This window comes from Aestuariimicrobium sp. G57, from assembly GCF_050110855.1.
Lineage (GTDB): Bacteria > Actinomycetota > Actinomycetes > Propionibacteriales > Propionibacteriaceae > Aestuariimicrobium.
The window spans coordinates 1-57,671 of sequence record NZ_JBNINW010000009.1 but is presented as its reverse complement, the minus strand read 5'-3'; the positions used below and the strand labels follow the sequence as shown (position 1 = coordinate 57,671).

General features: G+C 68.7%; 47 protein-coding genes (1 of these 47 running past the window's edge). 7 read left to right on the top strand and 40 right to left on the bottom strand.

All coding sequences use genetic code 11. The features are described from left to right. The 8 genes from ACQCX5_RS14705 to ACQCX5_RS14670 all read right to left on the bottom strand — a co-directional run. Positions 1-205 carry the 5' end (the start) of an isochorismatase family cysteine hydrolase gene (locus ACQCX5_RS14705; protein WP_434541938.1) on the bottom strand. It extends 407 nt beyond the left edge of the window, so the window shows 205 of its 612 coding nt (coding positions 1-205); its start codon is at positions 203-205; the stop codon falls past the left edge of the window. A 76-nt stretch (positions 206-281) separates the two neighbouring features. Beyond that, the gene (locus tag ACQCX5_RS14700; RefSeq protein ID WP_434541937.1) at positions 282-1,073 is read right to left on the bottom strand and encodes an SDR family NAD(P)-dependent oxidoreductase; all 792 of its coding nucleotides are present in this window, start codon (positions 1,071-1,073) and stop codon (positions 282-284) included. Next, on the bottom strand, positions 1,066-2,469 hold the full coding sequence (locus ACQCX5_RS14695) for an FAD-dependent oxidoreductase (protein ID WP_434541936.1): 1,404 nt from the start codon (positions 2,467-2,469) through the stop codon (positions 1,066-1,068). The genes ACQCX5_RS14700 and ACQCX5_RS14695 overlap by 8 nt, the downstream gene beginning before the upstream one ends. After that, positions 2,466-3,407: an isocitrate lyase/PEP mutase family protein gene (locus ACQCX5_RS14690; RefSeq protein ID WP_434541935.1), complete on the bottom strand. Its 942-nt coding sequence runs from the start codon at positions 3,405-3,407 to the stop codon at positions 2,466-2,468. The genes ACQCX5_RS14695 and ACQCX5_RS14690 overlap by 4 nt, the downstream gene beginning before the upstream one ends. A gap of 56 nt (positions 3,408-3,463) precedes the next feature. Further along, entirely contained in the window at positions 3,464-4,552 is a 1,089-nt protein-coding gene (locus ACQCX5_RS14685) for an ABC transporter substrate-binding protein (RefSeq protein ID WP_434541934.1), read from the bottom strand. A gap of 50 nt (positions 4,553-4,602) precedes the next feature. Further along, on the bottom strand, positions 4,603-5,460 hold the full coding sequence (locus tag ACQCX5_RS14680; protein ID WP_434541933.1) for an ABC transporter permease: 858 nt from the start codon (positions 5,458-5,460) through the stop codon (positions 4,603-4,605). A gap of 16 nt (positions 5,461-5,476) precedes the next feature. Then, positions 5,477-6,277, bottom strand: coding sequence for an ABC transporter ATP-binding protein (locus tag ACQCX5_RS14675; protein WP_434541932.1), 801 nt, complete (start codon positions 6,275-6,277; stop codon positions 5,477-5,479). Positions 6,278-7,077: 800 nt separating this feature from the next. Beyond that, on the bottom strand, positions 7,078-7,767 hold the full coding sequence (locus ACQCX5_RS14670; RefSeq protein ID WP_434541931.1) for a GntR family transcriptional regulator: 690 nt from the start codon (positions 7,765-7,767) through the stop codon (positions 7,078-7,080). 133 nt (positions 7,768-7,900) lie between these two features. Here ACQCX5_RS14670 and ACQCX5_RS14665 point away from each other — a divergent pair, with 133 nt between their 5' ends. Next, a complete protein-coding gene (locus tag ACQCX5_RS14665; protein WP_434541930.1) occupies positions 7,901-9,271 on the top strand; it encodes an MmgE/PrpD family protein in 1,371 nt (456 codons plus the stop codon). Here ACQCX5_RS14665 and ACQCX5_RS14660 read toward each other — a convergent pair. From ACQCX5_RS14660 to ACQCX5_RS14610, 11 genes are all read right to left on the bottom strand, one after another. Continuing rightward, positions 9,268-10,449, bottom strand: coding sequence for a TIGR04053 family radical SAM/SPASM domain-containing protein (locus ACQCX5_RS14660; protein WP_434541929.1), 1,182 nt, complete (start codon positions 10,447-10,449; stop codon positions 9,268-9,270). The genes ACQCX5_RS14665 and ACQCX5_RS14660 overlap by 4 nt on opposite strands. After that, the gene (gene hemG / locus ACQCX5_RS14655) at positions 10,436-11,830 is read right to left on the bottom strand and encodes a protoporphyrinogen oxidase (protein ID WP_434541928.1); all 1,395 of its coding nucleotides are present in this window, start codon (positions 11,828-11,830) and stop codon (positions 10,436-10,438) included. Before hemG ends, ACQCX5_RS14660 begins: the two co-directional genes overlap by 14 nt. A gap of 359 nt (positions 11,831-12,189) precedes the next feature. After that, positions 12,190-13,866, bottom strand: a complete 1,677-nt coding sequence (locus ACQCX5_RS14650; protein ID WP_434541927.1) for a S8 family serine peptidase — start codon at positions 13,864-13,866, stop codon at positions 12,190-12,192. Positions 13,867-13,955: 89 nt separating this feature from the next. Then, positions 13,956-16,235: a phosphoribosylformylglycinamidine synthase subunit PurL gene (gene purL, locus ACQCX5_RS14645; RefSeq protein ID WP_434541926.1), complete on the bottom strand. Its 2,280-nt coding sequence runs from the start codon at positions 16,233-16,235 to the stop codon at positions 13,956-13,958. A 43-nt stretch (positions 16,236-16,278) separates the two neighbouring features. Beyond that, complete coding sequence (locus tag ACQCX5_RS14640; RefSeq protein WP_434541925.1) at positions 16,279-17,409, bottom strand: ABC transporter ATP-binding protein; 1,131 nt, start codon at positions 17,407-17,409, stop codon at positions 16,279-16,281. Between the two features lie 50 nt (positions 17,410-17,459). Further along, positions 17,460-18,755, bottom strand: coding sequence for an ABC transporter substrate-binding protein (locus ACQCX5_RS14635; RefSeq protein ID WP_434541924.1), 1,296 nt, complete (start codon positions 18,753-18,755; stop codon positions 17,460-17,462). A gap of 49 nt (positions 18,756-18,804) precedes the next feature. Next, entirely contained in the window at positions 18,805-19,731 is a 927-nt protein-coding gene (locus tag ACQCX5_RS14630) for a carbohydrate ABC transporter permease (RefSeq protein WP_434541923.1), read from the bottom strand. After that, positions 19,731-20,672, bottom strand: coding sequence for a carbohydrate ABC transporter permease (locus tag ACQCX5_RS14625; protein ID WP_434541922.1), 942 nt, complete (start codon positions 20,670-20,672; stop codon positions 19,731-19,733). The genes ACQCX5_RS14630 and ACQCX5_RS14625 overlap by 1 nt, the downstream gene beginning before the upstream one ends. A 77-nt stretch (positions 20,673-20,749) precedes the next feature. Further along, positions 20,750-23,350: an aminopeptidase N gene (gene pepN / locus ACQCX5_RS14620; protein ID WP_434541921.1), complete on the bottom strand. Its 2,601-nt coding sequence runs from the start codon at positions 23,348-23,350 to the stop codon at positions 20,750-20,752. Positions 23,351-23,359: 9 nt separating this feature from the next. Further along, positions 23,360-23,815, bottom strand: coding sequence for a hypothetical protein (locus tag ACQCX5_RS14615; RefSeq protein ID WP_434541920.1), 456 nt, complete (start codon positions 23,813-23,815; stop codon positions 23,360-23,362). Then, complete coding sequence (locus ACQCX5_RS14610; RefSeq protein WP_434541919.1) at positions 23,746-24,651, bottom strand: hypothetical protein; 906 nt, start codon at positions 24,649-24,651, stop codon at positions 23,746-23,748. The genes ACQCX5_RS14615 and ACQCX5_RS14610 overlap by 70 nt, the downstream gene beginning before the upstream one ends. Before the next feature lie 426 nt (positions 24,652-25,077). On the opposite strand from ACQCX5_RS14610, the gene ACQCX5_RS14605 reads away from it, so the two are divergent. Next, positions 25,078-26,139 (top strand): alcohol dehydrogenase catalytic domain-containing protein, encoded by a 1,062-nt coding sequence (locus ACQCX5_RS14605; protein ID WP_434541918.1) that lies wholly within the window; start codon positions 25,078-25,080, stop codon positions 26,137-26,139. Between the two features lie 21 nt (positions 26,140-26,160). On the opposite strand, the gene dhaL is transcribed toward ACQCX5_RS14605, so the two are convergent. The 4 genes from dhaL to ACQCX5_RS14585 form a co-directional block, all read right to left on the bottom strand. Next, on the bottom strand, positions 26,161-26,793 hold the full coding sequence (dhaL, locus tag ACQCX5_RS14600; protein ID WP_434541917.1) for a dihydroxyacetone kinase subunit DhaL: 633 nt from the start codon (positions 26,791-26,793) through the stop codon (positions 26,161-26,163). Between the two features lie 3 nt (positions 26,794-26,796). Further along, a complete protein-coding gene (locus ACQCX5_RS14595; protein WP_434541916.1) occupies positions 26,797-27,792 on the bottom strand; it encodes a dihydroxyacetone kinase subunit DhaK in 996 nt (331 codons plus the stop codon). A 1,062-nt stretch (positions 27,793-28,854) separates the two neighbouring features. Further along, positions 28,855-29,526: a phosphoribosylformylglycinamidine synthase subunit PurQ gene (gene purQ, locus ACQCX5_RS14590; RefSeq protein WP_434541915.1), complete on the bottom strand. Its 672-nt coding sequence runs from the start codon at positions 29,524-29,526 to the stop codon at positions 28,855-28,857. After that, positions 29,523-30,695: a phosphoribosylaminoimidazolesuccinocarboxamide synthase gene (locus ACQCX5_RS14585; protein ID WP_434542201.1), complete on the bottom strand. Its 1,173-nt coding sequence runs from the start codon at positions 30,693-30,695 to the stop codon at positions 29,523-29,525. Before ACQCX5_RS14585 ends, purQ begins: the two co-directional genes overlap by 4 nt. Before the next feature lie 78 nt (positions 30,696-30,773). On the opposite strand from ACQCX5_RS14585, the gene ACQCX5_RS14580 reads away from it, so the two are divergent. Continuing rightward, on the top strand, positions 30,774-31,790 hold the full coding sequence (locus ACQCX5_RS14580; protein ID WP_434541914.1) for an aldo/keto reductase family protein: 1,017 nt from the start codon (positions 30,774-30,776) through the stop codon (positions 31,788-31,790). A 9-nt stretch (positions 31,791-31,799) separates the two neighbouring features. On the opposite strand, the gene mnhG is transcribed toward ACQCX5_RS14580, so the two are convergent. The 6 genes from mnhG to ACQCX5_RS14550 are packed head-to-tail and all read right to left on the bottom strand — an operon-like array spanning position 31,800 to position 38,144. Beyond that, on the bottom strand, positions 31,800-32,381 hold the full coding sequence (gene mnhG / locus ACQCX5_RS14575; protein WP_434541913.1) for a monovalent cation/H(+) antiporter subunit G: 582 nt from the start codon (positions 32,379-32,381) through the stop codon (positions 31,800-31,802). Continuing rightward, positions 32,374-32,703 carry a monovalent cation/H+ antiporter complex subunit F gene (locus ACQCX5_RS14570; protein WP_434541912.1) on the bottom strand — a complete coding sequence of 110 codons (330 nt, stop codon included), beginning with the start codon at positions 32,701-32,703 and terminating at the stop codon, positions 32,374-32,376. Before ACQCX5_RS14570 ends, mnhG begins: the two co-directional genes overlap by 8 nt. Continuing rightward, positions 32,700-33,302 carry a Na+/H+ antiporter subunit E gene (locus tag ACQCX5_RS14565; RefSeq protein ID WP_434541911.1) on the bottom strand — a complete coding sequence of 201 codons (603 nt, stop codon included), beginning with the start codon at positions 33,300-33,302 and terminating at the stop codon, positions 32,700-32,702. The genes ACQCX5_RS14570 and ACQCX5_RS14565 overlap by 4 nt, the downstream gene beginning before the upstream one ends. Then, positions 33,299-34,804 (bottom strand): Na+/H+ antiporter subunit D, encoded by a 1,506-nt coding sequence (locus ACQCX5_RS14560; protein ID WP_434541910.1) that lies wholly within the window; start codon positions 34,802-34,804, stop codon positions 33,299-33,301. Before ACQCX5_RS14560 ends, ACQCX5_RS14565 begins: the two co-directional genes overlap by 4 nt. Beyond that, entirely contained in the window at positions 34,801-35,229 is a 429-nt protein-coding gene (locus tag ACQCX5_RS14555; protein ID WP_434541909.1) for a Na(+)/H(+) antiporter subunit C, read from the bottom strand. Before ACQCX5_RS14555 ends, ACQCX5_RS14560 begins: the two co-directional genes overlap by 4 nt. Beyond that, positions 35,226-38,144: a Na+/H+ antiporter subunit A gene (locus tag ACQCX5_RS14550; protein WP_434541908.1), complete on the bottom strand. Its 2,919-nt coding sequence runs from the start codon at positions 38,142-38,144 to the stop codon at positions 35,226-35,228. Before ACQCX5_RS14550 ends, ACQCX5_RS14555 begins: the two co-directional genes overlap by 4 nt. A gap of 243 nt (positions 38,145-38,387) precedes the next feature. Between ACQCX5_RS14550 and ACQCX5_RS14545 the strand changes: the two genes are divergently transcribed. Beyond that, positions 38,388-39,578, top strand: a complete 1,191-nt coding sequence (locus tag ACQCX5_RS14545; protein WP_434542200.1) for an Nramp family divalent metal transporter — start codon at positions 38,388-38,390, stop codon at positions 39,576-39,578. A gap of 861 nt (positions 39,579-40,439) precedes the next feature. On the opposite strand, the gene ACQCX5_RS14540 is transcribed toward ACQCX5_RS14545, so the two are convergent. The 8 genes from ACQCX5_RS14540 to ACQCX5_RS14505 all read right to left on the bottom strand — a co-directional run bounded on the left by ACQCX5_RS14540 (position 40,440) and on the right by ACQCX5_RS14505 (position 50,651). Then, positions 40,440-41,630, bottom strand: coding sequence for a PQQ-dependent sugar dehydrogenase (locus tag ACQCX5_RS14540; RefSeq protein ID WP_434542648.1), 1,191 nt, complete (start codon positions 41,628-41,630; stop codon positions 40,440-40,442). Positions 41,631-41,713: 83 nt separating this feature from the next. Beyond that, positions 41,714-43,147: an adenylosuccinate lyase gene (purB, locus tag ACQCX5_RS14535; protein WP_434542647.1), complete on the bottom strand. Its 1,434-nt coding sequence runs from the start codon at positions 43,145-43,147 to the stop codon at positions 41,714-41,716. Then, positions 43,144-44,442: a phosphoribosylamine--glycine ligase gene (gene purD, locus ACQCX5_RS14530; RefSeq protein ID WP_434542646.1), complete on the bottom strand. Its 1,299-nt coding sequence runs from the start codon at positions 44,440-44,442 to the stop codon at positions 43,144-43,146. The genes purB and purD overlap by 4 nt, the downstream gene beginning before the upstream one ends. Positions 44,443-44,514: 72 nt before the next feature. Further along, complete coding sequence (locus ACQCX5_RS14525; RefSeq protein ID WP_434542645.1) at positions 44,515-44,748, bottom strand: PLD nuclease N-terminal domain-containing protein; 234 nt, start codon at positions 44,746-44,748, stop codon at positions 44,515-44,517. Next, positions 44,745-45,446: a DUF6498-containing protein gene (locus ACQCX5_RS14520; RefSeq protein WP_434542644.1), complete on the bottom strand. Its 702-nt coding sequence runs from the start codon at positions 45,444-45,446 to the stop codon at positions 44,745-44,747. The genes ACQCX5_RS14525 and ACQCX5_RS14520 overlap by 4 nt, the downstream gene beginning before the upstream one ends. Next, positions 45,446-46,732, bottom strand: coding sequence for an adenylosuccinate synthase (locus ACQCX5_RS14515; protein ID WP_434542643.1), 1,287 nt, complete (start codon positions 46,730-46,732; stop codon positions 45,446-45,448). The genes ACQCX5_RS14520 and ACQCX5_RS14515 overlap by 1 nt, the downstream gene beginning before the upstream one ends. Before the next feature lie 169 nt (positions 46,733-46,901). Next, a complete protein-coding gene (locus ACQCX5_RS14510; RefSeq protein ID WP_434542642.1) occupies positions 46,902-47,375 on the bottom strand; it encodes a DUF3151 domain-containing protein in 474 nt (157 codons plus the stop codon). A 69-nt stretch (positions 47,376-47,444) separates the two neighbouring features. Further along, a complete protein-coding gene (locus ACQCX5_RS14505; protein WP_434542641.1) occupies positions 47,445-50,651 on the bottom strand; it encodes an acyltransferase family protein in 3,207 nt (1,068 codons plus the stop codon). Positions 50,652-50,844: 193 nt separating this feature from the next. Here ACQCX5_RS14505 and typA point away from each other — a divergent pair, with 193 nt between their 5' ends. From typA to ACQCX5_RS14490, 3 genes are all read left to right on the top strand, one after another. Next, a complete protein-coding gene (gene typA, locus ACQCX5_RS14500; protein ID WP_434542640.1) occupies positions 50,845-52,704 on the top strand; it encodes a translational GTPase TypA in 1,860 nt (619 codons plus the stop codon). A gap of 127 nt (positions 52,705-52,831) precedes the next feature. After that, a complete protein-coding gene (locus tag ACQCX5_RS14495) occupies positions 52,832-53,647 on the top strand; it encodes a L,D-transpeptidase family protein (protein ID WP_434542639.1) in 816 nt (271 codons plus the stop codon). A gap of 172 nt (positions 53,648-53,819) precedes the next feature. Beyond that, positions 53,820-54,755: a hypothetical protein gene (locus ACQCX5_RS14490; protein WP_434542638.1), complete on the top strand. Its 936-nt coding sequence runs from the start codon at positions 53,820-53,822 to the stop codon at positions 54,753-54,755. Positions 54,756-54,855: 100 nt separating this feature from the next. On the opposite strand, the gene ACQCX5_RS14485 is transcribed toward ACQCX5_RS14490, so the two are convergent. From ACQCX5_RS14485 to ACQCX5_RS14475, 3 genes are all read right to left on the bottom strand, one after another. After that, the gene (locus tag ACQCX5_RS14485) at positions 54,856-55,830 is read right to left on the bottom strand and encodes an asparaginase (RefSeq protein ID WP_434542637.1); all 975 of its coding nucleotides are present in this window, start codon (positions 55,828-55,830) and stop codon (positions 54,856-54,858) included. 63 nt (positions 55,831-55,893) lie between these two features. After that, positions 55,894-56,523 carry an MBL fold metallo-hydrolase gene (locus ACQCX5_RS14480; RefSeq protein ID WP_434542636.1) on the bottom strand — a complete coding sequence of 210 codons (630 nt, stop codon included), beginning with the start codon at positions 56,521-56,523 and terminating at the stop codon, positions 55,894-55,896. Continuing rightward, the gene (locus ACQCX5_RS14475; protein WP_434542635.1) at positions 56,520-57,635 is read right to left on the bottom strand and encodes an S-(hydroxymethyl)mycothiol dehydrogenase; all 1,116 of its coding nucleotides are present in this window, start codon (positions 57,633-57,635) and stop codon (positions 56,520-56,522) included. Before ACQCX5_RS14475 ends, ACQCX5_RS14480 begins: the two co-directional genes overlap by 4 nt. Positions 57,636-57,671: the final 36 nt, after the last annotated feature.

Sequence of the window (57,671 nt, the reverse complement as noted above, 5' to 3'; positions counted from 1 at the left end):
CGTCGTCGAAGGCGAGCCGTACATGGATGACCCGCGCGCCCGCCGCCCGCGCCGCAGCGAGTACCCGGCCGGCCGTCGCGATGACGCCCCGCTGCTCGACCTGGTCGATCAGGGGCGGCATCTTCGCGTGCGGGCCCTGCTCGGTCAGCGCCACCTCGTAGTCGAGCATCAGCAGGGCGGTGGTCGATGCGGTGGGTGCGGTCATGTCGGGTTTCTCCTTGGTCGGTTCTGCGGCGTTCGGGTCTGTGTGAAGGGTGCGAGGACGAGGTCTGCTGGTGGGATCACCAAGCCGACCAGCCCCCGTCGACATAGAGCACCTGGCCCGTCACGAATGACGAGGCAGGGGTGGACAGGAAGACGAGCGGGCCGGTGAAGTCGTGGTCCGGGTCGCCGTTGCGACCGAGCATCGTCCGGGCGGCGAACCACTCGAGGCGGTCCGGGGTTTCGTCGAGCGCGGCGGTCATGCCGGTCGGGTAGAAGACCCCGGGCGCCAGGCAGTTCACCCGCACGTCGTGGGGGCCGAGTTCCTGGGCGAGTGCCCGGGTGACGTTCACCACGCCTGCTTTCGAGGCGTAGTAGGCCGATTCGGGGATGGGCCCGACCCGCTCGGCATAGACGGTGCTCATCAGCACGATGCGGCCACCGCGGGCGGGCGGGGCCGCCAGCATCTGCACGCCCGCGGCGCGGGCCAACAGCCAGTTGCCCAGGGTGTTGACCCGCAGCAGGCGCTCGAAGTCCTCGACGGTGGTCTGGTCGAACTCCTTGCGCAGCATGGCCCCGGCGCAGTTGACGACCACGTCAAGGCCGCCGAACGTCGCGACCGCATGGGCCATGAGCGCGCTCACGTCGTCCTCGCTGGTGACATCGCAGGTGGCGGTGCTGCACGGGCCGGCCAGGGTGGCGGCGCTGGCGGCGAGGTCGTCGGCACGCCCGGGGTGGTCGGCGAGCACGACGTTGGCGCCGCGGCGCGACAGCTCCTGGGCGGCGCGGGCGCCGAGCCCGCCGATGCCTGCGCCGACGACGACAGCAGTCTCGCCGGTCAGGTCGAACATGTCAGGGGTCGCTTCAGACATGGGCCACCCGGCCCTTCACTGCGGCGGCCGCCACCTGGCCGGCCACTCGTCCGAAAATACCGGCCTTGCCGATGCTCGTGCCGGTCATGTAACCGCCGCCGTGGAACCCACCGATGATCTCACCCACCGCATGCAGCCCGTCGATCGTCTGCCCGAAGACATCGAGCACCCGCATCGAGGTATCGACACGCAGCCCGCAATAGGTGGCGAGCACGACGGTACCCGACAGGTGGGCATGGAACGGGGGCGCCACCAGGGGGAACAGTTCCCCCACCCGGCCGGACAGGTGCTCGCGGCCGAACTGGTCGGGCTCGCCAGCGGCGACGCGGCGGTTGTACTCGTCAACGGTCCCGACCAGGGCCTCGGCAGGCACATCCATCAGGGCGGCGAGTTCTTCGATGCTGTCGGCGCTGATGAGGATGCCGCAGTCGCGTCGCCCGGCAAAGTCGAAGATCGCGACTGAGGCGTCGGAGGCGGCCATCACCCGCTCGTCGAAGACCTGCCACGTCTCGCCGTCGGTCTGGGCCAGGTTGGCATCGCCGACCACCTTGTAGGGCAGGGACTCATCGACGAAGCGCATGCCCTGCTTGTTGACGGCGATGCCGCCCTTGTAGATGGCGTGGATACCGGTGCCGTGCTCCCCGGCGTGCGGGCGGGGGTGGACGCCGTAGGTGCCCTTGATCCAGGGGGTGTCGATGACGTCGGCGCCGAGCGCCCAGGCCATCTGCAGCCCCTCGCCGACGTTGCCCTGGCCCCCGGCCTGGTGGGCCAGTCGCATCTGCGGGGCGAACTTCTCGAGCATGTCGCGGTTGCGGGCAAAGCCGCCGGTCGCCAGCACCACGGCACCGGCCCGGATCTCGCGCCGCGCGCCGGTGGCGTCCTCGACCAGGGAGCCGACGACGCGGTCGTCCTCGCGCAGCAGCCGGCGGGCGGCGATGCCGGTGAACTGGCTCGCCCCAAGTTCGGCTGCCGCGGCCGTGAGCAGCGCGAGCATACGGGTGGTGTCGGTGGGGTGCGAACGTGGCACCGACTGGCCGGCGGCCGCGTGCAGGTGCCCGTAGCGCACCCCATGGCCCTTCAGCCAGCGGTAGGTGTCGCGCTGGTGACGGCAGTACAGGTCGACGAGTGCGGGGTCGCCCTTGCCGAAGCCTGTCGCGATGATGTCGTCGCGCAGCAGCTCATCCGAATCCTCGATGCCGGCCTCGGCCTGCTCGTCGGTGCCGGCGAATGCCGACAGGCCTGCCGAGAGCACCGTCGAGCCGCCGATGGCGTCCTGCTTTTCGAGCTGGACGACGTGGGCTCCGGCCTCGGCGGCGGCCAGTGCGGCGGCGGTGCCGGCCAGGCCACCGCCGAGCACCAGCACGTCACACACTTCAGGCAGGTCCTGCACGCTCATGCACGTTCTCCCCACGGCTGGTCATAGAAGGCCTCGGCCCGTGCCATGTCACTGAGGTTGACGAGTTCCTGGCGCGTCTGCCACGTGGCGATGCGGTCCTCGAACCCGGTGGTCTCGCCATTGCGGCGCAGGTAGCCGAGTGATTCCTGGGCCGCGTGGATCACCGAGCGCATCAAGAAGTTGGCGAACAGCACGAACGTGTAACCCATGTTCGCGTAATCCTCAACGGTGAGCTGGGGCGTCTTGCCGCCCTCGACGACGTTGACCACCAGCGGGATGCCGCGGAACTCATCGGCGACCTGCTGCAGTTCCTCGATCGTGCGGGGTGCCTCGATGAACAGGGCGTCAGCTCCGGCCTCCCGGTAGAGGTGGGCCCGTTCGATGGCGGCGTCGATCGATCCCTCGGCAGAGCGGGCGTCGGTGCGGGCGATGATGACCAGCTGGTCGTCGCGGCGGGCCTGGACTGCGGCGTCGATCTTGGCGGCCATGTGGCGGCCCGGGATCAGCGTGTGGTCGTCGAAGTGGCCACAACGCTTGGGCATCTCCTGGTCCTCGAACTGGATCCCCGCCACCCCGGCCCGTTCGAGCTGGGTGAGGGTGCGCATCGCGTTGAGCGGGCCACCGTGGCCGGTGTCGGCGTCGACAACGACGGGGATGTCGATGGCTGCGGTGATGCGCGAGACGTTCTCGACGACCTCGGCCAGCGAGACCAGACCGATGTCAGGCAGTCCGTACAGGGCATTCGACATGCCAGCACCGGTGACGTACATGGCCCCGAAGCCTGCGCGTTCGACGAGCCGGGCACCGAGTGCGTCGGTGACGCCGGGCACCACGAGCGGGCGGGTGCCGGCGAGGTCGGCGCGAAGCTGGCGGCGCAACTCGTGCGGGTCGCGGTTGCGCACGATGCCGGGCACAGGGGGTCGGGCGGTGGTGGTCATGCGGACTTCCTTGGGGTGGGGCCGCACCCCTGCGGGCGCGGCCGTCTCGAGCGGGCTCATGACTTGGCGCTCTTGGCCTTGGCCGTGATCTCGTCGACGTTGAAGTCGTTGAACTTCTCGACGAACTCGTTGGTGTAGAAGTCGTCGGGGTTCACCTTGGTCTTGGTGATGCCGTATTCGGCGGCGAACTCGGTCCAGGCCTTGGCCGATTCCGGGGTGAACTTGCCGAAGCTCCTGGTGCCCGCGGGGTCGCCGGCGATGGCCTTCTCGTTGCGGGCCTTGAAGATCGCCACCTGCTTGGTCAGCAGGGCGGGATCGTCCGAGGTCTTGGTCTGGGGGTACAGCTTCCACATCGTCTTGATCGCCTCTTCGGGGTTGGCGGTGGCCCAGACGGTGGCCTCGGCCCAGGCCTTGCCGAAGCCCGCGAGGGCGTCCTTCTTCGAGGCGATGCTCTCGTCGGTGGCGACGAACCCGGTCGAGAACAGCTGCTTGTAGCTGTCGGGCAGGATCGTGCGCAGCTTGGTGCCGGACTCCTCCATCAGCACGTACTCGGTGTCCCACAGCATCAAGGCATCGACGGCCGCGCGGTTGAGCGCATCCATGGCTGCGACGCCGACGCCGACGGCGACGAAGGTGACGTTGGCGGGGTCGATGTCGGCATCGCGCAGCGCGGCCTCGGCGAGCAGTTTGGCACCGGACGAGATCGTCTGCACGCCGATCTTCTTGCCGCGCATGTCAGCAAATGACTGCACCGGCGAGGCTTCGAGCACGGCCAGCGACTGCACGGCCTCACGCGACCAGTTGTAGAACATCCGGGCCTTCTGGCCGTTGGCCAGGGCCGAGAGGGCGGCTTCCGGGGTGGGGCCGCCGATGTCGACGCGGTTGGTGGCCAGCGCCTGCATGACATCGGCCGAGCCACCGGGGAACTGCAGTTCGATGCGGATGCCGGCGTCGGCGAAGTAGCCCTGTTCCTGGGCGACGGCGAACTGGGCCCAGTGGGCGGCCATGGCCGACGAGGGGGCGATCCGCAGCAGGGTCAGGTTGGTGTCCTGCTTGTTCTGGCCGGGCACGTCGGGGGCGCAGCCGGCGATGAGTCCGGCGCCCGCGAGTGCAGCTGAGACGGTGAAGAAGGTGCGCCTGCGCATGATGGTTCCTTAGGGATGGTGTGAGGCGGTGGGTTGGTGGTGGACGGCCCTCAGGCCTGCCAGAAGATCAGCCGACGGCGGGTCTGGCGCACGATCTGGTTGAGGGCGATGCCGATCAGCGCGAGGACGATCAGGATCGCGAAGACACCGGCGGTGTCGTAATTGGTCTTGAACTGCTGCAGCAGCACGCCAAGGCCGGCATTGGCACCGACGAACTCACCGGTGATGGCGCCGATGAACGAGTTGACGACGGCCACTTCGAGCCCCGCGAAGATGGACGGCAGGGCACTGGGCAGCAGCAGGCGGCTCCAGATCTGCCACTTCGAGGCCGACAGCGAATGGAACAGGTCGAGGCGCGAGGAGTCAGTCGACAGGATGCCGTTCATGGTGTTGACCAGCATCGGGAAGAACACCAGCATCACGACGACGAGGATCTTCGGGGTGTAGCCGAACCCGAACCAGATGATGAACAGCGGCGCCAGGGCGACCTTGGGCATCGATTGGAAGGCCACGATGAACGGGTAGAGCGCCCGGCGGGCGATGTCCCATTCAGCGAGCACGAAGCCGGTGCCGACGCCGGCGGCAATGCCGATCAGCAGGCCGATCATCGCCTCATAGAAGGTGACCTGGGTGTGCTGCCAGATCAGGGTGAGGGTGTTGGCATCGAACAGCTTGGCCAGCACCTCGCTGAGCGGGGGGAAGATGAAGCTCGGGGTGTTCAGCGCCCGCGGGATCACCTCCCAGGCCACCATCGCCACGATGATGCTGATGAACGGCACGAGACCGCCACCCACCTTCGAGGCGATTCGACGACCGGGGTTGGTGGTCTTGACCGGCAGCGCGGTGTCGCCACCGCCGGCCGGGGCGGCCGAGCCACGCTTCGGCGTGGTGGTCGTGGTGTCAGTCATGGTGGGTGCCTTCAGTTCAGTCACGGACACGGGTCGGGCCCTTCTCGGCGTCATCGGTGTCCTTGGCGAAATAGGACCGGACGTGGGCGGTGATGCGAGCGAACTCGGGGTCGTCCATCACCGCGGGGGTGCGTTCGGGGCCGAACGGCACCTCGATGTCATCGACGATGCGGCCGGGCCGCGAGCTCATCACGACCACCCGCTGGCCGAGCAGCACTGCCTCGGGGATCGAGTGGGTGATGAGCACGGTGGTGACCTTCTCGCGGCGCCAGATCGCGTTGAGGTCGAAGTTCATCTGTTCGCGGGTCATTGCGTCGAGGGCGCCGAACGGCTCGTCAAGCAGCAGCACCTCGGGGTTCTGGCCCAGCGCCCGCACGATCGAGACGCGCTGCTGCATGCCGCCCGAGAGTTCCGAGGGGTACTTGTCCTCGAAGCCGGCCAGACCGGCACGCTCGAGCAGTGCGCTGACGCGGTCCTTGTAGTCGGTGGTGACCTTGCCACGCAACTTCGCGGGGGCCAGGCAGTTCTGGTTCACGGTGAACCAGGGCAGCAGCGTGGGCGCCTGGAACATGAACGCAGTGCTGCGCCGCGGCTTGATGACGACATCGCCGCCCACACGGATCTCGCCGCCGGTCAGGGGCTGCAGGCCACCGATGGCTCGCAGGAGGGTCGTCTTTCCACAGCCCGAGGGGCCGACGATCGACACGAAGCCACCGGGCTCGATGTCGAGGTTGAGCGCCTTGAGTGCGGTCATGGGGGCCGCACCCTTGCGGGTGAAGGTGACCTCCGCCTCGCGGACGCTGATGTTCTCAGTCATGTGGGTTCTCCTAGGCTCTTGCTTCGTTGCTGTAAGCCCGCGCTCGGTGGCGCTTGAGTTCTAGCTTCACATGCCAACTGGCAACTGTCAACAGTTGGTAATCGGCAATCTTCGTTCCAGAAGGTCACCGGGGGGGCGAGGACGACGGCAGCCGACCACGCCACGCATGTGGGCCCGCGGTCCACTGGTTCACCCCCGCTGGTTCACCCCCGCTGGTTCACCCCCGCTGGTTCACCCCACCGCCCCACCGGTTCGCCCCACCGCCCCACCCCCACCTGGCTGGCGTTCTTCGACGTGGCTGGCGCTCTAGAGGCCAGCCAGGTCGAACAACGCCAGCTACGTGGGATGTGGCGGGCGGGCGTGGAGTGTGGCGGGGGTCATACCGGGCCGTCGCCGATGCCTCGTCCCCAGAGCGCCACCACCCCGGAACCAGAAGAACTTGCATGGCGGCGAGTTCTTCTGCCGTGACCGGTCTTCTCGACCAGAGAAAGTGGTCCTGGTGCGAATTCTTCTGGTCGGCGGGGTCGAGGACGACGGCAGCCCGACCACGCCACGCATGTGGGGCCGCGGTCCACTGGTTCACCCCACCGGTTCCCCCCACCACTGCCCCACCCCCACCTGGCTGGCGTTCTTCGACGTGGCTGGCGCTCTAGAGGCCAGCCAGGTCGAACAACGCCAGCTACGTGGGATGTGGCGGGCGGAAGTGGGATGTGGCGGGCGGAAGTGGGATGTGGCGGGCGGAGGCGGGATGTGGCGGGCGGGCGTGGGTGTGGCGGCGGGGAGCAGAAAGCGGCGGGCGCTCAGAGCGCCAGCTTGGCGTTCTTCAGCGAGTGGTAGAGGTGGGTCTCCATCAGGTCGCAGGCCAGCTCGGCGTCGCCGTCGACAACGGCCTGGGCGATGGCCCGGTGCTCCTGCAGCGCGGCAATGGCACGCTGGTGGTCACGCGCCGACCGGGCCCGCGCCAATTGGATGCGCGCCTGCACCTCGGTGGCGAACCGCGTGAGCGTCGCATTGTCAGCCATGGCGAACAGGGCCCGGTGAAAGTCGAGGTCTGGCGGGTAGGCCGCAGAATCGCCGGACTCCAGAGCAGCGGTGGTCTCGTCCAGCATCTTCGACAGTTCGCTTTTGTGCTCGGCGGCCAGGTCGCGCGCCACCAGCTTGACTGCCCGTCGTTCGAGGGCGATGCGCGCCTCGTACAACTCACCGAGTTCGGCATGGTCGACCAACGGCACGAAGGCGCCCTTGTTGCGCACCTGGTGCAACAGGCCCTCGCTGGCCAACCGCTGGATCGCCTCGCGCAGGGGTCCGCGGCTGATGCCCAGTTCTTCGGCAATCAGCACCTCATTGAGGCGCTCCCCCGGTTCGAGACGGCCCTCAAGGATCGCCTGGCGCAGGTGGTGCTCGGCGACATCGCGCGTGGTGGTGACCCCGAACCCGCCCCAGCCAAAGTGCGCGTTCGTCACGACTCCGTTGGTCACGGGGCTGGTCACGGGGCCTCCTCAATTTTGATCTGCGCCAGATGCTGCGTGCATCGTCCCCCGAATGATGCGCGAACAGGAAGAGACACACCAGAATGCACCATCTGTGTACTGTTGACAGTATCACAATTCAGAAGGGATCCCCATGGGCACCGCAGAGACCGCCATCGCCACCGCAGCCGCCTCGGGTACGTGGACAGCAGCCGTGACGCTGCACCGTGCCCGGGTCGCCATCACCGACACCCTGCCCGTGGTCATCGCGGGCGCTCCCCTGCCGCAGGCCGCCTGCGCAGCCGCCACCGTGTTCGCGACGGGCTCGTTCGACCTCGCGGCACGCGACTGGCTCGCTGACCGCATGCTGGCCGTGGACGACGCCGCGTTCGTGCTCGGCACCGCCGCGCACAGCCTCGACTGGGACGACTACCACCACCCCATGCACGGCCACTGCAGTTCGGTGCTGCTCGGCACCCTGCTGCCCCTGGCCGAGGCCCTCGACAGCACCGGTGCCGAGCTGGTACAGGCCTACCTCGCGGGCTACCAGGCCGACCACCTGACCTCACTGGCCCTGTCGCATGCCCACTACCGCCGCGGCTGGCACGCCACCAGCACGATCGGCACGATTGGTGCCGCGGCAGCCGCCAGCCGCCTGCTGCGCCTCGACACACAGCGCACGGCCACCGCGCTCGCCATCGCCGCCTCGGGTGCCGCCGGCATCCGCGCCAACTTCGGCACCATGACCAAGGCCTTCCATGCGGGCAACGCCGCCCGCGCCGGCATCCAGGCCGCACTCCTGGCCCGCGCAGGCGCGACCGCCAGCCCCGACTGGCTGCTCGGGCCCAGCGGCATGCTCGCCTGCTTCGGTGGCGAATTCGAAGCCCTCGAGGCCGAGCGCCAGGTGCGCGAGGGCGCCGAGCAGCCGCACGGCATCGAGAGCCGGTGGGGACTCATCCAGAAGCTGTACCCCTGCTGCGGGTCAGTGCACGGGGCGCTGGCGGCGGCCATCGATGCCGTGACCGATGCCGGCGTCCCGTCGTCCGACATCACCCAGGTGGTCGCCCACGTCGACCCCCTGGTCACCCAGATCATGCGCGTCGGGCGCCCGGTTGATGCCGAAGGTGCGCGCTATTCGCCCACGTGGCTGCTGGCGGCGGCGGTGGTCGACGGTGCCGTGGGGCCCGACCAGGTGGGTGACAAGGCGCTGGGTCGCCAGGACATCCATGACCTGCGCGCCCGGGTCGAGGTCATCACCGACCTGGGCGCCAACGACGACACCCGCTTCGGCGGTCGCGTCGACGTGCACCACACCGGCGGCACCTCGAGCGCCGTGGCCACCTACCCGCCGGGTCACCCCGCGGCACCCCTCACGCCAGCCCAGCTCGAGGCCAAGTCGCTGACCGCGTTGGGCACCGTCATGGACGAGGCCCGGGCGCGGCGCCTGCATGACGCGATCGCCGACCTGCACCACGCCCCGGTCCGGCACCTCACCGGACTCATCCGCGCATCGCTGGACGCCTAGTTCGCCCACCCCGCCGGGATGTAAGGGCACGTCGGGTCCGCGGCCAACGGGTCACCGGTGACCGCATGCGCGTGCGAGCGCGAGCCGCCGCACACCGTGTTGAACTCACACACCCCGCATTTGCCGCCGAACTCGTCGGGTCGACGCAGCTGGCGCATCATGTCGGCGTTGCGGTAGATGTCCCGGAACGATTCGCGGGTCACATTGCCGCACACATAGGGCAGGAACCCACTCGGGTAGACGTCGCCGATGTGGTCGATGAACGCGAACCCGTTGCCCGAGTTCACCGCCATCGGCGCGCGCGGCACGCGCGGCCTATCGGGCGCTGCCCCGAGCAGCCGGGTGGTCTCGGCGGTGAGCCAGTGCCACAGTTCGCCGCGTTGCGGCATGGGGACGCCGTCGCGGCGCCAGGCATCGCGCTGCAGCGCCACCCTCCGGTACTGGGGTGCCTCGGTGGTCTTGATGGCGATGCGGTCCGAGACATCGTGCAGCCAGTGCAGCACGTCCTCCTTCTCGTCCGGGTGCAGCGACGAGAGCTGGGCGCCACGGCCGGTCGGCACCAGGAAGAACAGGTACCACATCTTCGCGCCCATGCCGATGACGTCGGCGAGCAGCAGCGGCAACTCGCGCACGTTGTGACGGGTGATGGTGGTGTTGACCTGCAGCCTGAAGCCCTCGTCCATGATCATCGCCGCGGCCTCGACGGTGCGCGCGAACGTGCCGTCAATGCCCCGGAACGCATCGTGCGTGGCGGCCCTCGCGCCGTCGAGCGAGACCGACATGGCCTTGCCGCCGGCGTCGTGCAGCGCGGCGACGCGCTCGCGGGTCAGCTTGGGGGTGACCGACGGCGAGACCGACATCGCCAGGCCCAGGTTGGTGCCGTGGCGCACCAGGTCGGTGAGGTCGGCGCGTTCGAAGGGGTCTCCCCCGGTCAGCACGACGATGGGTTGTGGACGACCGAACGCCGCGATCTCGTCGAGCAGTTCGACGCCCTGCGCCGTGGTCAGCTGGTCGGGGTGGGCCCGGTGTTGCGCGTCGGCGCGGCAGTGTTTGCAGACGAGCGCGCAGGCGCGGGTGACCTCCCAGATGACGATGAACGGGCGGTCGTGCGGGTCGTAGTGGCCCATCCGCACGACGGGGGTGGTGCGCGTGGTGGTGGCCTGCTCAGTGGTGGACATGCTGCCTCGATTCGCTGGGTTCATGGAGTGCCGTGACCAGGTCGTCTGCCCGCGCCTCGCCCGAGGCAATGGCCGAGCTGACCCCGATGCCGTCGTACGGTGCGCCGGCCAGCACGACGGGCGGCAGGTCGGCGAGGGCATGGCGCACCGCGAGCAGCCGCTCGGCATGGCCGACCTCGAGTTGCGGCATCGCGCCCGGCCAACGCTCGACGTGCGCCTCCGCGTGCGCGGCAGGCAGCCCGGCGATGGTGTGCAGTTCGTGGACGACCCGGGCCACGAGGTCGTGGTCGTCGAGCGTGGCCAGACGGCCCTCGCCGACCCGCCCCACCGACGCGCGGATGATGCGCAGGTCGGGGTGGTGCATGTGGGGCCACTTGCGGTCGAGGTTCGTCATGGCCTTCACGAGGTGCCCGTCGCGGGCCCGCAGCAGCAGTCCGTTGGCATTGAGCAGCTCATCGTCGGTGCGGGGGTAGGCCAGCACCACGGTGGCGACGTCGGCGGTGCGGCCGACGCGCAGGGCCTCCGCAGCGGCGGCCGCGTGGGGGGCCAGAAGGTCGGCGGCCACGGCAGCCGGGCAGGCCAGGGCCAGGGCGTCGACGGTCAGGGTCTGGCCCGCGGTGTGGATGGTCCAGCCCGCAGCAGCCGGCGTGATGGCCCGGACGGGTTGACCCAGCCGCACCTCGAGCCCGCCGGCCAGGGCCCGGGCAAACTCGGTGAGGCCACCCGGCAGCGAGGCGAAGGCATGTCCCGGCTGCGTGCGTCCAGTGGGTGTGTGGGGACGAGGCAGACGCGGGCGCGGCAGCAATGAACGGCCCTCACGGGCTGCGGGCACGAGCTGGCGGGCCGTCGAGAGCAGCGAGAGCCGGTCGATGGCGCCGCCGTGCAGGTTGCCGAGCATCGGTTCGACGAACTGTTCGGCCACCTCGTCGCCGAACCGGGAGCGCACGAACCGCCCCACCGACACGTCGCCCTCGATGCGTTGCCACGGGGCCAGCAGCGGCTCGAGGCCTGCGCGCACCAGCCCGGCCGGGGACAGGATCCCCGAGCGCAGCACCGGCCCGATGCGCGTGGGCCCGACGGGGCCGACGCCGGCGGGCAGCGGTTTCAGTCCGCGGCGCGTGAGCAGCAGCGACGTCCCGGGGTTCGCGGGGACGACGCGCTCGCCCAGACCGAGCTGGTCGAACCAGCGCGCGACGGCCGGTGACGCCAGGTGCACGGCCTCGGCCCCGACGTCGACCGTTTGGCCCCACAGGTTGCGGGTGCGCACCTGGCCGCCCACCTGGTCAGCGGCTTCGATGACGATGGGCGTGATGTCGGCTTCACGCAGGCGCTGGGCCAGCACGAGCCCTGCGATCCCCGCCCCGACGACTGCGACCTGCACTGCATCCCTTCTCGGGCGGGGCAGATGCTCCGCCAGCACGAAGAGAGCCTAGGAGCCCGGGTCAGCCGTGATTCGGCGGGGGTGGGGTATTGGGCCCAGTGTGACCCCGCGATGGGCTTCATCGGGGGCGGCGGTGGGGGTACCGGCCCACAGTGGTGCCGAACCGTTCGAGTACCGACAGTTCGGCACCGCTGGAGCCCCCACACCTGCACAGGTGACACCAGAGTCACGTCCGCAGGCCAGAACGCCGAAACCACCCGCATTCGTGACACCAGCGCCACGTCTGCACCCCCAGGGCCACCATGGACGAGATCAGGAGCCGCCACCTGATGGATGCCCGAGCCCGACCCCGGCCCTCGTCAGCCCACCGTCACCAGCACGGTGCCCGACCGCACCCCGCCCGTGACGACCCACACCGCATGCCGTCCCGGGGCCAGTCCCGCGGGCAGCGTCGCCGTGATCCGCCGGTCGTCGACGGTCGTGAACGAGGCCTGCTTCGAACCAACCCACACCTCGGTCACCCGGGTGAACCCCGAGCCGCTGAGCGTCAGCGCCTGCCCGGACACTCCCGCCGAGGCCAACTGTGGCACCCGCGCGACCGCCGCCGCGGCGTCGAGGATCCCGGCGCCGCAGCCATCGCACGATGGTGCCCGACGAGCCGACTCGACCAGGATCGCCTCGAGCTGGGCCAGGGTCAGTCGCGGGTTCAGCGACAGCAGCAACGCCGCGACCCCTGCCACATGGGGGGCGGCCATCGACGTGCCGCTCATGCCCTCATAGGTGTAGCCGCCCTGGTTGGTATAGGTGTCGGCCAGGATGGTGCTGACGATGGGATTGCTGGTGCCGTCACCGCCGGGAGCCGCGAGGTTGACGGCAAGGCCGTAGTTTGAATAGCTGGCCCGCCCGGCGTCGCGGGTGTTGGACGCCACGGTGAACGCCCCCTGGCAATTGCCCGGCGAGAATGTCGAGGCATCTTTGCTGAAGTTGCCCGCAGCCACCACCGGCAGCGCCCCCAGGTTGCGCACGGCCCGCACGGCGATGCCCATCTCTGTGTAGCACCCGGCCTCGATCCCCAGCGACATGTTCAGCACCCGCGCCGGGTAGGGGTTGGGCGCCATGCCCGGCACCTTGCCACCGGCCGCCCACACCATCGCATCGATCAGGTCGGCCTCGCTGCCCTGGCAGCGCCCGAGCACCCGGATCGGCACGATCCTTGCCGTGGGGGCCACCCCCGCCACGCCGATGCCGTTGTTGCGTCGCGCCCCGACGATGCCCGCCACATGCGTACCGTGCCAGCTGGACACCTCACTCGTGTCCAGGCAGTAGTCACCCGGGTCCGTGGGGTCCCCGTCACGTCCGTTGCCGTCGCCCGCGTCGATGGCATCAGCGATGAAGTCGTAACCCCCGAGCCAGGCCCCGACCAGGTCGGGATGGTTCGTCCTGCCCGAGTCGAGCACCGCCACCCGCGCGCCCGCACCCAACGACCGGTCCCACGCGGGGCCGATGTTGATGCTGCCGGCAGAGGTGTCGGTGACGGGGTGCAACGACCACTGCTGCGGGTAGCGCGGATCGGTCGCAGTCGCCGCGCGCCGCACCTTGCCGTTGACCTGCGCATTCACCACCCCGGGGTCGGCGGCCAGCGCCGCGCTGAACGCCTTCGCGTCACCCGCGACCTGCACGAGGTGGGCACCCGTGGCCAGTTCGCGCTGCACCTGCGGGTTGGTCACCCCGGACGCCCGTGCGGCCCGCTGCAGTACCGCATCCCGGTCGGCCCCGGCCACGAACCGGACGATCACCTGGCCGCGGATGTGGTCGGTGGGCTCTGGCGTGGCGGGCTTGCTGGGCGCGGCCGACGTGCTGGGCGTGGCCGGCGTGCTCGGCTGGGCAGTCGGCCCGTCCGTCGGCGCAGCAGTCGTCCCAGCGGTCGTCGGCGTGGCCCCCGGCCGCTGGGTGCCGACCGGCCCCGGCAGCGCCGGCATCCCGTTCGGACCGAGCACCGGCCCCCACCAGACGGCCGACAGCATGATGGTCGTCACGACCATTTTCCAGTTGAACAGCCAGGGCATCTGCACCGCGGTCTCCGATCGTCGCCGACAGGCTACCGGCGATCAGAGCCACATTTTGGTCAGCCCAGCACCTTCGGAAGCACTCCCGACCACACCTCGCGCACCTTGTCGAGCGGCAGGCTGAACAGCGACGAGACCTCGATGCTGTCCTCGCCGGTCACCTCGCCGATGCGCTCCATCGGCACACCATGCTCGGCGCACAGCTGCTCGAAGCGCGGCATCGACGCACCCGACAGCGTGACCAGCGCGCGTCCAGCCGATTCGCTGAACAGCTTCAGCGTGTCATCGAGCGCGACCCCGTCAACCGCCGGCACCGAGTCGAGCGTCAGGGCGACGCCCTGGTGGTGGCGCAGCGCGCTCTCGACCAGGCCCATCAGCAGCCCGCCGTCGGACAGGTCATGGGCCGAACTCACCAGGCCCTCGCGCGACGCGGCGATCATCACCTTGGCCAGCGCCTGCTCGGCAGCCAGGTCAACCGTGGGCGGCATGCCACCGAGGTGGCCGTCGTGCACGGCATCGGCCCAGACTGAACCGGACAGGTCGTCCCCGGTGCGGCCCAGCAGCACCAGCGCATCGCCGGGATGCTGGAAGCCCATGGGATTGCGCTTGGCGACGTCGTCGATCACGCCGAGCATGCCCACGGTGGGCGTCGGCAGGATCGGCGTCGCACCGGTCTGGTTGTAGAAGCTGACGTTGCCGCCGGTCACGGGGGTGCCCAGCTGCCGGCAGCCGTCGACCAGGCCCATGATGGCCTCGAGGAACTGCCACATCACCTCGGGGTCCTCGGGCGAGCCGAAGTTGAGGCAGTCGGTGATGGCGACCGGTTCGGCACCGGTCACGGCGACGTTGCGGTAGCTCTCGGCCAGCGCCAGCTGCGCACCCAGGTAGGGGTTCAGGTAGCAGTAGCGGCCGTTGGCGTCGAGCGACAGGGCGATGCCCAGGCCGGTCTCTTCGTCGATGCGCAGCATGCCCGAGTCCTCGGGCTGGGCCAGCACCGAGTTGCCGCGCACGTAGCGGTCGTACTGGTTGGTCACCCACGACTTGTCGGCGCTCAGCGGCGACGAGATCACGGCCCAGGCCTGGTCGAGCAGGCCCTCGTCCGTGGTGGCGCGGGGCAGGTTGCTGGCCGAGTTGGCGTTGACCTCGTCGATCCAGGCCGGACGGGCCAGGGGTCGCTCATAGACCGGGCCCTCGTGGGCCACGGTCTTGGGGTCCACGTCCACGATGGTTTGGCCGTGCCAGTCGATGATCAGCCGGTCGCCCTCGGTGACCTCTCCGACGACGGTGGCCTGCACGTCCCACTTGGCGCAGATCTGCATGAAGCGCTCGACCTTGGCCGGTTCGACCACGGCCATCATCCGCTCCTGCGATTCCGACATCAGGATCTCTTCGGGCGACAGGGTGGGGTCACGCAGCGGCACGACATCAAGCTCGACGTGCATGCCGCCGTCGCCGGCGCTGGCCAGTTCGGACGTGGCGCACGAGATGCCCGCGGCACCGAAGTCCTGGATGCCGCTGATCAAGTCTTCGGCGAACAGCTCGAGCGTGCACTCGATCAGCAGCTTTTCCATGAACGGGTCGCCGACCTGCACGCTGGGGCGCTTGCTGGGCTTGGTGTCGTCGAACGTCTCGGACGCCAGGATCGACGCGCCACCGATGCCATCGCCTCCCGTGGCTGCGCCGTAGAGGATGACCTTGTTGCCGGTGCCCGAGGCGAAAGCGCGGTGCAGGTCCTCATGCTTGAGCAGGCCGACGCACAGCGCGTTGACCAGTGGGTTGCCGTAGTAGGACTCGTGGAAACTGACCTCGCCGCCGACGTTGGGCAGGCCGAGACAGTTGCCGTAGCCGCCGACACCGGACACGATGCCGGGCAGGGTACGGGCGGTGTCGGGGGCATCGAGTTCACCGAAGCGCAGCGAGTCCATGACGCCGATCGGGCGCGCGCCCATGGCCAGGATGTCGCGCACGATGCCGCCGACGCCGGTCGCCGCGCCCTGGTAGGGCTCGACATAGGACGGGTGGTTGTGCGACTCGGCCTTGAACGTGACCGCATAGCCCTGGCCGATGTCGACCACACCGGCGTTCTCGCCGATGCCGGCCAGCAGCGGCCCGCGCGGGGTGGTCTGCTCGAGCGCGCCGAAGCGCTTCAGGTGCACCTTCGAGCTCTTGTACGAGCAGTGCTCCGACCACATCACCGAGTACATCGCCAGCTCGGCGCTGGTGGGGCGCCGACCCAGGATCTCGCGGATGCGCTCGTACTCGTCCTGCTTCAGGCCGAGTTCTGCCCAGGGCTGCTCGGACTCGGGGGTGCTGCGTGCGTTCTCAACGGTATCGACCACGGGTCACAATCTACCGGGCTGGAGCGCCGGCCCCGGCCCCCTCTCAGAGGTACTCGAGATTGATCTCGGTCGCGGGGTCGAAGAAGTAGCTCTCACCGAAGCGGGGACGCGCCGAGAGCACATCATCGACGCGGAAGGTGCGGCGCTTGTCGGCCCGCACGACGACCCGTCCGCCGCGGATGCTGACGGTCGAATCGGCCGTCATGAGCGGCTCGCAGTACAGGTAGGCCTCAGAGCCCAGGTGCTCGACCAGGATCACCTTGAGCGGCACGGTGTCGGGCAGGCGGTCGCCGCCCACGCCCAGGATCTCCCAGGCCTCGGGGCGCACGCCGGTGATGACCCGGCCCGTGGTGGCCCTGGCCGCAAGCTCGCGCTCGATGCCGAGGTCGACGACGTGGCCCTCGCCCAGCACGGCGCGACCATCCTCAATGGCAACCCCGTCGATCAGGGTGATGGCGGGCGAGCCGATGAACCCGGCCACGAAGGTGTTGCCCGGGTGCTCGTACAGGTGGGTCGGGGTGTCGACCTGCTGCACGATGCCGTCCTTCAGCACGCAGACCCGGTCACCCATGGTCATGGCCTCGGTCTGGTCGTGGGTGACATAGACGGTGGTCACGCCCAGTTCACGCTGCAGCTGCGAGATCTGGCCGCGAGTGGCCACGCGCAGCTTGGCGTCGAGGTTCGACAGCGGTTCGTCCATGCAGAACACCTTGGGGTCGCGCACGATGGCGCGGCCCATGGCGATGCGCTGGCGCTGGCCGCCCGACATGTTGCCGGGGCGCACGTCGAGCAGCGGCTCGAGTTCGAGCATCTTCGCGGCGCGGGCCACCTTCTCGGCGATGGTGGCCCTGGGCACCTTCGCGTTCTCGAGCGCGAACGCCATGTTCTGGCGCGCGGTCATATTGGGGTACAGGGCGTAGCTCTGGAACACCATGGCCGTGTCGCGATCACGGGCCGGCACCTCGCTGACGTCGACGCCGTCGATGAAGATCGAGCCTTCATCGACCGGCTCGAGGCCGGCAAGCATGCGCAGCGTGGTCGACTTGCCGCACCCGGACGGCCCCACCAGCACCAGGAACTCGCCATCGTCGATGGTGAGGCTGACGCGGTTGACGGCCGGGGGCCGTGCGGGGTCATAGATGCGGGAAGCCTGCCGGAACTCGACAGTGGCCATGGTGTTCTCCGATCAGAGCAAAGGATCAGGGCTGAAGGTGGTGGTCAGGCTCACTTGATGAGCGGCTTGATGTCGCGCTCGTAGGCCTTCTGGGTCTCGCTGGACAGCTCGCTGAAGACCTTGTTGACGTCCTGGCCGCCGATGGTGATCTTGTCGAGGCCACCGCCGATCAGGGCGCCGCCGCCGGGCACGAACACGCGGGCGAAGTCCTGCGGCGCGGTGTTCTCGTTGAGCTGCTTGATGGCGGTCATCGCGTTCGGGTTCTTCTCGAGGAACGCCTTCTCGGACGGGTCGTCCACGGCGTCCTTGCGCACGGGCATGTAGCCGGTGGCCTGGGTGAACTCGATGGTGTTCTTGGTGTTGGTGAGGAAGTCGACGAACTTGACGGCGTTCTTCTTGCGCTCATCCGAGATGCCGTTCGGGATGGCGAGGCCGGCACCGCCGGTGGTGGCACCGGGCTTCGGGCCGGGCAGGTAGGTGGTGATGAACGGGAACTTCGCGGCCTTGGTCAGGCCGGTCAGCGAACCGGTCGACTGCAGCAGCGCCGCGGCGCCGCCGATGCCGAAGGTGTTGTTGGCGTCCTTGGCGATGGCGATGTGGCCCTGCTTGAACTGGTCGGCCAGGAACTTGCCGGCCTCGATCGACTCAGCCTTGGTGAAGGTGGGCTCCCACTCGTTGGAGTAGGCGCCACCGAAGGTCCAGATCATGCCCTGGAAGTACCAGTCGAGGTAGCTGGTGCCGTCGGGGATGATCAGCGCCGGCTTGCCGTCCGCAGCGGCCTTCAGCTTGGGTGCCCACTGCGCGAACTCGTCCCAGGTCTGGGGGCCCTTGGTCGGGTCGAGGTCGGCCTTCTTCATCACGTCGGTGTTGAAGTACATCAGCGTGGTCGAGCGGGCGTAGGGCATGCCGTAGTGCTTGCCGTCATACGCGTAGTCCTCACGCAGCGTGTCGACGTAGCTGTTCGCGTCGATGCCGTTGTCCTTCCACAGGTCATCGAGCGGGGTGGTGGCCTCGTTGAGGGCGAAGTTGAACCAGGTCACGTCCGAGGCGACGATCACGTCGGGCAGGTCACCACCGGCGAGGGCGGCGTTGAACTTCTGGCCGAGCTCTTCGTAGTTGGCGCCGCCGTCGACCAGAGTGGCCGGGGTGTCCGGGTTGGCCGTGTTCCAGGCCTGGATCATCTTCTGTTCGATCTCTTTGGACGAGCCCGGGTGGTTCGACCAGAACTGGATGGTGCCGTTGCCCTCCTGGCCGGCGTTGCCCGAGCCACAGGCGGCCAGGCTGCCCAGCGCCAGGGTGGCGGCACCGGCCCCGGCGACGCCGAGCAGGTTGCGACGATTCAGCATTTCGTTACCTTTCACTGTGGCCCGCGGGCGGACCTGGGGGGTGGGCTGGTCAGCCCTTGACGGCCCCGGCGGTGAGGCCCTTGATCATCTGCTTCTGAAGGATGATGAAGATGATCAGGATCGGGATGGTGGTGAGCACGGTGCCCGCCATGACGGGGCCCCAGTTGGTGAGGCCTTCGTTCTGCTGCAGTTGGGTCAGGCCGACCGGCAGCGGCGCGACCGATTCATCGCTGGCGATCAGGAACGGCCACAGGTACTGGTTCCATTCGGTCACGATCGTGATCAGGGCGAAGGCGACCACGGTGGGCCACGACATCGGCAGCACGACGCGGAACAGCGTCCGCATGAAGCTGGTGCCGTCCAGGCGGGCGGCCTCCATGATCTCGGAGGGCAGGCTGAGGAAGTGGTTGCGCATCAGGAAGGTGCCGAACGCGACACCGGCGAGCGGGATGATCACGCCCTGGAAGGTGTTGCGCCAGCCCAGGTTGGCCACCAGCGCGTAGTTGCTGATGATCGTGATCTGGTTGGGCACCATCAACGCGGCGATGACCAGCATGAACAGCAGGTTCTTGCCTGGAAAACGCAGGAAGGCGAAGGCATAGGCACTGAGCACGCCCAGCGCCACCTCGACCACCGTCAGGATCCCGGTGATGATGACCGAGTTGCGCAGGTAGGTGCCGAACGCCACGGTGTCGAACACGTAGGCATAGTTGCCGGGCTCGAACGGGTTCGGCCACCACGTGATCGGGTCGGAGTAGATGTCGGCATGCTGCTTCAACGAGGTGATCACGATGAAGTACAGCGGCACCACGATCATGGCCACGGCCACGAGCAGCGCGGCATAGCCGAATGCCTTGGCGGCAGGCCCGGACTCGCCGGGGTCGCGGTGGTGGCGACGCTTGACCACCTGGTCGCCGGAGCCCTGGTCGGCAGCGGCGAGCGGGGACGTCGTGACCGCCGGGATCGTCTCGGTCATCAGTGGGCTCCCTTGTCCTGCAGGCGCACCTGGACGACGGTGATGATCAGCACGACGGTGAACATGATCGTGGCGACCGCGGCACCGTAACCGGCACGGTTGTTGACGAAGGTCTCCTGGTACACCTGGAAGACCATGGTGGTGGTGCCGTTGCCCAGCGGGCCGCCCCCGGTCATGACGTTGATGATGTCGAAGACCTGGAACGAGTTGAGCAGCACCGTGATCAGCAGGAAGAACGTGGTGCCACGCACCTGCGGTAGTGTCACCTTCCACAGCCGGCGCCAGGCCGACGTGCCGTCGATCTCGGCGGCCTCGTCAAGGTCCTTGCGGCGGCCCTGCAGCGCGGCCAGGTAGATCACGAACACATAGCCGAGGTTCTTCCAGATGTAGGTGACCGTGATCATGAACAGGGCCCAGCCGGGCACCTGGTAGAAGTTCGGGCTGGTGACGCCGATGCGGTCGAGCAGGTCCTGGATGAGGCCGAAGCCCGGGTCGAACACGAACTGGAAGGCCACGCCGATGGCAGCCCCGGCGATCACGTAGGGCGCGAAGACCAGCGACCGGACGAAGCCGCGACCGCGCAGCTTCTGGTCGAGCAGCAGCGCCAGCGCCAGGCCGAGGATCATCGAGCCGGCCACCGCGGCAACGGTGAACACCACGGTGTTCCACACGATGCGGGGGGTGTCCTCGGCGGTGAACCACTCGATGTAGTTGTCGAGGCCGATGAAGCGCATGCGGCTCGACGAGATGTTCCAGTGGTAGAACGAGATGCGGATGTTGTCGAGCAGCGGCCGATACGTGAACACGATCAGCAGGATCAGGTTCGGCAGGATCAGCGCGGCTGCCAGGCCGATCTCGCGCCAGGACACCCGCTGGTGGTGTCGCGGCGGTTCAACGGCCGGGTCGTGGCGCACGACCCCGGGGATGCTGTGAGTGGTCACGAGCGACGAAATTATGCGGCGTCGATGACCTGCCGGAGTCGCTCACACGAACACAAAACGAGAGAAAAGTAACAAGATCATGAATAGTGACGCGCGCCAGTGTTCGCCGCCTGCACCCGCAGCTGCCGTTCGGCTGCGTCAAGCGCCTCGATGACCAGCCGCCGCAGCGCCTGTGGAGCATCGTTTCCGGCCGCCAACCACGCGTGCGCCCGGCTGACCGTCTCTGGGGTGGCCGGCGGGAACAGCCCCCCGACCAGCCGCTCGGCGATCTCGATGGAATGCTCGCGCCACAAGGTCGTCAGCCGGTGGAAGTATTGCGCGTCGGCATCGGCCAGCAGGTGGCGCGACAGGGGTTGACGCAGACCGACCAGGGCGGCATCCACCTCGGCATTCGAGACCACACCGGGGGTGATGATGCGGGCCAGCACCTCGTCCTTGATGCGCACCTCGGGGCGCGAGGCGCGGGCAGAGAGGTGTTCGAGGCGTCCGTCCAGGGTTTCGTCGCGCGCCAGTTCGGCGGCCAGCGCCTGGTCGTCCAGGTCGCCGGTCGCGGCGCAGGCCCGGACGAGGGCCCAGCGCAGGTCGACACCAAGCCCACCGAGGCCAGGATCTTCAAGGCCGGCCGGGGGCTGCGCGATGAACCGCTGCACGCGGGCCGAGCAGCCCGGCACGACCGAGGCATGGGCGGCCATCGCCCGGGCCAGCACCAGTTGGCTGTCGGAGCCGGCCGCGGCACCGGCCAGCAGCGCCTCGAGCGCGGCCAGGTGGGCCTCGCGGGCCGCGGGCCGGGCCGCCGGCGGCAGGAACCCCTCAATGGCGGCGTGGGCATTGGCCAGCAGGGTGGTCAGCGTCGCCGCGTCGGACTCGGCTGCCGCGTGCCGCTCGACGGCCTCGACGTAGTGGGCCACCGGCATGAGCCCGTCGCGGACCATGATCCAGAACTGGCTCCAGAGCAGCGCGCGGGCCAGCGGGTCGTCGAGGGTGGACAGGTGCTCGCGGGCGGTGGCAAGCGAACGCTGGTCGAGGATGACCTTGGCATAGGTCCAGTCGTCGTCGTTGACGAGCATCAGCGCCGGGGCGGGCTGGCCGGCCAGCTGTGCCAGCTCGATGCCGGCACCGCTGAGCTCGACGGGCATGAGGGCGCCGCGCCGCTGCAATCGTCCATCGACACGGTCGTACAGGCCGACCGCGAGGGTGTGCGGGCGCCCGACCACGGCGCCGGTGCGCCGGTCGGTCGACTGCTGGTCGATGACGGCGCGGGTGATCGTGCCGGCGTCGTCGACCTCGAGCACCCCCGTGAGCGTGTCGGGCCCGGCGGTCTCGAGCCACGCCCGCGCCCACTCGGTGAGGTCTCGTCCCGAGGCCTGCTGCAGCGCCTCGATCAGGTCGGTGAACGTCGTGGACGAGAACGCGTGCTGCCGGAAATAGCGCCGCGAGCCCTCGAAGAACGCCTCGACACCGACGTGGTGCACCAACTGCTTGAGCACTGAGGCGCCCTTGGCATAGGTGATGCCGTCGAAGTTCTGCTTGGCGGCCTCGATGTCGGGGATGTCCGCGGCGATGGGATGGGTGGTGGGCAGCTCGTCCTGGGCATAGGCCCAGGCCTTGCGGCGGCCCGCGAACCCGACCCAGCCTTCAGGAAAGCCCGCGGCCTCGACGTTCGCGTGGCCGCCCATGTACTCGGCAAAGCTCTCCTTGAGCCACAGTTCGTCCCACCAGCGCGGGGTGACCAGGTCGCCGAACCACATGTGCGACATCTCGTGCTGGATGGTGTTCGAGCGTCCGGCGAACTGCGCGCGCGTTGCCGCGGAGCGGAACAGGTACTGCTCGGTGAACGTGACGCAGCCCGGGTTCTCCATGGCGCCGAGGTTGTATTCGGGCACGAAGACCTGGTCGTACTTGCCCCAGGGGTAGGGATAGTCGAAGTTCTCGTGGAAGAACGTCAGCCCGGCCTTGGTCACCCTGAACAGTTCCTCAGTGTCGAGGGTCTCGGAGCGGGTGGCCCGGCACCACAGGCCCAGCGGGATGGTCAGGGAGCCGTCGGGCGAGGTCCAGGTGTCGGTGACGCCGTGGTAGGGGCCGGCGACGATGACGGTGATGTAGGTCGACAGCGGCGGGGTCTCGGCGAAGTCGTGCTGGGTGCCGGTGCCGGTGGTGGCGGCCTGGTTCGAGACCTCGGGCTGGTTCGACAGCACCGTCCAGCCCTCGGGGGCGGTGACGTGGAACGTGTGCCGGGCCTTCAGGTCGGGCTGGTCGAACTGGGCATGGACGCGCCGCGAGTCCGAGGGTTCGTACTGGGTGTAGCAGAACGTCTGGCCGTCGGCCGGGTCGATGAAGCGGTGCAGGCCCTCGCCCGAACGGGAATACCGGGCGCGACCGGACACGGTCACCTCGTTGGTGGTGGTGCCGTCGTCATGCAGCCCGGTGACGGTGACCGTGGCGCCGTCGTGGTCGACCGCGACCGGGGTGCCGTTGACGCTGACCTCGTCGACCTCACCGTCGAGGAAGTCGATGCCGATCATGGGCACGGTCGAGGTGAACCGCAGGGTCGAACGCGAGTCGAAGAACGGCTGGTCGGCGTCGGGCGCATTCGTGATGTCGAGCCAGACCTCAATGGTGTCGAGGACGATGGCCTCGCTGCGGTGACGGGCAGTGTCGCGGCTGAGGTTGGCGGTCATCGGGCCAGCCTATTCCGGCAGGAGCAGTTGTCCGGCTGCGGCGAGCAGTTGTTCGAGGCTGCCGGCCGCGAACGGCGCGGGCATGCCGTAGTAGCGGTGCGCGTCGACCACCTCGTAGCCGCCATGCTGGTACTCGTCGCGGGGTGGCAGGTAGCCCGGCACGCCGTCGCTGTAGCCCAGCACCAGCGTCGGGCCCTGCTGCGACCCACGCAGCGCCCGCAGTGTGTCGGCCGCGGTCAGGAAGGGTTCGCCCGGCAGTGTGACGATGCGGGCCCCGCCTATGCTGACCACCACGACCCGGCCGGACCATGAGGTGGGCAGCACCGGTTGGGCGAGCATCTGCTGTGCCCACGCCAGCCACAGGTGCAGCAGCGGGGCCAGCTCGGGTTCGGTGGTCAGGCGCTGTCGCCACGAGGCGACGTCGGCGGTGACGGCCGCACGGTCGAAGGACTCGAAGGCCAGCACCACCGGGTGGTGGGCGGCTGCGGCCCGGTCGTCACCCAGGATGGGTTCGAGTGGGGCATCGAGGGCCGCGGCGCCCAGCGCTCGTCCGATGCGTTCGGCATCATCGAAGGACCGCGCGCCGGCCCCCGTCGCGGTGAACGAGGCCTCGGCGGGTGGCCGTCGTTGACGTCGCCTGCGGCGCCGGTCATGAAGATGCAGGTGCTGCCCGGGTGGGCCGCTTCGACCTGGTCACGCAGGGCGGCCACGAAGTCGGCGCTGACAAGGGTGTTCGACGCGTCGAGCACGACCGGGTGGCACGGGTGGGTCACCAGCGTGGCAATGCGCCGATCACTCGCGTCGTCGAACGCGAGCACCTGCACGGGTGGGTCGATGGGACGGTCAAGGTGGCGGCGGTTGTGGGCGATGCCGGCACCGTGCTGCTCGCCGTGGCTCGCCCGTGCAGGCACCACGCCGCCGGCGGCCATCAGGACGGCACGAATCGCGGTGCGGCCGGCGGCAGTGCGCACCTCGGGGGATTCCCGACCGAGGCGTCCGGGAGTGATGCAGGCACCGGCATGGGTGTGGGTGGCGGCCACGACGACCTCGTCGACCACGCCGTCGTCGAGCAGCCGGGTGCGGATGGACTCACAGGTGCGCTCGTGCAGGGCACAACAGTCGACGGCCACCAGGGCGACCCGGTCGACGACCAGGGCGCGCACGGTCATGGGGTCGGCGGTGCCGGTGCTGGGCGAGGTGCGGGCGGCATAGCCCGACATCGGGGTGCCGATGGGTACCGGCACGTCGAGGCTGGCAGCGCCGACGAGTCCGCGCCAGGGGGTGGGGGCTGGGCCAGACATGTTCCCAGCATGGCGGCTGGCACGCGCGCACAACAGGGGTTCACCCGCTTGTGACACGACCGTTCGCAGGTCGACACGTGCCTTGTCGACGTTCCCCCTTGACGCAACGCTGGCGCCAGAAGTGCAACCTGCGGGTGCCGACACCAGCCGCTGGGCGCCACGCGAGCGTCCACGGCTGACCCCGGACGGTCCTCGCCCCGAAATCCTTGCTCCTGTGCAAGGACTTGGCCCGGATCAGCCCCACCCGCCCGAAATCCTTGCCCCTGTGCAAACTCTTCGCCCAGACCCGCCCCAGCAGAGCGCCCCGAACCGGTCGATCGAGCCGCACACGTGACACCCACGCCAGAAGTGCAACTTGCGGACCGCGAGACCCCAGCCGCCACACGCCACGCGGGCGTCCACGACCACCCCGGATAGTGTGGGCGAATGCTGGCCTACGAATACCGCCATCCGAGCGCCACCACCGCTGAGCCCGTCCTGGCACTCGTCGAACGGCCCGACCCCGTGGCCGACGAGGGCGAATTGCTGATCGACGTCGCCGCCTCGGGCATCTGCGGCACCGACCTCAAGATCGCCCGCGGCCAGCACCGGCTGTACCCGCCGGGCACGGTGCGGGTGCCGGGCCATGAGGCCGTCGGCATCGTGGCCCAGAACCGCAGCGGTGATGCCCGTTTCGACCCCGGCACCCGGGTGGCCGTGGCACCGAACATCGCCTGCGGGCAGTGCCGTCCGTGCCGGCGGGGTCTGGGCAACCTGTGCGAGAACTACGCATCGGTGGGGCTGACGTTCGACGGTGGCTTCGCGGAAAAGGTGCGCATTCCAGCCGCTGGCGTGGCTGCGGGCAATGTGCAGGTCGTGCCCGAGCATCTCGACCTGCGGACGGCGGCCCTGGCCGAGCCGATCGCGGCGGTGGTGCGGGGCCTTCGTCCCTTGCAGGTCACCCGCGATGACAGCCTGCTGATCTGCGGCGCCGGACCCATCGGGCTGATCGCGCTGCTGGTCGCCAAGCACCGCGGGGTCGGCAGGGTGCTGGTGAGCCAGACCTCGGCCCACCGCCGCCGGATTGCGGGGCAGTTGGGTGCAGACGTGACCCTCGACCCCCGCGATGGTGACCTGGCCGACCAGGTCAGGGCCCACACCGATGGGGCGGGTGCCGATGCGGTGGTGGTGGCGACACCCATCGGCGAAGTGTTCGCGGACGCCCTGCGGTGCGCGGCCAAGGGTGCCCGCATCAACTTCTTCGCCGGGCTGCCCTCGGGTGCCGGGGTGGTGGGGCTGGACGCGAACCTGGTGCACTACGGCGAACTGGTCGTGACCGGGTCGACGGCCAACACCAATGCCGACTTCGCCGAGGCGCTCGACCTGCTGGCCGGAGCACCGGAGCTGTTCGCGCCGCTCGTGACGGGGGCGTTCCCCCTGGCCCGGGCCGATGAGGCATTCGCCGCGGCCCGGGCAGGGGAACAGTTGAAGGTGCTGCTCGAACCCTGAGTTTCAGGCGTCCTTGTGGGTTCAGGTGTGCTCGATGCCGTCGGCGATCGTTGCCAGCAGGATCGCCACCGAGATGGAGCCGGGGTCGCGGTGACCGCGGGCCCGCTCCCCCAGCGACTTGGCCCGCCCGAACGCGGCCACCATGTCGGTGGTGGCTACCGAGCCCCGTTCGGCGGCCTCGGCCGCTGCCCTGGCTGCCGCCTCGAGCCCATCCCCGGCCGAGGCACGGGCGGCCTGCGCCGCGGGGATGAGGGCGTCGAGCATCGTCTTGTCGCCGGCCGCGGCCTTGCCCCTCGTCCCGATCTGGTCGGCGGCGGCCTCGAGCGCCGAGGCGTAACCCTCGGCGTCGAGCTGGTCACCGGTCAGCACCTTCGCCGGTGCGCGGAACATGGTGCCGAAGATCACCCCGGACGCCCCGCCGCTGGCGGCGAGGACGGCCGATCCGATGGTCTTGAAGGCCTCGCCGACAGTGGCGAGCTCGGCCTGCTGCAGCGCCTGTTGCCCGGCCCCGAAGCCCCTGGCCATGCCCTCGCCGTGGTCACCGTCACCGGTGGCACGGTCGGCATCGCCGAGTTCTTCACGGGCGTCGATGATGGCCTGGCAGGCAGCCAGCAGCACGGTGCGGGTCTGGTCGATGGTGAGAGTTGCTGCCATCGTTCAGGCCTGGGTGAAGGGCACCGACTCGCACGGCGCGGCAATGAGTTCGGCGATCTCGTCGGTGAGCTTGAGCAGCGTGAGCGAGAAGCCGGCCATGTCCTGCGAGGTGAACGGTGCGCCGATGTCGGTGCGGTCGACGGTGATGCCCTTTTCTTCCAGCAACTGGGCGATGCGGCGGTAGACGATGAGCAGTTCCATCTGGGTGGTGGCACCCAGGTTGTTCATCAGCACCGCGACATGGTCGCCGGATTCGAAGGGCAGGTCGACCAGGATGCGGTTCAGCATGTTCTCGGCGATGTCGTCCGCGCTCTGCAGCTTGGTGCGCTCGACGCCCACCTCGCCGTGCACGCCCAGACCGATCTCGATCTCGTCATCACCCAGCTCGAACGTGCGCTTGCCGGTGTCGGGCAGCACACCGGCGCGCAGGGCGATGCCGATGGTGCGGGTGTTGAACTCGACACGCTCGGTCACCGCGGCGGCCTCGTCGAGTGACAGGCCCTTGGCGCAGGCGGCACCGGCGGCCTTGACGACATAGAAGGCGCCGCCGATGCCGCGGCGTCCGTCACGGTCAGGGGTGGCGACGTCGTCGCGCACGAGCACGGTCTTCGAGACGACACCGTTGTCGGCGGCATCCTCGGCACCCAGGTCGAAGTTCAGGATGTCACCGGCGTAGTTGCCATAGACGACCAGCACACCGGCGCCGGCGTCGGCAGCCTCGATGGCCTCTTGCACATGCTGCGGGGCGGGCGCGGCGAAGATGTTGCCCGACACGCTGGCGTTCGCCAGGCCGGGGCCCACGAAGGCGCCGTACATCGGCTCGTGCCCGGATCCGCCGCCGACCACCAGGCCGACCTTGCCCTGTTCAATCTTCGTGCTGCGCACCACGCGCGAGCCGGGGTCGCGGGTGAGCAAGCCCCGCGAGATGGCGACCAGCCCGTCGAGGGTCTCGTCGACGAGATCCTCGGGCTTGTTCATGATCTTCTTTGCCTGTGCCATGACTACCTCTTCGTGGTCAGAGGGCGCGCATCATTGCGTGCCTGTGGACCACGCTACAGGTGGGTCTGGAGGGAGTGCTGGGGTACCCGGACGTCGGAGTGCGCGGGGGTGGATTTTGCTCAGACGAGCGGTCCTGGACGAGCCCTGATCATGCACTTGTGACGCTGGTGCCGCGAATGCAGCCCGAACCGGCTCGGCGAGCTGCACAGGTGACGCTGGCGCCAGAAGTGCAGCATTTGGGCCGGGCGACCCGGGCCGCCACGCGCCATGCGATCGTCCGGACGACCCGGACGAGCCCCGCACCTGCATTCGTGACACTGGAGCCAGAAGTGCAGCCCGAACCGGCTCGGCGAGCTGCACAAGTGACGCCGGTGCCAGAAGTGCAACATGTGGGCCGGTCACACCCCGGCCGCCACGCGCCATGCGATCGTCCGAACGACCCCGGACGAGCCCCGCACCTGCATTCGTGACACTGGAGCCAGAAGTGCAGCCCGAACCGGCTCGGCGAGCTGCACAAGTGACGCCGGTGCCAGAAGTGCAACATTTGGGCCGGTCACACCCTGGCCGCCACGCGCCACGGGGGCGTCCACAGCAAACCCAGGACCAGAAGAACTCCCCAAGGACGAGCCCCGCACCTGCATTCGTGACGCTGACGCCGGAAGTGCAGCCCGAACCAGCTCCGCGAGCTGCACAAGTGACGCCGGCGCCAGAAGTGCAACATTCAGGCCGGTCACACCCGAGCCGCCACGCGCCATGCGTTCGTCCGAACGACCCCGGACGAGCCCCGCACCTGCATTCGTGACGCTGGCGCCGGAAGTACAACCCGAACCAGCTCCGCGAGCTGCACAGGTGACGCCGGCGCCAAAAGCGCAACATTTGGGCCGGTCACACCCCGGCCGCCACGCGCCACGGGGGCGTCCACAGACCAACCGGACGACCCCCGCACCTGCATTTCCCGCGCCGGTGCACGACATGCAGCCCGAGCCGCCTCCGCGGGCTGCAATTCCCACGCCGACGCGCGAAATGCACCCACGAGCCGGTCAACCCGACCGCGTCAGGCCCTCACACCCTGGCCAGGAACCGCTGCACCGAGCTGAAGAACGGGCGTCCGTCCAGGCTGGGGCTGGTCAGCTCTTCCATGTTGTGCTCGGGGTGCGGCATCAGGCCCACGACGTTGCCACGCTCGTTCGTCACGCCGGCGATGTCGTTGCGCGAGCCGTTCGGGTTGTCCAGGTAGCGGAAGACGACCTGGTTGTTGCCCTCGAGCACCTTCAGCGTCTCGTCGTCGGCGATGTAGTTGCCCTCGCCGTTCTTGAGCACGATCGTGATCTCCTGCCCCTGCTCGAAGTCGCAGGTCCAGGTGGTGTCGACCGACTCGACGCGCAGGCGCTGGTCGCGGCAGATGAACTGGCGCGACTCGTTGCGGATCATCGCCCCCGGCAGCAGGTGCGACTCACACAGGATCTGGAAACCATTGCAGATGCCCAGCACCGGCATGCCCTTGTTGGCCGCGTCGATCACCGAATCCATGACGGGGCTGAACCGGCTGATGGCCCCGCACCGCAGGTAGTCGCCGTACGAGAACCCGCCGGGAAGCACGACGGCGTCCACACCCGTCAGGTCGTCAGAGGCATGCCACAGCGGCACCGCCTCGGCACCCGACAGCGTCACGGCCCGCAGCGCGTCGTGGTCGTCCAGCGAGCCCGGGAAGGTGACGACACCAATGCGGGTCACTGGGCCGACCCCTCAACCCGCACCGTGAACTGCTCGATCACGGTGTTGGCGAGCAGCTTCTCGGCAGCGTCGGCAACCTGGGCGAGCACCTCATCGGTCACCTCGCCGTCGACCTCGATCTCGAATCGCTTGCCCTGGCGCACGGTCAGGCCGTCGTAACCGAGGCGTGCGAGCGCACCGGTGACGGCCTTGCCCTGCGGGTCAAGGATCTCGGGCTTGGGCATGACATCGACAACAACGGTGGCCATGGGGGCGATCCTATCGGTGTTGGCCGTCGGCACGAATGCCGTCCCGACCAGACGGGCATATGCGTCGAGGTAGCGCTGGCGCGTCGCGTCGACAATGTGTGGCGGCAGCGGCGGCGGGGTGGTGTCCCAGGCCTTGTCCCAGCCCGATTCGTGAACGAGCCAGTCGCGCAGGAACTGCTTGTCGAAGCTGTCGAGGCGTTCGCCCGGCTGCCAGGTGGTCGCGTCCCAGAACCGGGACGAATCAGGCGTGAGCACTTCATCACCGAGCACCAGGGTGCCGTCGGGGCGTCGACCGAACTCGACCTTGGTGTCGGCGAGCAGGATGCCCCGCTCGCGGGCGACCTGTTCGGCGTGGCGGTAGATCTCGATGCTGACGTCACGCAGCTGCGCGCCCAGCTCGGGGCCGGTGGTCTCGAGCATCTGCTCATAGGTGATGTTCTCGTCGTGCTCGCCGAGTTCGGCCTTGGTCGCCGGGGTGAAGATCGGCTCGGGCAGCCGGTCGCCGTCGCGCAGGCCCTCGGGCAACGCGATGCCGCAGACGGTGCGCGACTGCTGGTACTCGGCCCATCCCGACCCGGTCAGGTAACCCCGGACGACGCATTCGACCGGCACCATCGCCAGCTTCTCGACCACGACTGACCGCCCCGCGACCCTGGCACGGTCGGCGGCCGGCACCTCGTCGGGCACGTCGGTGGTGAGCACGTGGTTGTCGACGATGTCGCCGAGCTGGTCGAACCACCACTGCGACAACTGGGTGAGCACAGCGCCCTTGTCGGGGATGCCCGGGCTCAGCACGTGGTCATAGGCGCTGATGGCGTCGGTGGCCACCATCAGCATGCGTTCGCGTCCGGTCTGCGGGTCTGGGCTCAGCTCATAGAGCTCGCGCACCTTGCCGGCGTGGATCAGGGGCAGGTCAAGCATCGGCACCTGTACAGGGTAATCGCGCGGGCACCCGGAGCGTTGTCAGCGCGTAAATCCGGACGGGTGTAGGAATGGGGCATGGAGTATCGCTTTCTTGGCTCGTCGGGCATGCAGGTCACCGAGATCACGTACGGAAACTGGCTGACGCACGGGTCACAGGTCGAGAACGAGACCGCCACGGCCTGCGTGCACGCGGCGCTCGACGCCGGCATCACCAGCTTCGACACCGCCGACGTCTACGCCAACACCGTCGCCGAGAGCGTGCTCGGCGAGGCGTTGAAGGGCCAGCGGCGCGAATCGCTCGAGATCTTCACGAAGGTGCACGGCGCCATCGGCCCCAAGGGCCCCAACGACCGCGGCCTGTCACGCAAGCACATCCTCGAGGCGATCGACGGCTCGCTGACCCGGCTGCAGGTCGACTATGTCGACCTGTACCAGGCCCATCGCTACGACCACTCCACCCCGCTGGAAGAAACAATCCAGGCGTTCGCGGACGTCGTGCGCGCCGGCAAGGCGATCTACATCGGCGTCAGTGAGTGGACGGCAGACCAGCTGCGGGCCGGCCAGGAACTGGCGACACAGGCCGGGTTCCGCATCGTGTCGAACCAGCCGGAATACAACATGGTGAGCCGCATCATCGAGACCGAGGTCGTGCCCGAGTCGCTGGAGCTCGGCATCGGCCAGATCGTCTGGTCGCCGGTGGCCCAGGGCGTGCTCACCGGCAAGTACCTGCCCGGCCAGCCCACCCCTGAGGGGTCGCGGGCGACTGATGCCAAGGGTGGCAACCGCATGGTCGAGGGCTGGCTGTCGAACCCGGGCCTGCTCGAGGCAGTGCAGAACCTGCGCCCAATCGCCGCCGACATGGGGCTGTCGATGGCCCAGCTGGCCGTGGCGTGGGTGCTGCAGAACCGCAATGTCTCGAGCGCGATCATCGGCGCGAGCCGACCCGAGCAGATCGCCGAGAACGCCAAGGCATCAGGCGTCGACCTGCCCGAAGAACTGATGGTCCGCATCGACGAGGTGCTCGCCGACCACGTCGTCACCGACCCCTCGCTGACCGCGCCGCGCAGCCCCGCGAGCCTGCGCAGCTGGTAGTCAGCCAGGTCAGCTGAGCTCTTCGGGGTTGGTCTCGGTGTGGTCCGCGATCGCCTCGGAGGCCTCGTGCGGGTGGGCCGCGCCTTCGGGGATCTCGGAGACCCCCGCGTTGCCGTGCTCGTCGGGGCCGCTGGCCGCAGCAGCCTCTTCGTCAGCGCGGCTGGGCGGCAGCCATGCCTGGGCGGGCTTCCAGCGCAGTCCCGGATAGGATCCCTCCCCCGGTTCCTCTTCTTCGGCGGGGTGCACGAACCCGGCGCCCTCGAGGTCCTGGCCCAGTTCTTCGACCAGTGCGTGGTCGGACTGCCAGATGCCCAGCCGGTAGGCGGTGCGCGAGACCATGTGGGCCGAGACCGGCGCGGTGAGCACCTGGAAGATCGCGATCAGGATGGCGAGCAGGGTGACCTGCCAGGTCCACATGCGCAGCGCCACCCCCACCAGGATCAGGATGAGTCCGAACACCTGCGGTTTGGTCGCCGCGTGCAGCCGGGTGATCACGTCGGGAAAGCGGACGATGCCGACCGCGGCCGAGAGGCAGAAGAACGCACCGGCGCACACGAACAGCGCTGCGACCAGGTCGATGACCTCAGTCATGGTGGCCACCGTCCTCGTGGTGGCGCCGCGCCTCGTGCAGCGTGCGCACCTGGTCGGACCGGTTCGAGATCAGCCGGGCCATACCGACCGCCGCCGTGAACCCCAGCAGCGACAGCACGACCAGCACCGGCATGCCGAAGGCGTTGCCCGAGGTGACCGTGTAGAGCCCGGTGGCAGCGATGAGCACCGCGATGATGACGTCGCTCGCCACCGACCGGTCGAGGCTGGTCGGCCCATGGGCCATCCGGTACAGGGCAAACCCCGCCGCGGCGACCAGCAGCACCATGGCGATGCCGTGGATGATGGTGATCGCGATGCTCATACCCGACCCCCTGCCTTCAGCCGGGCCGCCTCGATCTCGGCGTTCGAGGCGAACGCGCCCAGGATGCGCCGCTCGGCGGCCAACGAGGCCTCCCGCTCGGCATCGAGCCGATCAGGTGAGGTCGGGAAGATGTGCAGGTAGAGCGTGCGGGTCTTGCGGCGGGCATCGACGACGACCGAGCCCGGCACCACCGACAGGATGCTGCCCGTGCCGACCTGGTAGAGGTCGGCATCGGAGTTCAGCCGCACGGCGATGATGGCCGTGTCGGGCAAGGGCCCACGAGAGAAGGCGTACCGCGACAGCCGCACCGAGGCTGTGGCCAGGTCGTACAGCAGGCGCACCACCAGGTACGCCAGCCCCAGCGGACGCAGCCGCCCACCCCACTGGATGCTGGGCAACGGGAAGACCCACGAGATCAACACCGCCAGCAGCAGGCCGCTGGCGACGGTCAGCAGCGACGCATTGCCGCTGAGCAGCACCCAGGTGATGGTCAGCACCACCAGGTTCATCCACTGGCCGCGGATGCTGAACTTTCGACGCCGCACATGGTCGAGGTGCTCGTCGTGATCGTGGTTGTGCTCTGAACCATGGGTCGTCATGACCGGCCCTCCATCACCGCACGCACATAATCGCCATCGGTCAAGGCGATCGCCGCCTGCTGGCAGTAGTCGTAGAGCCACCCGGCACCGAACGTCAGCGCCAGGGTGAGCGCGATCATGCCGACGGTGGCACCCACCATCGACCGCGGCATGGTGCCGGGCTCACCGCTGCCCTCGGTGACCAGTTCGGGCTCACCCCAGAAGGCGCGGTTCCACGCCTTGGCGATGGCATAGAGCGTCAGCAGGCTCGTCAGCAGGGCGACGGTCACCATCGTCCAGCCCCACACCCCGCCGAAGTCGAGCGAGGCCTGCAGCAGCCCGATCTTGCCGATGAAGCCGCTGAAGGGTGGGATGCCCGACAGGTTCATGGCCGGCACGAAGAACAGCGTGGCCAGCAGGGGCGAAACCGCGACCAGGCCCGAGATGCGTTCCAGCGACGTCGAGCCGGCCACACGCCCGACCAGCCCCACCACCAGGAACAGGGTGGTCTGGATGGTGATGTGGTGGCTGGTGTAGTAGATGGTGGCCGTGAGGCCGTCCACGGACCCCAGCGCGATGCCCAGCAGCATGTAGCCGATGTGGCTGACCAGGGTGAACGACAACATACGTTTGAGCTCCGACTGCGCGATGGCGCCCATGATGCCGACCAGCATGCTGAGCGCGGCCAGCACCAGCAACACCTCGGTGAGCGGGCGGTGCGGGAACAGCACTGTCTGGGTGCGCAGGATCGCGTAGATGCCGACCTTCGTGAGCAGGCCCGCGAACACCGCCGTGACGGGCGCAGGCGCGGTGGGATAGGAGTCGGGCAGCCACGCCGACAGCGGGAAGATGGCCGCCTTGAGTCCGAAGATCGTCAGCATCAGCGCCTGGATCATCACCTGCACGTCGTCGGGCAGCGCAGGGATGCGTTGGGCCAGCTGGGCCAGGTTGACCGTGCCGACCGCCGAATAGACGGTGCCGAGCAGGATCAGGAAGAGGGCGGACGAGACCAGGTTGACCACGACATAGATCGACGCGGCGCGGATGCGGGGACGGGTCGCGCCCATGGTCAGCAGCACGTACGAGGCGAACAGCAGGATCTCGAAACCGACGAACAGGTTGAACAGGTCGCCCGCCAGGAACGCGTTCGAGACGCCCGAGCACAACAACAGGAACGTCGGGTGGAAGATCGAGACCGGGGTCTCTTTGCTGAGCTCTTCCGAATCAGGGCCACCCGAATAGATGAGCACCCCGAGGGTGACCAGCGAGGCCACCAGCAGCATCAGCGCAGACAGCCGGTCGGCGACCAGCGCGATGCCGGCCGTCCCCGGCCAGGCGCCGAACCACAGCGTCTGGACGCCCTGGCGGTGCGCGGTGATGGCCAACCAGGCCACGACGGCCACCACCGCGACGAGCACGGCGATCGAGATGGCCCTCTGCACGCGCGGACGGCGTCCGACGATGAGGGTGATCGCGGCCCCGAACATGGGCAGCAGCACGGGCAGCGGCAACAGGTTGTTCATTCGCTCACCACGTTCTCACCGGTGTCCTGGAATCGGCCTTCCTCATACGTTGACGAGACCCTGTCCTTCTCGGCGAGGGCGCGGATGCGGGCGTCCTCACGGTCGTCCTGCACCTCGTCATGGCCGAACAGCTGGAAGCTGCGGTAGGCCATCGTCATGACGAACGCGCCCACAGCCATGTTGATGACGATGGCGGTCAGCACCATCGCCTGCGGCAGCGGGTCGGTCATCAGAAACTTGTCCCCACTGCCGAGGATCGCCGGGATGCCCGCGGGGCCGGCGGCGACGAGGAACAGCACGTTGACGCCGTTGCCCAGCACGATCACGCCCATCAGGATGCGGGACAGTGAGCGTTCGGTCAGCAGGTAGACCCCGCACGCCACCAGACACCCGGCGACCAGGGCCAGGGTGATGTTCGGGCTCATCGCAGTTCACCTGCCTTGAGGGTGACGGTCGAGCGGGGCGCCGGGATGGGCGCACGGTGCTCGCTGGCCTGGATGTCGATGCCCGACCCGAGGCTGCGCGCGAAGTCGAGCAGCACGCCGATGACGATCAGGAAGACACCGACGTCGAAGACCACGGACGACACCAGGTGCACATCGCCCAGGAAGGGCAGTCGGCCGATCGGGGTCTCGATGAACTCGGGGCCAAGGTTGATGTAGATGTCGTAGCTCTGCAGCACCCGACCACCAAAGGCGACGGGCACCAGGGCGCTGATTACCGAGAGCACCAGCCCCGAACCCAGCAGCCGGCCGGCGTCGAAGGGCGCGGCCTCGTTGAGCTCGTCACGCCCGCCGGCCAGGTAGCGCAGCATGAACGCCATGCCGATCACCAGGCCACCGGTGAAGCCGCCGCCGGGCTCGTTGTGGCCGCGCAGCAGCAGCCAGGCACCCACCATGACCGTCAGCCCGAAGATGATGCGGGTGACCACTTCGAAGATCAGGCTGCGCGCGGCCGGGTCGAGGCTGGTCGAACCGCGCAGCCAGGCGCGTTCCTGGGCGGCGTCGCTGTGGCGGGGGCGGCGACGCGGGTTCTGGGCCCGGGACTGCAGGAAGATCAGCGATGCCACGCCGGTGCCGGCGATGGCGAGCACCGAGACCTCGCCGAGGGTGTCCCAGGCGCGGGTGTCGACGAGGATGACGTTGACGATGTTGTTGCCGTAGCCGAATTCCTTGGCCGTGGTGAACAGCGGCAGCGATGCCGGCAGGTCAATGCGGGCACCCGAGGCGACGATCGTGAGCATCACGGTGACCGCGCCGACCGAGAGCGACAGCAGCACCCGCCACCAGCGGCTCGCGGCCAGCGGGCGGTTGGTGAAGTAGCGCGGCATGCGGCGCAGCAGCAGCAGGAAGACCAGCACGGTGACGGTCTCGACGAGCACCTGGGTCAGCGCCAGGTCGGGGGCCCCGTGCAGCATGAACAGCAGGGCGGTGCCGTAGCCGGTCACCCCGACGAGCAGCACGGCGCGGATGCGGCCACGCGACATCGCCGCGAGCAGTCCGGCGGTGATCATGATGCCGCCGACGGCCACCTGGCCCGGTGAGTCGTACCAGCGCACGCTGCTGGGCCAGCTCGAGGTGAGCAGCAGCGGGGTGCCGACGCCGAGCAGGAACACCACGAAGATGCTGGACAGGTAGACGATCAGCGAACCCTGCTGGGTGCGTGAGGTCAGTTCGACGCCCGCCTTGTCGACCAGCCGCATGATCTGCAGGTAGCGGTCGTGGGCGGTGACGGTCGTCGGGAACGTCTCTTGCAGGTGGCTGACCCGTTCGCGCTGCCAGGCCATCAGTGATCCGCCGACGATGATCAGCACCGAGAGCCCCAGCGGGATCGTGAACCCGTGCCACAGGGCCAGTCCATGCGGGTGTGCACCCTCGGGCACCGACTCGGCATAGGGCATCAGCAGACGCGTGATCTGCGGCCCCAGGAAGCCGAGCACGAGCGAGAGCACACCCAGCAGCCCGGGGCCGAGCGACATGCCCCAGGTCTGGCGGCGCACCTCGCACAGCGGAATGCCGGGCTTGTCGGCGAACGTGCCCCAGATGAAGCGGTACGAATAGGCCAGCGTCAGCATCGACCCGAGGACGATGGCCGCCGTCAGCGTCACGGACAATGCGGCGGGCATGGTGGTGCCGTCGCCGCCGAAGGTGAGGTTGACCAGGCCTTCGAGTGCCGATTCCTTGGCGATGAAGCCCAGGGTGGGTGGCAGGCCCGACATTGAGGCCGCCGCCATGACAGCGAAGGCCGCCAGCCACGGCAGCTGTCGTCCAACCCCCGACAGGATCGTGAGGTCACGGGTGCCGGTGGACTTGTCGACGATGCCGACGACGAGGAACAGCGCCGCCTTGAACAGGGCGTGGGTGACGAGCCAGGCCAGGCCCGCGAGCGCGGTCGACTGGGTGCCCATGCCGGTGAGCACCACCAGGAAGCCCAGCTGGCTCACGGTGCCGTAGGCGAGCAGCAGCTTGATGTCGTCCTGTCGCAGGGCGCGCCACCCACCGAGCAGCATGGTGATGGCGCCGAGCACCGAGATGGTGAGTCGCCAGTAGGGTGAATCGGCGAACACTGGCGCCATGACCAGCACCAGGTAGACACCGGCCTTGACCATGGCCGCCGCGTGCAGGTAGGCGCTGATGGGGGTGGCCGCCGCCATCGCGCCGGGCAGCCAGAAGTGGAACGGGAACAACGCCGACTTGCTGAGCGCGCCGACGAGCAGCAGCAACATCGAGGCAGCGGCGATGGGCCCCGACGGCGGCTGGTCGATGATGGCGGCCATGCTGTAGGTGTCGGTGACCACGCCCAGCGCGACGATGCCGGCCAGCATCGCCAGGCCACCGAAGGTGGTGACGATCAGTGCGGTCAGCGCGGCGCCACGGTTGGCCTTGCGGGTGAAGTCGTTGCCGATCAGCAGGTAGCTGAAGATCGTCGTGATCTCCCAGAACACGTACAGCAGCACCAGGTTGTCGGCGCTGACCAGGCCCAGCATGGTGCCCGCGAAGGCGGTCAGCAGGCCAAGACACCTGGTCGCGGTAGCCGTGGCCCCGAAGTACCACCGGCAATAGACCAGCACCACGGCACCGATGGCCGTGACGACCAGGCCCAGCACCCACTGCACCAGTCCCATGCGGAACGTGATGTCGATGTTGAGCACGGCGATCCACTGGTAGGTCTCGGTGATGACCTGACCCGAGGTGATCTGCGGGGCCTTGCCCAGCAGCAGCCCGAAGGCCACGGCCGGCACCAATGCCGCCACGAAGTACGCCCGTCGTCCCAGCCACTTCGCCAAGATGGGCGCACTGGCCCCCACCGCGAAGTGCGCGAGAATGAGGGCAAGAAGCACGGGCGTGTCGTCCTATCGGCCGGTGAAGGCATCGGTGGGGCGGTGATTGCCACCTTATCGGACGGTGCCGACATTCCGCGTCGGGTTGGCCGGGGTGGACGCCGTTGGCCTTGTCGGCTCGCGATTCAGCTCGTGATGCATCGTGCGGCTTCCAGCTTGGCGGCAGCATCGTTGACGAAGGGATGCACAGTGTTCCAGCCGGTTTCGACCACGCGGCCGCCGCGCCTCGGGTTCGCGGGCCTGCTGGGGCCTGCGTTCGTGGCCGCGGTGGCCTATGTCGACCCCGGTAACTTCGCCGCGAACTTCTCGGCGGGCGCCGACCACGGCTATGCCCTGTTGTGGGTGCTGGTGCTGGTCAACCTGATGGCATGCTGCGTGCAGTACCTCGCTGCCAAGGTGGGTTTCGTCACGGGCCGCTCGCTGTCAGAGCTCGTCGCCGACCACCTGCCCGGACGCCGCCTGCGTGGCCTGCGACTGGCCTATTGGGCGCAGGCCACCGGGGTGGTCATCGCCACCGACATCGCCGAGGTGATCGGCGGCGCGGTGGGGTTGTACCTGCTGTTCGGGGTGCCGCTGGTGGCGGGCGGGGTGATCACGGGACTGGGCTCGCTGGCGTTGTTGGCGGTGCATTCGCGGTGGGGGCAGAAGAGCTTCGAACGGGTGATCCTGGGATTGTTGCTGCTGATCCCGATGGGGTTCTTCGCGGGGCTGGTGGCGCGTCCACCAGCAGGTGGCGAGGTGGTGGCCGGGCTGGTGCCGCGGCTCACGTCGTCCGAGCAGTTGTACCTGGCGGTCGCGATGATGGGTGCGACCGTGATGCCGCACGTCATCTACCTGCACACGACGCTGTCGCGCGACCGGCATGGACGAGCGCTGGACGTCGACGTGCCGCGGCTGGTGAGGGCGACCAGGGTCGATGTGGGGCTGGCCATGGCGCTGGCGGGCTCGATCAACATCTCGATGCTGGTGCTCTCGGCCACAGCCATGCGCCACCACCCCCGGGCGGGGGACTTCGTCGGCATCCACGACGGGCTGGCGGCCTCGATCGGCGGCTGGGTGGCCACGTTGTTCGCGGCGGGGTTGCTGATCTCGGGGCTGGCGTCGACGGCGGTCGGCGGGCAGGCGGGCTCGTCGGTGATGGACGGGCTGGTGAGCCGCGACCTCTCGGTGGCGTGGCGGCGGCTGATCGTCATTGTGCCGGCGGTGGTGCTGCTGGCGCTGGTGCCGGACGTGACCGGCCTGCTGGTGCTCTCACAAGCGGTGTTGTCGTTCGGCATCCCATTCGCGTTGTTGCCGCTGGTGTGGTTCGGGTCGCGGCGACAGGTCATGGGTCGGTGGGTGATCAGCCGGTGGTTCGCGGTGTTGATGTGGGGCCTGGGGGTGCTGATCGTGGTGGTGTGCCTGGCGTTGGTGGCGGCGAGCGCGGTGGGCTGAGGGGGTGCGGACAACCGACGGACCAGGCATGCGCCAGGCCAGCAGAACCAGAGAAACTCGCGCTCGAGCAAGTTTTTCGGGCCGCGGGGCCCGATCCGGGCGAAGAACTTGTTGTGGCGCGAGTTTCTCTGGTTGGGGCCCCGGACGAAGCATGCGCCGAGCCCCTTCACCAACCCCACGCTCGTCCACGAACCTGCGGAACTGACACCCATGCCCCGTCTGCACCCCGAACCAGCCGAACCGCATGCACCAGCGCCACCAGTGCCACTAGTGCAGGTTCGACACGGCCCAACCGACGGACCAGGCATGAGCCATGCCCACCAGAACCAGAGAAACTCGCGCTCGAGCAAATTTTTCGGGCCGAGGGGCCCGATCCGGGCGAAGAACTTGTTGTGGCGCGAGTTTCTCTGGTGGCGGCGAGGACGAGGCATGGGCTGGGCCAGTTGACCAGCCCGCGCTCGTCCACGAACCTGCGGAAGTGACACCACAGCCCCGTCCGCAGCCCGGTTCGGCCGAACCGCATGCACCAGCGCCACCAGTGCCACTAGTGCAGGTTCGGCACGGGCCAACCGCTGGACGAAGCATGCGCCAGGCCCGCAGAACCAGAGAAACTCGCGCTCGAGCAAGTTTTTCGGGCCGCGGGGCCCGATCCGGGCGAAGAACTTGTTGTGGCGCGAGTTTCTCTGGTTGGGGCCCCGGACGAAGCATGCGCCGAGCCCCTTCACCAACCCCACGCTCGTCCACGAACCTGCGGAAGTGACACCACCGCCCCGTCCGCACCCCGAGCCAGCCGAATCGGATTCATTGGCGACGCCCGTGCCACTTGTGCAGGTTCGGACGATGCCCGCCCCACCCCCACCGTCACTGCAGCGGCACGTACATCAGCCGGTCGTCCCCGTCACGCGGGTTGGCCCGGCCGTCGGTGTTGCTGGTGCCGAACACGATGCCTTCGCGGTGCGCGATCACCGCCCGGATCCGACCGAACTCATCGGCCCAGTGCGCCTGCGGCGCCGTGACCGACTCTCCCCCGGCCTGCACCGGCACCTGGAACACGCACCTGCCCTGCAGCGCCCCCACCCACAGCTGCCCATGGGCCCAGGCCAGCGCCGAGGGCGAACTCGAGGCCGTCGGCTCCCAGGTGGTCTTCGGCGCCAGGTAGGGCGCACGCTGGCCGTCATTGCCCTCGACCTCGGGCCAGCCGTAGTTGCCGCCGCGCACGATCAGGTTCACCTCGTCGGCCGACTTGTCGCCGAACTCGCACGACCACAGCCGGCCGTCGGGCGCAAACGTGAGGCCCTGCACGTTGCGGTGGCCGAGGCTCCACACCGGGTTGCCGAACGGGTTGTCGGACGGCACGGAGCCGTCGACCGCAATGCGGAGCACCTTGCCAGCCAGCGAATTGCGGTCCTGGGCGCGCTGCCGGTCGGCCGCATCGCCCGTCGCGATGTACAGGTGCCCGTCAGGTCCCAGCGCCAGCTGGCCGCCGTTGTGGTTGCCCGCCGCGGGAATGCCGTCGAGCAGCACCCGCGGGTTGCTGATCGCACCCGTCGTCGCAGCCAGGTCATAGCGCACCACCCGGTTGTCGCTGGCACCGGTCAGGTAGACGAACAGCGCCTTCTGGTCAGCGCTCACCTCAATGCCGAGCAACCCGCCCTCACCGCGGGGCCTCGCATCGGCGACATCACCCACCTGCGTGGCGCGTCCACCCTGCACGAGCTTGATGGCGCCGGTGTCGCGTTCGCTGACGAGCAGGCGGTCGTCGTCCAGCGCACGCAGCCCCCAGGGCGTCGTCAGCCCCGTGACCAATGCGCTGGGGCTGCCGATCTTCAGTGGCCCCGTGGACGGCGCCGCGCTCGAACTGGTCGGGGCTGAGGTCGGGACTGACGACGGGGCAGCTGACGAGGCTGGGGACGGGGCTGACGAAGCAGGTGGTTCCGGCAAGGTGGTCACGGTGCTGGCGCCGACGCTGCCCCCGTCAGAGGTACAGGCGGCGAGTCCCACCACAGCCGGCAGCGCTGACAGGCTGATCAGAACGTTTCGACGAGTAGTCATCACGAGCTCCTCTCGGTGTCACCAACCTATGTGCTGCACCCAAGCCCCCACCACGATCTGCCGCCCACGCCGGGGTCAGCGGCTCAGAGCACGGCCCCCGGACGATAGGCCGCAGCATCCGGGTGCACCTCGACCAGCCCCCGGATGCGTCCGGCAAGGTTGGCGACCTGGCTGGCCGCGGCACCGGACAGTTCCAGCGGCTCGCTGACCAGCGCGTCCAGTTCGTCGCGGGACAGCCCCAGCCGTGAGTCGGCAGCCAGCCGGTCGAACAGGTCGTTGGTGCGGGCACCGGTCTCGCGCATGTCCAGCGCGACGGCGACGGCGTGTTCCTTGATCACCTCGTGGGCGACCTCGCGTCCCACACCCTTGCGCACGGCTGCCATGAGCACCTTCGTGGTGGTCAGGAACGGCAGGTAGCGGGCCAGTTCGGCCTCGATGACGGCCGGGAACGCGCCGAAATCGGTGAGCACCGTGAGGAAGGTCTCGAACAGTCCGTCCAGGGCGAAGAACGCATCGGGCAGTGCCACCCGGCGGACGACCGAGCACGACACGTCGCCCTCGTTCCACTGGTCACCGGCCAATTCACCCACCATCGACACGTAGCCGCGCACGATCACCGACAGTCCGTTGACGCGCTCACACGAGCGGGTGTTCATCTTGTGCGGCATCGCCGACGAGCCCACCTGGCCGGGCTTGAAGCCCTCAGTGACCAACTCATGGCCGGCCATCAGCCGGATCGAGGTCGCGACGTTCGACGGGGCCGCTGCCACCTGGGCGAGCGCTGTGACCACGTCGTAATCGAGTGAGCGCGGGTAGACCTGGCCTGTCGAGGTGAACACATGGTTGAAACCCAGATGGGTGGCGATGCGCTGCTCGAGCACGGCGAGCTTCTGCTCGTCACCGCCGAGCAGGTCGAGCATGTCCTGGCTGGTGCCGACCGGGCCCTTGATGCCACGTGCCGGGTAGCGGTTGATCAGCTCGTCCACGCGCTGGTGGGCGATCAGTAGTTCATCGGTCGCAGTGGCGAAACGCTTGCCGAGCGTGGTGATCTGCGCGGCGACGTTGTGCGATCGTCCGGCAATGGGCTGGTCTGCGTACCGCACGGCCAGGTCTGCCAGCATCGACAGCGCGGCGACGATGCGGTCGCGCACCAGCTTCAGCGAGTTGAGCACCTGCAGCTGTTCGACGTTCTCGGTCAGGTCGCGACTGGTCATGCCCTTGTGCACGTGCTCGTGGCCGGCCAGGGCATTGAACTCCTCAATGCGGGCCTTGACGTCGTGTCGGGTGACGCGCTCGCGGGCGTTGATCGAGTCCAGGTCGACCCTGTCGATCACGGCGCGGTAGTCGGCCAGCACCGCATCGGGGTCGTCGCCGCCGAAGTCGACGCCCAGGTCGCGCTGGGCCTCGATGACCGCCAACCACAGCCGCCGCTCGGCGATGATCTTGTTCTCGGGGCTCCAGACCTCGCGCATCGCGGGCGAGGCATAGCGGTTGGCAAGGACGTTGGGCACGCTCATCGGCTGGCCTCCTGGCTGTCGGCCGACTCGATCTGGGCGATCGCGGCCTGTTCGGCAATGTCGTAGCGGTGGAATCCGCTCGGGAAGTCGATCTTGACGAGGTGCTCATAGGCCGCACCCCGGGCGCTGCGCAAGTCGGCACCGCGGCCCACGACCGCGAGCACGCGGCCTCCGTTGGCGACGAGCTGGTCACCCTGCAGTGCGGTGCCGGCCTGGATGGTCCAGGCGTCCTCGGCATCGGCGGGCAGCGTGATGGCTCCGCCCTTCTCGGGTTCGCCGGGGTAGCCGTCGGCGGCATAGACCACGGTGACCGCGCAGCCGTCGTGCCACTCGATGGGGCCGAAGTCGGCGAGCGTACCGGTGGCTGCGGCGTACAGCAGCTGGCCCATCGGTGAGGCGACCAGGCCCATCAGCGCCTGGGTCTCGGGGTCGCCGAAGCGGGTGTTGAACTCGATGACCCGGACGCCCTTGCTGGTGAGGGCCAGGCCGCAATAGAGCAGACCGGCACCGAAGGGGGTGCCGCGGCGGTTCATCTCGGCGAGCGTGGGCAGCGCCACCTGGTCGAGCACCTGCTGGCCAAGGTCAGCGGGCGCCCAGGGCAGCGGTGAATAGGCACCCATGCCGCCGGTGTTCGGGCCCTCGTCGTCGTCGCCGACGCGCTTGAAGTCCTGGGCCGGCTGCATGGCCAGGGCGGTCGTGCCGTCGGTGATGACGAACAGGCTGACCTCGGGCCCGTCCAGGAATTCCTCGATGACCACCGTGCCGCACGCGTCGGCGTGGGCCTGGGCCTCTTCGATGTCATCGGTGACGACGACACCCTTGCCGGCCGCCAGCCCGTCATCCTTGACGACGTGCGGCGGGCCGAACTCTGCCAGGGCTGCGGCAGCCTCGTCCGGGGTGGTGCAGTAGCGGCTGCGCGCGGTGGGCACGTTGGCGGCGGCCATCACCTGCTTGGCGAAGTGCTTCGACCCCTCGAGCTGTGCAGCCTCGGCGCCCGGCCCGAAACAGGCGATGCCGGCCGCACGCACGGCATCGGCAACGCCCGCGACCAACGGCGCCTCGGGGCCGATGACGACCAGGTTCACGCCCAGTTCGGTGGCGAGCCGGGTGACATCAGCCGGGTCGGTCGCCGTGACGGCGTGGTTGGTGGCGACCTTCGCAGTGCCGGGGTTGCCGGGAGCGACATGCACCGCTTCAACGGCGGAATCGGCGGCGATGGCACGGGCGAGGGCATGCTCGCGTCCGCCATTGCCGATGACGAGGACGCGCAGGGCCTGGGGCTGGGGGTCGGTCACGGGCAGAACTCTAGTCGCCGGGCGCCGACTGTGCGTCAGGGTGCTCAGGGGCGGCCCCCTGAGCGACTCCCCTCAGTCGTCCGTCGGCTTCCTACGTCCCACCGTGAAGTACGCCACCGGCCCGATCGTGTTCACGAACGACCCGAGCACCCATGCCCACTTCGGGCCTTTGACCTGGTCCGCCGGGCGCTTGGCCAGGTCGACCCACATGCACACCTTGGCGGCGAACTCCACCGCCGCGGCGACGCCCAACAGCTTCTTGCTGGTGGGGCTGAGCTGCTTCTTCGAGGTTGACTTCGTTGTCATGCCTCCAGCGTACGCCGGCTGCCTCGCAGCCTGATCAGCAGGTCGGCCACCATGAAACCGAGGTCCCAGACCGTCTTGCCGATCACGATGCCCCACACGATGCCGGGCACCTGCCCAGCCTCGAACTGCCGCAGGAACGTCAGGATCACCAGCAGGTGCAACCCCAGCACCCGCGGTATCGGCGGCGCGGCCAGGTAGAGCGCGTTCGTCACGGCACGCCGCCCGCCCTGGGCGAACCAGAACACCACCAGCGCCACCACGTACCCGGCGACCAGCAGCACCAGGTTGAGGGCCCAGCTCGCGGGTGAGCCGTCCACCCCCACGATGGCCGCGAACACGATCGCCAGGATCGTGCCGACCAGGGTGAAGATGCCCGCGATCATGCCGAACACGAACGCGTACAGCTCCGAGCCGGTCACCCACGCTGCGGGGTGTTCGCTGAACAATGCCATCGGCTCGCGCCCGTGATAGGTCAGCAGCCTGACCACGGCCACCACGATGATCAGCACGTTCTCGAGGGCATAGAACAACACCAGGTCGCTCACGCCCCATGAGCCGTACAGCAGCGTCAGCACCGGCCCGGCGTTGACCACCACCATCACCAGCAGGCTGAGCGTCCAGCCGAGACCCAGCGGCAGCCGCCCGGCGATCCGGGCCAGCGCCTGCAGGCCCAGGTACCTGCCGAGCGTCAGCAGCATCAGCTGAGCAGGTCGTTGATCACAATCGTCTGGTCGCGGCCCGGCCCGACGCCGATGCCCGAGATGCGGCAACCCACGCGCTGCTCCAGGAACGCGACGTACTTCTTGCAGTTCTCGGGCAGTTCATCGAACGTGCGGGCTGCCGAAATGTCCTCGTCCCAGCCGTCGACGTACTCATAGATCGGCTTGGCATGGTGCAGTTCCGACTGCGTCATCGGCATCGTGTCGTGCCGCACGCCGTTGACGTCGTAGGCCACGCAGACCGGGATCTTCTTCCATCCCGACAGGATGTCGAGCTTGGTGAGGAACACATCGGTGAATGCGTTGACCATCACCGCGTGCTCGACGACCACCGCGTCGAACCAGCCGCACCGGCGCTTGCGACCGGTGGTGGCGCCGTACTCGTGACCCTTTTCGCGCAGCGCCTCGCCGTCCTCGTCGAACAACTCGGTCGGGAACGGGCCCTCACCCACACGAGTCGTGTAGGCCTTCGCGATGCCGACGACGCGGTCGATGCGGGTCGGGCCCACACCGGTGCCGGTGCAGGCGCCCGCCGCGCCGGGGTTCGACGAGGTGACATAGGGGTAGGTGCCGTGGTCGACGTCGAGGTGACTGGCCTGCGCACCTTCGAACAGGACGACCTTGCCCTCGTCGAGCGCGGCATTGAGCAGGCGTGCCGAGTCGACGACATGCGGGCGCAACGACTCGGCATGGCTCAGCAGCAGCTCGGTGATCTGGATCGGGTCGATCTCGCGGCGGTTGTACAGCTTGACCAGCACCTGGTTCTTGAAGTCGAGGTTGGCCTCGACCTTCTGGCGCAGGATCGACTCGTCGAACAGGTCCTGCACGCGGATGCCGACACGGTTGACCTTGTCGGCATAGGCCGGGCCGACACCGCGACCGGTCGTGCCGATCTTGCGCTTGCCCAGGAAGCGTTCGGTGACCTTGTCGAGGGTCGTGTGGAAGGGCGTGATGATGTGCGCGTTGGCCGAGACCAGGGGGTGCGGCACCGTGACGCCGCGTTCAGCGAGCGCGTTGAGCTCCTGCCGGAAGACGTCGAGGTCGATGACCACACCGTTGCCGAGCACCGTGGTGGTGCCGGGGTTCAGGATGCCCGAGGGCAGCAGGTGCAGGATGAACGTGTCACCGCCCACCTTGATCGTGTGCCCGGCGTTGTTGCCGCCCGAATAGCGCACGCAGTAGTCAACCCGGTCGCCCAGGTTGTCAGTCGCCTTGCCCTTGCCCTCGTCGCCCCACTGGGCGCCGACAACGACGATTCCTGGCATGAGCCCGTCCTTCCGCTTGGTGAAGTGCCGCTTCACTCTAGTTGCGGACGACGCACTGCGCCTGCAGCGGTCGAGGGCTGGGCGCGGATCGTTATCGCGCCGTCACCCGACAAGCGCCGTCACCCGACAAGCGCCGTCACCCGACAAACGCCGTCACCCGACGAGCCCGTCACTCGCCGTCGGCGTGCTCGCGGCGCAGGTCGTCCTGGCTGAGCTCCTGGTAGGCCTCTTCAGAGGAGTCACGCAGGAACTGGGCACAGCGGTCTGCCTCGTCCACGTCGCCGATGCGTTCAGAGGCGAGGGTCAGCGCCCACAGGCAGCGCAGGAAGCCCTGGTTCGGCTCGTGGTCCCACGGGATCGGCCCGGAACCCTTCCAGCCGGCGCGCCGCAGGGCGTCCAGACCACGGTGGTAGCCGGTGCGGGCATAGGCATAGGCGGCGATGTCGGCGGCCTCGGTGCCCGTCATCAGCGACCCCTCGGCCAGGATGGCCCAGCACAGCGACGACGCGGGGTACTCGCGCACGACGGCATAGAAGTCGGCGCGACCGCGCTCGATGAGCGCGTCGACCGCAGGGTCGTCGGGCAGGCGGGTGGGGATGCCTGCTGACGCCATCAGGTTCGGGTGGGTTTCAGGACCGGCCATGGTCACACACTAGCGACAACCGCAGCTGACAATGCATTCCGCCTTCGGGTGGCGCCCGGGGCGCAGCGCTCAGGGTTGCAGCGCGAGGGTCGAGGTCTTGAGGATCCCGGCGCTCACCAGCGACCGTTCAAGGATCGGTGTCAGCGACTGCACGTAGGTGTTCGACAGGTGGCTGGTCTGTCGGTAGACGAAGACGTTGCCGACCACGACGGAGCAGTTCGCGCCCATGGGCGGGCAGATCCAGTCGTTCAGGTTGAGCCAGGCGGCGTTGGTGAGCCGGTCATGCACCTCGGCCAGCTGGGGTGTGCCCGACCCGTTGTTGCGCTCGAAGTTGCAGTCGGTGACCTGGGCGGCCTTCTCTGCGCACAGGTAGACCGAGGATTCGTTGGGCGGCGCGGGCGTGTCGGCGATGATGACGACCTTCGACCCGCGCGACTGCAGCTGGGCGAGGTAGTCGGCCATGCCCGAAGCCGAGTTCGGCTCGAACATCAGTGAACTGGTGATCACCAGGTCTGGCGGCACCGCCAGCAGCGTGTCGATCAGCGAGGCGTTGTAGCGGTTGCACTGGTGGTACTGGTCGCGTGAGGTGAACGCGCAGCCCGACTTGGACAGGTTCTGCACCCGCCAGCCCTGCCGCTTGCCGATGACATCGAAGGCGGGCTGCCACTGGTCGATCTTGGAGTCGCCGACCAGCGCCACCCGCACCGGCCCGGCCGGGTTGCCAGAGATGCACTCGTCGGGTCCCACGACTTCTTCCTGGGCCCGGGCGCGCTGGCAGCCGTTCGCGTAGCCGGGGGGCAGGTCCTGGTCGGCGACCGCTGGCGAGGGGGTGATGGGCTTGGTGGGCGTGAGCGCGGTGGCGATGTCGGGGCGCAGTTTCGGCATGCCCAGGTCCGAGGCCTCGGCCACCAGGCTCAGCGCGCCGAGGTAGTCACCCTTCACCGGGCCGACGGTGGGACGTGGCGGGGCGGTCGACGCCGTCCCCGACGGGGTGGTCTGTGGCGATATGGACGCCGTGGGCACCACCACGGCCGTCCCCTGGAACTGCGGCGCGCGGCCCCACATCGCCGCACCGATCAGGCCGGGCACGAGCATGGCGATCGCGGCATTGCGGAATGCGAGGCGGCCCCGCCACCACTTCAGCTCGCCGAAGCGGATCGGCGCCTCGAGCACCTGCCCCGACAGCCACGCGAGCGCCACCGAGGCGAGCGCCACACCCAGCTTGTGTTCCCAGGTCAGGTCAACCATGTCCGGCCCGACCCACAACTGGCGGGCGAACACCAGCAGCGGCCAGTGCCACAGATAGATGGCATACGACAACCGGCCGACCAACCGCATCGGTGCGGTGCCGAGCAGCCGGGCGAGCTGGTGGTCGCCGTCAGCAACACCCGAGGCGATCACCAGGCCGGTGCCGGCCACCGGCAGCAGCGCGGCCCACCCGGGCCAGCCCATCGCGGGGTCAACGAGGAACGCGGCCGAGAGCACCATCAGCACGCCCGCCGTGGCGAGGCGCAGGTTGATCTTCTTGCCCCGGGGGGTCTGGGCACGGGTGCGCAGCCACGGCACCGCGAGCGCGAGCAGACCACCGACGCCGATCTGCCAGAACCGTGTGGTCGAGACGAAGTACGCCTCGGCCGGGTGGGTGGTGGTGTAGGTGAGGGACCAGTAGAACGACCCGGCCACCACGGTGACCAGGGCCGCCGCCAGCAACGGCACCACCTTCGTGCGGAACAGCCTGGCGAGGCCCAGGCAGGCGATCACCAGGAGCGGCCAGACCAGGTAGAACTGTTCTTCGACGGCGAGCGACCAGTAGTGCTGCACCGGGCTGGGCAGCGCGTCCTCGGCCAGGTAGTCGACTGACCGCAGCGCCAGCGCCCAGTTGATGACATAGAACGCCGAGGCGAGCAGGTCTGTGCCCAGGTTGCGCCACTGGGACGAAGGCATGATCGCCCAGCCCGCGATGGCGGTGAACAGCAACACCAGGGTGGCGGCCGGCACCAGCCGTCTGATGCGGTTGGCATAGAAGCCGAGCAGGTTCAGGCGACCGGTCCTGCGCACCTCACCGACCAGCTGCTGGGTGATGAGGAACCCGGAGATCACGAAGAACACGTCGACGCCGCTGAAGCCGCCCCGCACCCCGGGCACGCCCAGGTGGTAGAGCAGCACCCAGATCACAGCGATGGCGCGCAGGCCCTCGATGTCGCCGCGCAGCCGGGAGTACTTGGGGGCCGGACCCAGCGCCCGCTTGAGCCGGGTGAACCAGGGGTCGGCTGCCTCGATGCCGCGGCGGTGGCTCGCCGATTCGAGGCTCGCCGGGCTGGGCCCGGGCGCGGTGGTGCGCATGGCAGCACGATGGCGCGCGAGCTGCGCGGGTGGCGGCGGGGGTACCGGCGACTCGGTGACCGGCACCCACACCCGCACGGGCGTTTCGGGTGATGCGGGTTCGGGCTCCGGATCGGGTTCTGGTTCTGGTTCTGGTTCTGGTTCTGGTTCTGGTTCTGGTTCTGGGGCAGGTTCCGGTTCTGGGGCAGGTTCCGGTTCTGGGGCAGGAACCGGTTCGGGCTCCGGTTCGGGCTCCGGGTCAGGCCCCGGGTCAACCGCGACCGGCACCCGCGGCTTCAGGGCCCATGCCCACACCGGCTCGGCTTCGGGTTCAGGTTCAGGTTCGGGATCAATGACCTCCGGGAACACCAGGGCCCGGCGCACCTCGGTCGGCTCGTCATCCTCGAGCACGATGCCCCGCCGCGAACGCCGTGGCACGTCGCCGGCCACGAGGTCGGCTGCGCTGTCCTCGGGCGCAGCATCCTCGGGCTCGTCGTCCTCGGGCTCGTCGTCCTCCGGTTCGTCGTCCTCCGGTTCGTCGTCCTCCGGTTCGTCGTCCTCGGGTTCGTCGTCCTCGGCCATGAACCTCGTGGCCGCCGCCCACCACCCCCGCCGAGGGCTGTCACCAGCCGCGGGCGCGTCAGCGGCGTCCTCGATGGGCCCGGCAGCAAACCTGGCCAGACCGCGTCGGGGTACGTCGTCGTCAGCGACCTCGTCGTCCGGTGCCGCGTGCCCCTCGGACGCGGCCTCGGTCGATGCCACGACACTCGTGAGCAGGGCGCGCATGGCCCCCATTCCGCGACGGGGGCCGGCAGGGCGTGCGGCGACCTGGTCGGCCGACAAATCGGCCCGTGACAAGGTGCCGCGCCTGGCCAACCGCTCGGTCTGCTGTGCTGCCGAGTCCTCGTCCGAGGTGTCGTCGAACCACCCATGGCGAGGTGGGGTCGGCGACATGGATCTCGGCACCCTTTCAGCGATGTCAGGAGGTATTCAGCAGAAGTTCAGCAAGGCTGCACTGGAGTCTAACAAGACCGGGCAGGCGCGAGAACCGTGGTTGGGAGCACAGGTGCACACAGCGTAGACTCACGCCGTCCTTTGACTGAACCCGGGCTCGTGCTAGGCCAGCCCTCCTGCGAAAGCCGAGCTGATGCCCTCACGCCAAGATCTGCGCAACGTCGCCATCGTCGCCCACGTCGACCACGGAAAGACCACCATGGTCGATGCCATGCTGTGGCAGTCGGGAGCCTTCCGTGAAGGCTCCGATGTCAACAACCGGGTGATGGACTCGATGGACCTGGAGCGCGAGAAGGGCATCACCATCCTGGCCAAGAACACGGCCGTCAGGCACGTGATCAACGGCCAGGACGTCACCATCAACATCATCGACACCCCCGGCCACGCCGACTTCGGCGGCGAGGTCGAGCGCGGCCTCGAAATGGTCGACGGCGTCGTGCTGCTGGTGGACGCCTCTGAGGGCCCGCTGCCCCAGACCCGCTTCGTGCTGCGCAAGGCGCTGGCCAAGCAGATGCCGATCATCGTGGTGGTCAACAAGGTCGACCGTCCCGATGCCCGCATCACCGAGGTCATCAACGAGACCTACGAGCTGTTCATGGACCTTGTCGATGACGACAACGCCCAGGCGCTCGACTTCCCGGTCGTGTTCGCCTCGGCGAAGGCCGGGCGGGCCTCGCTGAACCAGCCCGAGAACGGCGCCATGCCCGACTCGCCCAACCTCGAGCCGCTGTTCGAGACGATCATGTCCGCGATCCCGGCCCCCACCTATACCGAGGGTGCGCCGCTGCAGGCACATGTGACCAACCTTGACTCGTCCCCGTACCTGGGGCGCATTGCCCTGTGCCGGGTGATCGAGGGTGAACTGGTGCGCGGCCAGCAAGTGGCGTGGTGCAAGGCCGACGGCACCGTGACGAACGTCAAGTTGTCCGAGCTGATGATGACCGAGGCCCTGGAACGCAAGCCCGCCGAGAAGGCCGGGCCCGGCGACATCGTCGCGATCGCGGGCATCGCCGACATCACCATCGGCGAGACGCTGTGCGACCCCGAGAACCCCAACCCGCTGCCGCTGATCGACGTCGACGAGCCCTCGATGTCGATGACCATCGGCATCAACACCTCGCCGCTGGCCGGCAAGTCGGGCAAGAACCTGACCGCGCGGCTGGTGAAGAACCGTCTTGACCAGGAACTGATCGGCAACGTGTCGATCCGGGTCAACCCGACCGAGCGCCCCGACACCTGGGAGGTGCAGGGCCGCGGCGAGCTGCAGCTGGCCGTGCTCGTCGAGATGATGCGCCGCGAGTCGTTCGAGCTGACCGTGGGCAAGCCCCAGGTCGTCACCCGCATGATCGACGGCAAGCTGCACGAGCCGTTCGAGCGGCTGACCGTCGACGTGCCCGAGGACTACCTGGGTGTGGTGACCCAGCTGATGGGTCTGCGCCGCGGCCGCATGGAACAGATGGTCAACCACGGCACCGGCTGGGTGCGGCTCGAATATGTCGTGCCTGCCCGCGGCCTCATCGGCTTCCGCACGGAGTTCCTGACCGAAACCCGCGGCACCGGCATGATGCACCACGTCTTCGACAGCTACGAACCGTGGGTGGGCGAGATCCGCACCCGTCCGACGGGTTCGCTGGTCGCCGACCGGACGGGGGCGGTGACGGCCTATGCGCTGTTCAACCTGCAGGAGCGTGGCACGCTGTTCGTCTCGCCCGGCGCCGAGGTCTATGAGGGCATGGTCGTGGGCGAGAACGCCCGCGCCGACGACATGGACGTGAACCCCACCAAAGAGAAGAAGCTCACCAACGTGCGCTCGTCGACGGGTGAAGAGCTGGAGCGGCTCATCCCGCCGCGGCTGCTCAACATGGAACAGGCACTGGAGTTCTGCGCCGGTGACGAGTGCCTCGAGGTGACCCCGACCGATGTGCGCATCCGCAAGCTGGCGCTCACAGCCAATGAGCGGGCCAAGCTGCGCAACAAGGCCAAGCAGGGCTGACCTGGCGCTTTCTTGAAGTTCGTCGGAATTTTCCCGGGACGGACGCAACCTGGCTGGGCACTGACACGTATCTGGGTGAGGATGGCAGTAGTCCTCACCAGTGGGCTCGATGACGAAGGATCATGACATGAACAAGCGAATCGTCCGCGTGTTGACTGCTGCGACGGCAGCCCTGGCGATGTCGCTGGGGTCGCTGTTCATCGTCACCGATGCCCAGGCCGAGGTGACCGCGCCTGCAGAGGTGACGGTGTACGCCAAGCCCGGCGACACCGGCACCAAGGTGCAAGAGGTGCAGGCGATGCTGTTCCGCATCGGCCTGCTGCGCCTCAACGAGCGCACCGGCACCTACGACGCGGCGACGACCAACGCAGTCAAGAGCTTCCAGTCGCAGAAGAAGTTCACCGTGACCGGCGTCACCGACTCGACGACATACGAGTACCTGGTGGCGGCCTACCGCGCCACCTCGACGCCCGACCTGCAGAAGAAGACGGTCGTCCGCAAGGTCGCCGCCCCCCTGCCGAAGCCGACCCCGCCTGCAGTTGCCGATGTGGTGAAGTACCAGCTGGATTCGCGCTGTGACGACGAGGCCAAGGTGATCTGCGCCGACCAGTCGCGCCGCAAGGTCTGGTACCTCGAGAACGGCAAGGTCGTCAAGGAGTTCGACGCCCGCTACGGCGCCGCCAGCACCCCCACCCGCAACGGCGCCTGGCGCATCTTCCGCAAGGTCAAGGACGAGTGGAGCTACCTGTACCACGTGCCGATGCCCTATTCGATGTACTTCTCGGGCGGCGAGGCCTTCCACTACTCGGCTGACTTCGCCCAGATCGGCTGGGACAACAGCCGCGGTGGCAGCCACGGGTGTGTGAACATCCGCGACTACGCCGGCATCGCCTGGATGTTCAACCGGGTGCCGATCGGGACGCTGACGATCGTGACGGCCTGAGGTTTCGCCGCCCCGGGTGGCGGTTTGCCCCTGAACGCAACAGTTGCCCTGGTGCTGGCACTAGGGCAACTGTTGCGTTCAGGGGCAATTCTTGGGGGGTGATGGACGGGGGTTATCCACAGGCGGCTGGTGGCCTCGGCCAGTCGCGCCCATGAAGCGCTTGACTGGGGCCATGGACGACCTGATTCCCACAGCGCAGCTCAAACTCCGGGGCCTGGGGTCACGCGAGATCGCCGAGCGCATCGCCAGCGGTGACCTGACCAGGGTCATGCGGGGCCAGTATGTGCAGACGCCCCTCGATGCCCGGGCCCTGCACCTGCAGCGCGCACGCTCATGCGCCGGTCAGGTGCTCGCACTCGAAACCGCGGCGATGGTGCACGGCCTGCCCATCACCCGTCTGCCTGAACTCGTCCAGGTCGTCCAGCAGGGTGCTGGACGATCACGCACCCGCACCATCAAGAGGGTGCTGAGCGCTCCCCTGCCCGCGCAGCACGTCACCGAGGTGGACGGGCTGCTGCTCACGACACTGCCTCGTACAGTCGTCGACCTCGCCCGGGTGCGGGGGCTCGAGCCGGGCATGATCGCATGGGAGGCGGCCCGGTGGCGGGCCCGCGTCGCCGAGGCGCTGACCGCCTTCGACGCCGAGGCGGCCGACGTCATCGAGGCGCTGAGGGGCCGCAAGGGGCTTCGTCATGCCCAGGTGGCACTGGTGCGTGCGTCAGCAATGTCACAGAGCCCCATGGAGACACGCAGCCTGATGCGCATGCGGACCCTCGGCATCCCGGAGCCAGTGCAGCAGTACGAGGTGCTTGATCCGGGCGGCACCAGCCTCGGCTTCACCGACTTCGCCTGGCCCGACCTCGGGGTGCTCGGCGAGTACGACGGCCAGGACAAGTACGACCTGCTCGCTCGTCCCGGTGAGACACCGGCGGCGGTGATGCGGCGCGAGAAGCGCCGTCAGGAACGCATGGAGTCACTCGGCTGGGTTTTTGCCAGATGGGGCAAGGAAGAGGTGGGCCGACCACCAGCCCTGCGTGAACGTATTGACCGCGCGTTCGCCATCGCTGCCCGGCGAAGCGGGCCCGCCATGTATGTGGGCGGGCGGTGAGCACTCGTCCGGCGAGGTTTGCCCCTGAACGCAACAGTTGCCCTGGTGCCAGCACTAGGGCAACTGTTGCGTTCAGGGGCAATCAGCAGGGGGGTGCCGTTCACAGCCCAGCCAGCGCCCCCAGCGCTACTCTGACCTCGCCCACCGGACGCCCGTGGCCCAGCACTGGCCTGGTCAGCAGCGGCGACAGGGCGGCCGGTTCAGCCACGAGCCGGGCCAGCACCGCCGCCGTCAGCGGCAGCACCGCCCGCGCGTTGCCGTCGTCCACCTTCACCACCACACCGCGGCCATCAGGCAGGCCCACGGCCATGCACCCCTCGGCGCCGCCCTTGCACACCACCCCCGGCACCGCCCGGTGCAGCGCGAGGTCGTCGCGGCCATCACCAGAGGCATACTCCGGGAACTCGCGGTAGGCATCGGCCACCAGCTTCGCCGGGCCGACACCCGCCCCCGCAATGCGTCCGAATGCCCTTGCCAGCCCGGTCATCGACGTGGCGAACAGCGGCGCCCCACAGCCGTCGGTGGTGGCAGGCGAGTGACCGCCGCACCACTCGTCCACGGTCGCGGCGACCGCCTGCTGCAGCGGGTGGGCGGGGTCGAGGTAACTGCCCACATCCCAGCCGGCGCGCACACAGGTGCGCAGCATCGCGGCATGTTTGCCCGAACAGTTCTGGGTCAGGGACGACGCATCGCGCCCGGCGCGCAACCAGACCACCCGGGCGGCCTCGTCCAGCGGCAGGTCGGGCGTGTTCTGCAGCGCCTCGGCCCCCAGTCCGGCGCCCGCGAGCAGCTCGCGCACCCCGGTCAGGTGGTAGTCCTGCCCCGAGTGCGATGCCGCCGCCAGGGCCAGCAGCCGTCCTTCGACGTCGAGACCGGACGACAGCATCGCCACCGCCTGCACCGGCTTCAGCGACGAGCGGGCATACATCGGCGAGGCGACATCGCCCAGTGAGAACTGCACCTGGCCGTCGGCGCCGGTGACCACCACCCGCGCCCGATGGATGCATTCGACCAGGTCGCCGCGCACCACCTCGACGAGCACGGGTGAGTCGGGGGTCATGGCTGCAATCGACATGCCCCCGACCCTAGTGGCTGCACAAGCCGCGACCCAGTGGCCACCCTCCGGGGCCCACCCTCATCAGTGCCCTCGGTCGATCCATTCCTGCAGGTGGGGTGCCTCGGTGCCGATGGTGGTCTCGTCCCCGTGGCCGGTCAGCACGCGCGTCTCGGCCGGCAGCGTCAACAGCCTCTGGCTGATCGAGGCGATGATGGCGTCGAAGTCCGAGTACGAGCGCCCCGTGGCACCCGGACCGCCCTGGAACAGCGTGTCGCCCGAGAACAGCACGCCCAGGGCGGGTACGTGCAGCACGCATGAGCCCGGCGAATGCCCCGGGGTGTTGATCACCTCGACATCGACCCCGGCCACCGACAGCCCGGCACCCTCGACCAGCACGCCGGGGGCACGCCCCGGGTGGGTCTGGTCCCACAGCATCCGGTCGCCGGGGTGCAGCAGCACCGGCGCCGAGACCAGCTCGGCCAGGTCGAGAGCCGCCCCGATGTGGTCGTTGTGCCCGTGGGTGCAGACGATGGCGAGCACGGTGCGTGAGCCGACTGCCGCGGCGATGGCCCTGGCATCGTGGGCCGCATCGACGATGATCACCTCGCGGTCATCGCCCAGCAACCAGACGTTGTTGTCGACCTGCCACTCGCCGCCGTCGAGGGCGAAGATGCCCGAGGTGATGACGCGTTCGACCTGCGCGGTGCTCACAGTTCCACCACCGAACGCAGCACCCTGCCCTGCTTCATGCGCTCGAACGCGGCATTGACATCCTCGATGCCGATGCGTTCCGAGACGAACTTCTCGAGCGGCAGGCGTCCCTGCAGGTGCAGGTCGGTCAGCATCGGGAAGTCGCGCTCGGGCAGGCAGTCGCCGTACCAGCTCGACTTCACCGCGCCACCGTGGCTGAAGATGTCGAGCAGCGGCATCTCGAGGCGCATCTCAGGAGTCGGCACGCCCACCAGCACGACGCGACCGGCAAAGTCCCGAATGTAGAACGCCTGGTTGAACGTCACCGGCACACCGACCGCATCGATGGCGACGTCGACGCCGAAGCCGCCATTGATCTCGCGGACGGCCACCGCCAGCGGCAGGTCGTCCCCCGTGCGGCCGTCATCGACCAGCTTCGACGAGTTGATCACATGCGTCGCACCGAGTTCACGGGCCACCTCGAGCTTCTCGTCCGAGACATCGATGGCGATGATGCGCGTCGCACCGGCGAGCCGAGCCCCGGCGATCGCCGCGTCCCCGACACCGCCACAACCGATGACGGCCACCGACTCACCGCGCTTGACGGCACCCGTGTTCATGGCGGCCCCCAGTCCGGCCATCACGCCGCAGCCGAGCAGCCCGGCGACTGCCGGGTCGGCGGCGGGGTCGACCTTGGTGCACTGCAGTTCGTGGACGAGCGTGCGCTCGGCAAACGCACCGATGCCCAGCGCCGGCGCCAGGGGGGTGCCGTCGGCCAGCGTCATCGGCTTCGAGGCGTTGAAGGTCGAGAAGCAGTAGTGCGGTTCGCCGCGGCGACAGGCGCGGCACTGGCCACAGACGGCGCGCCAGTTCAGCACCACGAAGTCACCGGGCTGCACATGGGTGACCTGGTCGCCGACGGACTCGACGATGCCGGCGGCCTCGTGGCCCAACAGGAAGGGGTAGTCGTCGTTGATGCCGCCCTGCAGGTAGGCAAGGTCGGTATGGCAGACGCCGCAGGCCTGCACGGTGACGACGACGTCACGGGGGCCGGGGTCAGGGATGACGATGTCAACGAGTTCAGCGGGCTCGTCACGTGCGAACGAGACGACGCCCTTGACGGTGGTGGGCATGGGTCCTCCTGGTGCTTGGCTTGTGCCCCACCCTAG

What these genes read in the sequence shown, in the direction of transcription:
- ACQCX5_RS14700 (WP_434541937.1), bottom strand. Translation starts at nt 1,073, where the DNA reads ATGTCTGAAGCGACCCCTGACATGTTCGACCTGACCGGCGAGACTGCT.
- ACQCX5_RS14695 (WP_434541936.1), bottom strand. Translation starts at nt 2,469, where the DNA reads ATGAGCGTGCAGGACCTGCCTGAAGTGTGTGACGTGCTGGTGCTCGGC.
- ACQCX5_RS14690 (WP_434541935.1), bottom strand. Translation starts at nt 3,407, where the DNA reads ATGACCACCACCGCCCGACCCCCTGTGCCCGGCATCGTGCGCAACCGC.
- ACQCX5_RS14685 (WP_434541934.1), bottom strand. Translation starts at nt 4,552, where the DNA reads ATGCGCAGGCGCACCTTCTTCACCGTCTCAGCTGCACTCGCGGGCGCC.
- ACQCX5_RS14680 (WP_434541933.1), bottom strand. Translation starts at nt 5,460, where the DNA reads ATGACTGACACCACGACCACCACGCCGAAGCGTGGCTCGGCCGCCCCG.
- ACQCX5_RS14675 (WP_434541932.1), bottom strand. Translation starts at nt 6,277, where the DNA reads ATGACTGAGAACATCAGCGTCCGCGAGGCGGAGGTCACCTTCACCCGC.
- ACQCX5_RS14665 (WP_434541930.1), top strand. Translation starts at nt 7,901, where the DNA reads ATGGGCACCGCAGAGACCGCCATCGCCACCGCAGCCGCCTCGGGTACG.
- ACQCX5_RS14660 (WP_434541929.1), bottom strand. Translation starts at nt 10,449, where the DNA reads ATGTCCACCACTGAGCAGGCCACCACCACGCGCACCACCCCCGTCGTG.
- ACQCX5_RS14640 (WP_434541925.1), bottom strand. Translation starts at nt 17,409, where the DNA reads ATGGCCACTGTCGAGTTCCGGCAGGCTTCCCGCATCTATGACCCCGCA.
- ACQCX5_RS14635 (WP_434541924.1), bottom strand. Translation starts at nt 18,755, where the DNA reads ATGCTGAATCGTCGCAACCTGCTCGGCGTCGCCGGGGCCGGTGCCGCC.
- ACQCX5_RS14630 (WP_434541923.1), bottom strand. Translation starts at nt 19,731, where the DNA reads ATGACCGAGACGATCCCGGCGGTCACGACGTCCCCGCTCGCCGCTGCC.
- pepN (WP_434541921.1), bottom strand. Translation starts at nt 23,350, where the DNA reads ATGACCGCCAACCTCAGCCGCGACACTGCCCGTCACCGCAGCGAGGCC.
- ACQCX5_RS14610 (WP_434541919.1), bottom strand. Translation starts at nt 24,651, where the DNA reads ATGTCTGGCCCAGCCCCCACCCCCTGGCGCGGACTCGTCGGCGCTGCC.
- ACQCX5_RS14605 (WP_434541918.1), top strand. Translation starts at nt 25,078, where the DNA reads ATGCTGGCCTACGAATACCGCCATCCGAGCGCCACCACCGCTGAGCCC.
- dhaL (WP_434541917.1), bottom strand. Translation starts at nt 26,793, where the DNA reads ATGGCAGCAACTCTCACCATCGACCAGACCCGCACCGTGCTGCTGGCT.
- ACQCX5_RS14595 (WP_434541916.1), bottom strand. Translation starts at nt 27,792, where the DNA reads ATGGCACAGGCAAAGAAGATCATGAACAAGCCCGAGGATCTCGTCGAC.
- ACQCX5_RS14585 (WP_434542201.1), bottom strand. Translation starts at nt 30,695, where the DNA reads ATGCTTGACCTGCCCCTGATCCACGCCGGCAAGGTGCGCGAGCTCTAT.
- ACQCX5_RS14580 (WP_434541914.1), top strand. Translation starts at nt 30,774, where the DNA reads ATGGAGTATCGCTTTCTTGGCTCGTCGGGCATGCAGGTCACCGAGATC.
- mnhG (WP_434541913.1), bottom strand. Translation starts at nt 32,381, where the DNA reads ATGACTGAGGTCATCGACCTGGTCGCAGCGCTGTTCGTGTGCGCCGGT.
- ACQCX5_RS14570 (WP_434541912.1), bottom strand. Translation starts at nt 32,703, where the DNA reads ATGAGCATCGCGATCACCATCATCCACGGCATCGCCATGGTGCTGCTG.
- ACQCX5_RS14565 (WP_434541911.1), bottom strand. Translation starts at nt 33,302, where the DNA reads ATGACGACCCATGGTTCAGAGCACAACCACGATCACGACGAGCACCTC.
- ACQCX5_RS14560 (WP_434541910.1), bottom strand. Translation starts at nt 34,804, where the DNA reads ATGAACAACCTGTTGCCGCTGCCCGTGCTGCTGCCCATGTTCGGGGCC.
- ACQCX5_RS14555 (WP_434541909.1), bottom strand. Translation starts at nt 35,229, where the DNA reads ATGAGCCCGAACATCACCCTGGCCCTGGTCGCCGGGTGTCTGGTGGCG.
- ACQCX5_RS14540 (WP_434542648.1), bottom strand. Translation starts at nt 41,630, where the DNA reads ATGACTACTCGTCGAAACGTTCTGATCAGCCTGTCAGCGCTGCCGGCT.
- purB (WP_434542647.1), bottom strand. Translation starts at nt 43,147, where the DNA reads ATGAGCGTGCCCAACGTCCTTGCCAACCGCTATGCCTCGCCCGCGATG.
- ACQCX5_RS14525 (WP_434542645.1), bottom strand. Translation starts at nt 44,748, where the DNA reads ATGACAACGAAGTCAACCTCGAAGAAGCAGCTCAGCCCCACCAGCAAG.
- ACQCX5_RS14520 (WP_434542644.1), bottom strand. Translation starts at nt 45,446, where the DNA reads ATGCTGCTGACGCTCGGCAGGTACCTGGGCCTGCAGGCGCTGGCCCGG.
- ACQCX5_RS14515 (WP_434542643.1), bottom strand. Translation starts at nt 46,732, where the DNA reads ATGCCAGGAATCGTCGTTGTCGGCGCCCAGTGGGGCGACGAGGGCAAG.
- ACQCX5_RS14510 (WP_434542642.1), bottom strand. Translation starts at nt 47,375, where the DNA reads ATGGCCGGTCCTGAAACCCACCCGAACCTGATGGCGTCAGCAGGCATC.
- ACQCX5_RS14505 (WP_434542641.1), bottom strand. Translation starts at nt 50,651, where the DNA reads ATGTCGCCGACCCCACCTCGCCATGGGTGGTTCGACGACACCTCGGAC.
- typA (WP_434542640.1), top strand. Translation starts at nt 50,845, where the DNA reads ATGCCCTCACGCCAAGATCTGCGCAACGTCGCCATCGTCGCCCACGTC.
- ACQCX5_RS14495 (WP_434542639.1), top strand. Translation starts at nt 52,832, where the DNA reads ATGAACAAGCGAATCGTCCGCGTGTTGACTGCTGCGACGGCAGCCCTG.
- ACQCX5_RS14490 (WP_434542638.1), top strand. Translation starts at nt 53,820, where the DNA reads ATGGACGACCTGATTCCCACAGCGCAGCTCAAACTCCGGGGCCTGGGG.
- ACQCX5_RS14485 (WP_434542637.1), bottom strand. Translation starts at nt 55,830, where the DNA reads ATGTCGATTGCAGCCATGACCCCCGACTCACCCGTGCTCGTCGAGGTG.
- ACQCX5_RS14475 (WP_434542635.1), bottom strand. Translation starts at nt 57,635, where the DNA reads ATGCCCACCACCGTCAAGGGCGTCGTCTCGTTCGCACGTGACGAGCCC.